Genomic DNA, 53,957 nt, shown 5'->3' on the forward strand with positions numbered 1-53,957 from the left:
GTGTCACCAACACCGCCCCCGCCCCCACCCCTACCTGATGGATTACCTCCGGGCGCCCGGTGGGCGTTTGGCCCCCCCCCCCCGGGGGGCCCGCCCCGGGGCCCCCCCCCCGGGGGCCCCCCCCCGTCCGGTTGTCCCCGGAGTGATCAAGTCGATGATTCATTAGCGGGCTGAACGGTTATACGGGGAGTCGGGGGTACGGCCGAAGCGTTTCCAGAGGGGAGCCAGAACTGACGATGTCACAGCGACCATCGCGTCTCTCGACCACTGCAGAGCAACCGTGACTCCGCATGACGACGTGCCGGTCGACGGTCGAACCAGGCACTACGGCGACTTCTACGGCGTCACCGAGACCCCGCTGGCCGACGACAGGCAGCTACTGCTGGTCTGGGGAAACTGCCAGGCCGAGGCGTTGCGGATCGTCCTGTCCGGTTCGCCCGACCTCTCGTTTCGTACCGTCCGCGTCCCACCGGTCCACGAACTCGAGTCCTCCGACGTCGACCACGTCGAACGCCTCGTCCGTCGAGCCGCGGTGATCGTCTCCCAACCGGTGCGCGCCGGTTACCGGGGACTCCCGATCGGTGGACCGGACCTGGTCGACCTGGCGCCGTCGGCGAGGGTCATCGTGTGGCCGGTCATCCGCTATGGCGGGTTGTATCCGTTCCAGGTCATCGCGCGACATCCCGCGCAGCCGTCCGCGGTACCCGCTGCTGTGCCGTACCACGACCTCCGAACGGTCCTGGCCGCGCGGGACGGCCGTCGATCGTTCGACGAGTGGGATGTCCGCGTCCCGGGCGAACACCTCCGAGAAGCAGCGCGCTGGAGTGTGGAACAGCTCGCGATGCGCGAACGCCGCCAGTGCGACATCGCGATTTCCGACATCCTGCTCGACGCCGGGGCGGACGCCGCCCACACGATCAACCATCCCGGCAACCGGGTGCTGCTGACGCTCGGTCGTCGAATCCTCGATGCACTCGGGGCGTCGGCGCCGATCCCACCGACGCGGGAGCTGCTCGGCAACATTCGCGCGCCGCTGGAACAACGCGTGATCGATGCGCTCGGTATCGACGCATCCGCGCGGATCGCCTGGGATGTCGACGGTGCGGTGATGACCGAGGAGGTCGTCCACCGCAGTCAGATACATTGGTACGCAGACCATCCCGAGTTCATCGATGCCGTGCTGGACCGCTACGTCGAGCTCATCGACATCCTGGGGTTGGCATGACGAGACCCCTGGGACACCTCCTCGTCGGGCCCCGGTCGCACGGTGTGGTGCGGTATGCGCAGTCGGTATACGACGCGGTGACCGCCGAGGGCGGCCATCATCGGTTGGCGCACATGCGCACACTCTGCGCCGGCCTGCCGGCGGGACTGGCCGACTGCGCGCTCGTGCACCTGCATGTGACAGATCGTCTGTTCGGGCGCACGCCCCTGCAAGCGCGCGACAATCTACTCGCGATGATCGCGGGTCTGCGCCGACCGGTCTCGGTGACGCTGCACGACCTGCCCCAGCCATCGGACGGGCGGTCGATGCAGGCACGCATCGAGTTCTTCCGGTCGGTGGCCCGATCGGCGACCGGCGTGATCGTGTCGAGCCGTCACGAGGCGTCGTTGTTCTCCGAATTCGTCGACCCGACGATCGATGTCGAGGTCGTTCCGCTGATGATCGACTCCCGACGCGTCGACAAGCCCTCGGCGACAGCGGAATCGACGGTCGGCGTGCTCGGCTACCTGTATCCCGGGAAGGGACATCTCGAGACCCTCCGGGCGATGTCCGGTCTCGATCCGTCAATCGGCTTCGTCGCACTCGGCACCCCGTCGCCCGGACACGAGGATCTGGCCGACGACCTGGCCAAGCTGGCGGCGGACATGGGTAGGCGGTGTGAGATCACCGGCTACCTGACCGACGACGAACTCCGGCGGGCGTCGGCCGAGGTCACGGTCCCCGTCGCCTATCACCGGCACATGTCGGCATCCGGCTCGATCAACTCCTGGATCTCCGCCGGGCGCAGGCCACTGGTCCCGCGCACCACCTACACCGAGGAACTCGCCGCGCGGTCCCCGGGCGTGCTGACGATGCACGCGAACGACGACGATGCGCTGCAGGCCGCCATCGAGCATGCGTTCGCGCATCCTGCGGACACCTGGATCGATCCATCGGTGGTTCCGTCGCCCACGGCTGTCGATGTCGGGCTGGAGCACGAGCGGCTGCTGCGGCGGTGGAGCGCGTGATGGTCGTCGGGCTCGGTGATGGTCGGACCGTCGTGCCCGACAACCGGTGGGACCTGATCGGTGATGCCGCGCCGACGCCGCTGGTGAGTGTCGTCATCCCGTACTACAACCAACGTCGTCAACTGGCGCTGGTCCTGGAGGCGTTGACGGCCCAGACCTACCCGGCTGATCGCCTGGAGGTGGTCGTGGCCGACGACGGTTCGTCCTGTTCGCCGGACGTCAGCGCGTGGACGTCCCGGTTGACGATCACGGTGGTGTCGCAGGAGGACAAGGGCTTTCGGGCGGCGGCCGCCCGCAATCTGGGCGTCGCGGCGTCGAGCGGCTCGGTCCTGTGTTTCCTCGACGCGGACACGGTTCCGACGCAGGACTACATCCGGCGCGCGACGAGGTTGCCCGCTTCAGCGCCCGACACCCTCGTGGTCGGACGGCGTAAGCATGCGGACCTGAGTGAGGTCGCTCCGGATTCGGTGGTCCGATGGCTCGCCGACCGGCAGCATCTCGAGCGTTCGCACGAGTGTGAACCCGAGTGGCTGGTCGACGCATACGACCGCACGGCCGATCTCCTGGACCCTGGCTGGGACGGCTACAAGTACCTCATCAGCGCCGTGATGAGTTGCAGCCGTGAGCTGTTCGACGACGTGGGGGGATTCGATCCGTCGTTCGTCCAATACGGGGGAGAGGACTGGGAGTTCGCGAACCGGGCCTTCATGATGGGCGCGGTGTTCGCGCACGAACCCGAAGCGGTGGCGTGGCACGACGGTCCCGACTGGGCCGAGCGTCCGGTGTCAGAACGGATCTCGGAGAAGAACGCCGAAGCCCTGGCGCTCGCGCCACTCGTCACCGATCCGGCGGCCCGGACCGCCGGGCTCTTGTATTGCATCCCCGACATCGTCGTGGCGCTGTCGGTCGAGGGACACACCGCGGCATCGCTGATGCGAACGGTCGGCAGCGTGCTGCGTGGGGCGGACGGTCGCAGCGTGGATGCGGCCATCTGGCTCGTCGGCGCACGTGCCGACACTCTGCTCGCCCAACTGGGCGTGCACGATTCGCGAATCCGGACCGGCAGCCCGGACGCGTCGACGCTGTCGCGGTGCAGATTCGTCCTCGAGGTCACCGGGCCCGTGATCTTCTCGGGCGACTCGCTCGCGCGGCTCACCGGCGAGGTCGCGCCGGGGGAGTGTGGCCAGGTGACGGTGGACTTCGACGGGGCGCCGGCGGCGTCGGTGACGGTCGCGTCGTCGCGAGCACGGCATCGGGCTCGACGGTGGTCGTCGCACACCGACCTGAATATGGATGAGCTCCTCGACCGGTTGTTCGGCGTTCGGACGGTGCATGGCGACCGTGTCGGGATCAGCGTCGCCGATGGTGAGCCGTCGTTGTCGTGGTGAGTGATCGCGCCCCCGGCAGTTGGTGATCCCGTGGTCACCGTCAGGCAGGTGGTTTCTGGTGCCCCCGGTCAGACTCGAACTGACACTGGACGGGTTTTGAATCCGTTGCCTCTGCCAATTGGGCTACGGGGGCCAGTACACGGGTCGCCCCGCGCCGGAGACCAACTCTAGATGATCGGCCGAGCGGCCTGCCAACCGGTACTCTGCGTGCACACGGACGCGGCGTGAGCGACGTGGAGGAGGGAATGTTGACGGTGACCGACAGTGCGACGACAGCAGCCGGTGAGACCACGACAACTCATCGGGTTCTGGTGGCCGAGGACGATTCCTTGATCCGGATGGACCTGATCGAGATGCTCCGCGAAGAGGGGTACGACGTCGTCGGGGAGGCGCCGAACGGGCAGGTCGCGGTGGAGCTGACCGAGTCACTGTCGCCCGACCTCGTCATCATGGACATCAAGATGCCCGTTCGTGACGGCATCGATGCGGCAACCGAGATCGCCGAGAAGCGTCTCGCGCCGGTTGTCATGCTGACCGCGTTCAGTCAGCGGGACTTCATCGACAAGGCGCGTGACGCAGGCGCGATGGCCTACCTGGTCAAACCGTTCACGAAGGCCGACCTGGTCCCGGCCATCGAGGTGGCGGTGAGCCGTTACCAGGAGCTCAAACAGCTCGAGCGCGAGGTCGCGACCATGAACGAGCGGCTGGAGACCCGCAAGCTCGTGGAGCGGGCGAAGGGGTTGCTAATGGAGAAGCAGGCCCTCTCCGAGCCCGACGCGTTCAAATGGATCCAGCGCGCGGCGATGGACCGCAGGACCACGATGAAAGCCGTTGCGCAGGTTGTCGTGGAGACCCTCGGGAGCGACTGACCACGAGCGCCTCGCCGACGCAATTCGTCTGTGCGCAAGCCAGTTTCACTGTCTTTACGCAGCCGCAACAAGATCGCGCTAGCTTTTCTCCAGCGAGGCGCGGTCCGCTGCACTCAGACGTGCCGTCCTCGTCACAAATGCCGAACGCACAGGCCGAACGCCGAACGCGCAGGCCAGACGCAAGGAGAGCATCGATGTCCTTACGCTTTTTGAGGAGCGGGGCAGTGGTCGTGACCGCGGCGGCAGCGCTGGTGGTCGCCGGCTGCAGCAGCTCTGATTCGGGTTCTGACGGAGGTTCCGAGGCGTCGTCGAGCGCCGCAGTGGAGTCCACGCCCGCACCCCCGGGTCTTGGCCTCGCGCAGAAGCTGGCGTGCAACCCGCCGAAGGCCACCCCAGGCCCGGCCAGCACCGCCGCGCTGAAGATCGGCACCCTGCTCCCGGCGACCGGATCGCTGGCCTTCCTGGGGCCGCCCATGGAAGCGGGTGTGAACCTCGCGGTCAAGGACATCAACGCCGCCGGCGGAGTCCTCGACCAGCCGGTCGAGCTCGTCACCGGTGACTCGGGGGACACCACCACCGACACCGCCAACGCCACCGTGGACCGCGAACTCAGTGCCGGCACCCAGGTCATCATCGGCGCCGCGTCGTCCTCGGTGTCGCTGAAGGTCATCGACAAGGTCGCCAACGCGGGCGCGGTCATGTTCTCGCCGGCGAACACCTCCGACGAGTTCACCTGTTACCAGGACAAGGGTCAATACTTCCGCACCGCACCCGCGGATGTCCTCCAGGCGCAGGCGCTCTCGCAGACCATGGCCGAGGACGGCGTGCAGCGCGTGTCGATCCTCGCGCTCAACGATCCGTACGGAACGGGACTGGCCGACAACACCGTTCGGGATCTCGAGGCGGCCGGCGTCCCGGCCGACCAGATCCAGAAGATCATCTACGACCCGAACGCGCAGTCGTTCAACGCCGAGGTCGATCAGGTGAAGAACTTCGACCCGGACGGCATAGCGGTCATCGGATTCGAGGAGAGCGCCAAGATCATCACGCGCATGCACGAGGTCGGAATCGGTCCGAGCGACGGCAAGCTCGTCTACGGCGTCGACGGCAACATGGGCAACGCGTTGGGTGAATCGGTGGGACCGGGTCTGCTCAAGGGCATGAAGGGAACCACCCCGCTGACCCAGACCAGCGGGGAGTTCCAGGCGGCCCTGAAGGAGCTCGACAGCGAACTCATCGACTTCAACTACTCGGGCGAGAGCTACGACGCCGCCGTGGTGAGCGCACTCGCGGCTACCGCAGCCAAGTCGACCGACGGTCGGACGATCGCAGCCAACATCATCGGCGTGACGAACGGTGACGAGAACTGCGACTCGTACCAGGCCTGCCTGGAACTGCTGAACGGCGGCAAGACGATCGCCTACGTCGGCAAGACCGGCAACCTGGCCTTCAACGCCGCCGGAGAGCCGAGCGTCGGCTCCTACGGTGTACTCGAGTTCGACGACAACAACGCCCTGCTCACCCCGACGCGCAAATACGTCTCGGTCGCAGCGCAGTAGAACCCCCGCACACGCTGAGACCCCCGGTTCCGGCCGGGGGTCTCGTCGTGTCAGCGGTTCTGATCTCGTATCCCGTTGTCGCCCAACGCGTCGGCGGCAGCGGTCGCGGCACAGGCGGACGGCTCACGGCTTCTTCTCCGAACTGCCCGCGAGCGTGCCGAGGTAGAGCTCGATGATCTTGGGGTCGTTGGCGAGGTTGCGGCCCGTGTCGGTGTAGGCGTTGCGGCCCTGATCGAGCACATAGCCGCGGTCGCAGATCTGCAGGCAGCGGCGGGCGTTCTGCTCGACCATGATGATCGAGACACCGGTGGCGTTGATCGCCTTGCAGCGGATGAACACCTCGTCCTGGAACATCGGGGACAGGCCCGCCGACGGCTCGTCGAGTAGTAGCACCGCGGGGTCCATCATCAGCGCGCGTCCCATGGCGACCATCTGCCGCTCACCACCGGAGAGTGCGCCCGCCTTCACCTTTCGCCTCTCGGAGAGCAGCGGGAAGAGCTGCGAGACGAACTCGAACCTCGTGGCGAAGGTCTTGGGCCGCAGATAGACGCCCATCTCCAGATTTTCTTCGATCGTCAAGGCGGGGAAGACGTTCTGTGTCTGCGGAACGTAGCCGACACCCTTGTCGACGAGGACGTGCGCCTTCGCCGAGGTGATGTCGTCGCCACGGAGCGTGACCGAACCCTCGCGCACGGGAATCAGTCCGAACAGCGTCTTCAGCAGAGTCGACTTGCCGGCGCCGTTGGGGCCGATGATACCGACGATCTCACCGTCACCGAGGTAGAAGTTGCACTCCTCGAGGATGTTGATGCCGGGGAGATAACCGGCGGTGATGTCGTCGGCTCGCATCAGTGCGTTTCCCGCGAGTTTGCGATGCTCCTCGGCAGTGGCCGCGAGCTGCGCCGGCGTCAACTGCCCGGGTTCGGGCTCGGTGCTCATCGTCCGCCCTCCTTCGTCTCCGGCGCCGACGGCGGCAGTTCGGTGACCTCCGAGAGGTCCCCGCCCTCCTCCAGCGTCGCCTCGATGGCTGCCTCGACCTTCTCCGCGAGCACCGCGGTGGCCCCGACCGGACGACCCTGGTCGTCGAACTCCAGTGCCTGATCGTGATGACCCCCGAGGTACGCGTCGACGACGGCCTCGTTGTCGCCCAGTCGGTCGGGGAGGGATTCGGCGATGACCTGGCCCTGGGCCATCACGACAACCCAGTCGCTGATGTCGCGGATGACGTCCATGTCGTGTTCGACGAAGACGACCGTGACCCCTTCGTCCCGCAGCGATTTGATGTGTTCGAGCAGGCTCTGGGTCAGCGCCGGGTTGACGCCGGCCATCGGCTCGTCGAGCATCACGATCTCGGGGTCGGTCATCAACGCGCGTGCCATCTCCAGCAGCTTGCGCTGTCCGCCCGACAGCGAGCCGGCGAAGTCGCCGGCCTTGGCGTCGAGCTTGAAGCGCCGGAGCAGTTCGTGTGCGCGGTCGGTGATCTCGGCTTCCTGCTTGCGCCACACCCAGGGCGCGAGCGCGGCGAGGAAGTGCTCGCCCCGCTGCCCGGCGGCCCCGAGCCGGACGTTGTCGAGCACGGTGAGTTTCGCGAGCGCCTTGGTGAGCTGGAAGGTGCGCACCATGCCGCGACGGGCCACCTGGTGGGGAACCATCCGGCCCAGGGAGTCGCCGTTCAGCGACCATGTGCCCGAGTCGGGCTTGTCGAATCCGGTGATAAGGTTGAAGAAGGTGGTCTTGCCCGCGCCGTTGGGGCCGATGAGACCGGTGATGGCGCCGCGCTGCACCTCCAGATGATCGACCTGCACGGCCTTGATGCCGCCGAAGGTTCGAGAAATGTTGTCCACCACGATGATCGGATCGGGTTTGGGCGATCCCGGCTCGGCGGTGACCCCGGCGAACAACCGTGAGCGCTCGGCGGCCGAGAGCGCGGAGAGGTCCCGGCGGGTCGCCCGGACAGGAGCGGCTTCGTGGTCTCGGCGCGGTGTGGGGTCGTCAGGCATCGAGCTGCACCTCCCTCTTGTTGCCGAGCAGTCCCTGGGGTCTGAACACCATCATCAGGATGATCGCCAGACCGAGCAGCACGTAGCGGAATGCGCCGACCTGCTGCGCCGACAGATTCAGCAGTGGGTCGTCGCCGGATGTGGCCTGACGCAACAGCGCGTCGGGAATCGCGAGCAGGAACCAGAACAGCATGGCGCCGAGAACCGGGCCGAACACCGTCGCGGCCCCACCCAGGATCAGTGCGCCGTAGGCGAAGAACGTCTGTGCCGTCGAGTAGAAGTCGGGATTGATCGATTGGGTGGCGAATGCGTTGAACACTCCCGCCAGCCCACCGATACAGCCGCCGAGCACCAGGGCCTGCATCTTGTAGAAGTAGGCGTTCTTGCCGAGCGACCGCGCGGCGTCCTCGTCCTCCCGGACCGCCTTGAGCACGCGTCCCCACGGACTGCGGACGAGGAGATAGACCATCAGACACAAGAGCGCGACGACGATCCAGCCGACCACCATCGACCACAGGTCGCCACCGAGGAACTTGACGCCGAAAAACGAGTACTGCTTGCCGTTGTCGAACGGGCTGATGGAGAAGAAACTGCCGGCGTAGCCGTAGATGCCGTTGGTGGAGCGGGTGAAGTCGTCGGCGGAGGTCGACCGGAAGACCAGGCGCAGGATCTCCGACGCCGCGATGGTGACGATCGCCAGGTAGTCCGCCCGCAGGCGCAGGGTGGGAAGACCGAGAACGACCGCCAGCATCCCGGCGGCGGCGATGCCGATGATCCCGCCCAGCCAGAGCGGCTGGTCGTAGTTGACGGCCATGATGCCCACGCCGTAACCGCCGAGCAGGGCGAAGGCGATCTGGCCGAAGTTGAGCAGTCCGGCGTAGCCGAAGTGCAGGTTCAGGCCGATGGCCAGCAGGGCGTAGAAGATCGCCGATGGACCGATGAGCTGCGCGATGGCTATCTGAAGCGCTGAGATGATGTCCATGGGTCAGCCGATCCTCGCTCGAGATCCGAGAATGCCCTGGGGCCGGATGGTCAGGATGATGATGAGGATCAGCAGGCCGCCGATGTACTTCAGGTCGGGGCTGAGGATGTAGGTGGACAACTGGACGAGCAGACCGACGATGAGACAGCCCAGCAGTGCGCCGTAGGCCGTGCCGAGTCCGCCGAGTGTGATGCCCGCGAACATGAGCAGCAGGAGCTTGAAGCCCATCTCCCATTGGACCCGGCCGCCGAGTTCGGAGAGCGCGAACATCACGCCGCCGAGTGTGGCCAGGCCGCCGGCCAGTGCCCACACGAACAGGATGACGCGGTCGACGTCGATACCCGACGACTCGGCGAGATCCTTGTTGTCGGCGACCGCGCGCATCGCCTTGCCGATCCTGGTGCGCTGCAACAACACCGCGACGCCGAGCAACACCACGATGCTGATGACGATGCAGGCCAGGTTCACCGGTGTGATCGCGAACGGACCGGAGCCGATCTGGGTCTGCGCCTGATAGTCGTCGAACGGTTCGGCCCGGTCGGAGAAGAAGATCAGGATCAGGTAGCGGAGCACCAGCGACAGGCCGATCGACACGACGAGCATGGCGATCAGCCCGGTTCGTCGTCTTCGCAACGGTCTCCACAGACCGAGTTCGTTCAGGATCCCGATGCCGACGCCGACGATGACCGCCAGGATCGTCGCCGGGATGAGTTGCACACCGAGTTTGACGTTGATCACCCACGCGATCACCGCGCCGAGTGTCACCAGCTCGCCATGGGCGAAGTTCGTCAGTCCGGTGGTGCCGAAGATGAGGCTCAGACCGACCCCGGTGATGGCGATGATCAGACCGAACCGGATCCCGTCGATGGCCAGCCTCGTCAGCTCGGCGACCGCGGACACCTCGGTGCCGGTCCGGACGTCCCCGAAGGAGAAGATGACCGGACGTGCCGTTCCGCCGCTGACGTCGACGGGCAACTCCGACTTCTGGACCTCGACGCCGTCGGGGAGCGATTCGGTGTCGACGACGATCGTGTACTGGCCCGGGGGCACGTTGATCGACCAGGCCCCGGTCGCCGACGACGTCGCCGTGCCGACGACGGTCCCCGACGCGTCCTTCGCCTCGAGCTCGACGCCCTCGACCTTGTCCGCACCGTTGCGCAACACCCCGAAGACGCGTACCGAGTCCTCCGGTGCGGCCACCGCGGGCGAGGCGACGAACAGTCCACACAGGATCGACGCGGCGAGCAGGAGCAGCATCGCGATCGCCGGGCGTCGTACCGATGGCGGGGGAGCAGGGGGATGGCTCTCGAGATCGGAATCCTCGCCGAGAGCACATCGTGGCGGCGTCTGCGGCGAGGTGCCGGCGCGTTGCGATGTCATCCTGCGGGACATTAGCGCCAGCGTCGTCACCACGTGGCGACAACGACGTTTCCCAGAGGTAACTTCTCGCGCCGACCGACCGCACCGAGAAGTCGCGATGTGCTGTCGGAGACCCGATCCGGGTCGTACGCTGGTCCGATGGTCCCGGTCAGCGTGTCCACAACCACAGACGTCGAACTCGCCGCAGCGCTCCTGGCGCAGGCCTTCGCCGACGACCCGGTGACGGTGTGGATGCAACCGGACACCTCGCGTCACCTCGTCATGTTCCGCACACTGTTGAAGTACAGCCACGGCCCGAAGTCGACGCTCGACCTCGCGATGCGCGACGGCCAACCGGTCGGTGCGGCCGCGTGGGATCCCCCGGGACACAAGGTGTCGGCGACGGCACAGGTCGTGTCGATGGTCGGGTTCTTCCGTGCGATGGGGTCGCGGATGAGTCGCGGGATGAAACTCGAGGAAGAATTCGGCAAGCGTCGACCCAAGGAGCCGCATTGGTACCTGGGCCAGATCGGGGCGCCGGTGCACGGAGTCGGGGTGGGCACCTCGCTCCTGGGACATCGGCTCGACCAGATCGACGGCCCCGCGTACCTCGAATGCTCGAACGTCCGCAACGTGCCGCTCTACGAGCGTTTCGGATTCACGGTGACCGAGGAGTTCGCGCTCCCGCTCGACGGTCCCACGGTGTGGGCCATGTACCGGCCCCTCCGATGAGAGGCCGACTGTGAGGAGTCGCCCCAGGCGTGTCGGACAGGGTCACTAGACTCGGCGACTGTGAGTCCAGCGCAGAGTTCCCCGGCAACGACCCCCGCCAAGGCACCCGGATCGACGGGCACAGCGGCACCCCGCGCCAAGGGCAAGACCAAGCAGCCGGTGTTGATGCTGCTCGACGGACACTCCCTGGCCTACCGGGCGTTCTTCGCGCTTCCCGCGGAGAACTTCAAGACGCATTCCGGCCAGACGACCAACGCCGTCTACGGCTTCACCTCGATGCTGATCAACCTGTTGCGCGACGAGGAGCCCACGCACATCGCCGCCGCCTTCGACGTCTCACGGAAGACCTTCCGGTCGGAGATGTACCCCGAGTACAAGGCGCAGCGGTCGAAGTCGCCCGACGAGTTCAACGGCCAGGTCGACCTCACCAAGGAGGTCCTCGATGCGCTGGGCGTCTCGGTGCTGGCCATCGAGGGCTACGAGGCCGACGACATCATCGCGACCCTGGCGACCCGGGCCCGTGAGGACGGATACAAGGTCCTGATCGTCACCGGTGACCGCGACTCACTGCAGCTCGTCGACGCGTCGACAACCGTGCTCTACCCGCGCAAGGGAGTGTCCGACCTCACCCGCTTCACGCCCGAGGAGGTCGAGAAGAAGTACGGTCTCACCCCCACCCAGTACCCGGACTACGCGGCGCTGCGCGGCGACCCCAGCGACAACCTCCCGGGCATACCCGGAGTCGGCGAGAAGACCGCGTCCAAGTGGATCCGCGAGTACGGATCGCTCGCCGCGCTCGTCGATCACGTCGACGAGGTCAAGGGCAAGGTGGGCGACGCGTTGCGGGCGCATCTGGCGTCGGTGCAGACCAATCGGCAGCTCACCGAGCTCGTCCGGGACATGCAGCTGCCGGCGTCCCCCGACGACCTGGCCATGGTCGGGTGGGACCGCGATCGCATCCACCAACTGTTCGACGACCTGGAGTTCCGGGTGTTGCGGGACCGGCTCTTCTCGACGCTGAGTTCCGTTGAGCCCGAAGCGGAAGCGGGCTTCGATCTCGACGGCGCGGTCCTGGGTGCCGGCGAGGTCGGCGAGTGGCTCACCGCGCACGCCCGGACCGGCCGGGTCGGTCTTGCAGTGACCGCGCCGCACGTCGTCGTCGGGTCGGACCCGTCGGGTGTGGCGATCGCAGCGGCCGACGGGTCGTCGGCCTATGTCGACGTGACCGCACTGACCCCCGAAGACGAAGCGGCACTGGGGGAGTGGTTCGCCGACCCGTCGGCACTCAAAGCGGTCCACGAGGCGAAGTGGGCTGTGCACGCACTCCGGTCGCGCGGTTGGACGCTCGACGGTGTCACCAGTGACACCTCGCTCGCGGCCTACCTCGTCCGGCCCGGGCAGCGCACCTTCAATCTCGACGACCTCGCGCTGCGCTACCTGCGTCGCGAACTCCGTGCCGACGGCGGGCCCGGCGATGGCCAGATGTCGCTGCTCGACGACGATTCCGACGGCCGCGTCGCCGAACAACACATGCTCGAGGCACGTGCTGTCCAGGAACTGGCCGACACGCTCGACACGGAGCTGGACCGGATCGACTCCAAGCCGCTGCTGACCGAGATGGAGTTGCCGCTGTCGTTCGTGCTGGCCGACGCCGAGTCGGCGGGCATCGCGGTCGACGTCGATCACTTCGGCGCCCTCGAGCGGATGTTCGCCGACCGCATCCGTGCCGCTGCCGAGGCGGCGTACGAGGTCATCGGGGAGCAGATCAATCTCGGCTCACCCAAGCAGTTGCAGACCGTCCTCTTCGACAAGCTGGACATGCCGAAGACGAAGAAGACCAAGACCGGTTACACCACCGACGCCGACGCGCTGCAGTCGCTCTACGAGAAGACCGAACACCCCTTCCTGGCCCATCTTCTCGAGCACCGCGATGCGACACGACTGAAGGTCACCGTCGACGGACTCCTGAAGTCGGTCGCCGACGACGGGCGCATCCACACGACGTTCAATCAGACGATCGCCGCGACCGGGCGCCTCTCGTCCACCGAGCCGAACCTGCAGAACATCCCGGTACGCACCGAGGCCGGGCGGGAGATCCGGCGCGGCTTCGTCGTCGGCGCCGACACCGCGACCGGTGTTCCCTACGACTGCCTCATGACCGCCGACTACAGCCAGATCGAGATGCGGATCATGGCGCATCTGTCGGAGGATGCGGGTCTGATCGAGGCGTTCAACACCGGCGAGGACCTGCACAACTTCGTCGGGTCGCGCGCCTTCGGGGTGCCGATCGACGAGGTCACCACCGAGATGCGTCACCGGGTGAAGGCGATGTCGTACGGACTTGCTTACGGCCTCAGTGCGTTCGGGCTCGCGGCGCAGCTGAAGATCAGCCGCGACGAGGCCAAGGAGCAGATGGAGGCATACTTCGCGCGCTTCGGCGGAGTGCGCGACTACCTGCACGACGTCGTCGCCGAGGCCCGCCGCAACGAGTACACCGCGACCCTGTTCGGCAGGCGCCGCTACCTGCCGGATCTGAACAGCGACAACTGGCAGCGGCGGCAGTCCGCCGAGCGCATGGCGCTCAACGCGCCCATCCAGGGCACCGCCGCGGACATCATCAAGGTCGCGATGATCAACGTCCACAAGCGCCTTGCGGCCGAAGGTCTCACATCGCGGACCCTTCTCCAGGTCCACGACGAACTCGTGATCGAGGTCGCCGCCGGTGAGCGGGACGCCGTCGAAGCGGTGGTGCGCGAGGAGATGGGCAACGCCATCACCTTGTCGGTGCCCCTGGAGGTGTCGGTCGGTTTCGGGCGGTCCTGGGACGACGCAGCGCACTGATGGGCGTGGGCGAGAGAACTTTCGGCGTCCTCACCGGCGACGGGATCGGGCCGGAGATCGTCCCCGCCGCGGTGTCGGTCGCGGACGCGGCCGCCGCCGCGGAGTCGATCGAGATCGACTGGCAGGAATTGCCTTTCGGGTTGTCTGCCATCGCCTCGCACGGTGATCCGGTGCCCGAGCAGACGCTGACGGCTCTCGACGGCCTCGGATTCTGGATCGTCGGACCCCACGACTCGGCGGCCTACCCGCCCGGTCACGGCGATCGCACTCCGGGAGCAACGCTCCGAACCCGGTACGAACTGTTCGCGAATCTCCGTCCCGCTCGGGCCTTTGCCGGTGTCCCGGCGCTGCGGCCGGACATCGATGTGCTGATCGTGCGGGAGAACTCCGAGGGTTTCTACGCCGACCGCAACATGGCGGTCGGAAGCGGCGAGTTCATGCCGACTCCGGATGTGGCCCTCGCGGTCGGGCTCGTCACCCGTGCGGCGTCGGAGCGCATCGCGCGGGTCGCATGCGCAGCCGCGATCGAGCGTGCGGGTTCCGACCGGCAACCGCGACTGACGATCGTGCACAAAGCCAATGTCTTGCGGATGACCACCGGACTGTTCCGAGATGCGTGCCGCGCCGTCGCCGCCGACTTCCCCGAGGTCGAGGTGTCCGAGCAACACGTCGATGCCATGGCGGCCCTGCTGGTTCGGCGCCCCGCCGATTTCGACGTCCTCGTGACCGAGAACCTCTTCGGTGACGTCTTGTCCGACCTCGCTGGAGAGCTCGCCGGATCGCTGGGCATCGCCGGTTCCGTCAACAGCTCGGAGACCCGCGTGATGGCGCAGGCATCGCACGGTGCGGCGCCCGATATCGCCGGGCGCGGCATCGCGAACCCGGTCGCCATGATCGCCTCGGTGGCAATGGGATTCAGACGCTTCGGCCAGATGACCGAGGACGCGGCGCTGGTCGCGGCCGGGGCCCGGATCGACGCCGCGGTCGCCGACACACTCGCGCACACCGCGACGGGCGACCTCGGTGGCGACGCCACCACCGCGGAGTTCGCGGCCGCGGTGGGTCAGCGCATCGCGGAGGGCTGACGGGAGCGCGAGCGACCGCCTACGGCTCCCTGGACGGCAGTCGCGCGCACTCGCACCCGCGTGAACCAGGAGTCCGGGAACGAACACGCGTGAATCGCGGGTATCGAGCCGGGGTGCAGCAGGCGAACTACAGTGAGTTGATGCGCTCGGCCGGACGGAGGGAAGTGGTGTGACGCGGGTGGCTCGTTGGCTCGGCGTCGTGCTCGCCGTCCTGGTCGTGGTGACCGGATGCGTGGACAACGAAGCGCGGGAGCGTGCGAACCAGGTCACCCCGATCGACATCGACGTGGCGAAGGTGCCGGAGATCTCGGCTCTCGTCCCACCCGAGATCGCCCGCACCGGACGCCTCATCGTCGGGGTCAACATCCCGTACCAGCCGAACGAGTACAAGGACGCGTCGGGAAAGATCGTCGGTTACGACGTCGACCTGATGAACGCCGTCGGCAAGGTTCTCGGACTCGTACCCGACTACAAGGAGTCCCAGTTCGACACGATCATCCCGTCGATCCAGGCCGGCACCTACCAGGTCGGCATGTCCTCGTTCACCGACACACTCGAACGCGAGAAGCAGGTCGACTTCGTGACCTACTACAGCGCGGGTGTGCAGTGGGCGCAGGCCACCGACAACGACGACGACATCGATCCGGACAACGCCTGTGGTCTCCGGGTCGCAGTCCAGACGACCACCTACGAGGACACCGACGAGGTCCCGGCCAAGAGCGCGGCCTGCGTGGCTGCGGGGAAACCGGCAATCGACAAGGTCAGGTTCGACAGCCAGGACGAGGCGGTCAATGCGCTGATCCTCGGGCGCGTGGACGCGATGTCGGCCGACTCGCCGGTCACCGCCTACGCCATCAAGCGGACGGACGGCCGATTGACGCCGGCCGGCGGCATCTTCGACTCCGCGCCTTACGGCTGGGCCATCCGGAAGGGTTCGCCGCTCGCGGTCGCGATGCAGCGCGCCGTGCAGTACCTCATCGACAACGGACAGTACGAACAGATCGCGGCCAACTGGGGCCTCGAGGAGGGGATGATCGATGTCTCCGTCATCAACGGGGCGGTGAACTGAGGTGACGTCACCACACGCCGACCCCGCCACATCGACCGAACCGGAACCGATCAAGGCGGTTCCGCTGCGCCGACCCGGGCAGTGGATCGCCGCGGTGATCATCGTCGTGCTGGCCGCACTGTTCATCTATGGTGCCGCCACCAACGAGGCCTACAGCTGGGGCACGTACGGCAACTACCTCTTCGATTCGCGCATCCTGTCGGGTGTCGGGTACACCCTGGCCCTGACCCTGCTGTCGATGGCGATCGCCATCGTGCTCGGTGTCCTCCTGGCGATCATGCGGCTGAGCCCGAACCCGGTGTTGCGCGGGACGTCGTGGGTCTACCTGTGGATCTTCCGCGGCACACCCGTGTACGTCCAGCTGGTGTTCTGGGGCCTGTTCCCGGCGATCTACAAGCAGATCGACCTCGGCATCCCATTCGTGCACCAGTTCGTGACCCTCGACATCCAGACCCTCAACGCCGCGTTCCTCTTCGCGGTGATCGGTCTGGGTCTCAACGAGGCCGCGTACATGGCCGAGATAGTCCGCGCCGGTGTGTCATCGGTCGGTGAGGGGCAGACGGAGGCCTCGGTGGCGTTGGGCATGTCGTGGTCGCAGACGATGCGACGCACGGTCCTGCCGCAGGCCATGCGGGTCATCATCCCACCCACCGGCAACGAACTGATCAGCATGCTCAAGACCACCAGCCTGGTGGCAGCGGTGCCGCTGACACTCGACCTCTACGGCCGCCAGCGCGACATCTCCGGTGTGATCTTCGAGCCGATCCCGTTGCTGCTGGTCGCATCGACCTGGTACCTCGTCATCACCAGTGTCCTGATGGTGGGTCAGTACTACGTCGAGCGCTACTACGCCAAGGGCGCGACCCGGGCGCTGACCGCGCGACAGCTCAAGACGATGGCCGAGGGGGCGGCCACGGCCCCCGGCGGCGCCGCCGGCCCGGCAGGGGGAGAGAAGGCATGAGCCCGGGAGAGCACACGGCCGGTCCGGCCAACCCCGGCGGGTCACCGACGCCGATGGTGGTGGCCGACCGTGTCTGCAAGAGTTTCGGCTCGGTGCAGGTCCTCAAGGGGATCTCGCTGGAGGTCGCACGCGGCGAGGTGCTGTGCCTCACCGGACCGTCGGGCTCGGGGAAGTCCACGTTCTTGCGGTGTGTGAACCACCTGGAGGTCGTCAACGCCGGCCGGCTCTACGTCGACGGTGATCTGATCGGGTATCGCGAACGCAGCGGCAAGCTCTACGAGATGAGCGCCAAGGACGCGGCCACCCAGCGCCGCGACATCGGCATGGTGTTCCAGCATTTCAATCTGTTCCCGCACCGCACGGCCCTCGAGAACGTGATCGAGGCGCCGATGCAGGTGAAGCGGCAGTCGCGTTCGGAAGCGGTCGACAAGGCCCGCTATCTGCTGGATCGGGTCGGGCTGTCCACACGGGCCGACGCCTACCCGGCGCAGCTGTCGGGCGGCCAGCAGCAACGCGTCGCGATCGCGCGCGCACTTGCCATGGACCCCAAGCTCATGCTCTTCGACGAGCCCACCTCGGCACTCGACCCCGAACTCGTCGGGGACGTGCTGAAGGTGATGCGCGAGCTCGCCGCTTCGGGGATGACGATGATGGTCGTCACCCACGAGATGGGCTTTGCCCGGGAGGTCGCGGATCAACTCGTGTTCATGGACGGCGGCGTCGTCGTGGAACGGGGCGATCCCCGCGAGGTCCTCTCCGACCCGAAAGAACAGCGTACCCGGGAGTTCCTGTCGAAACTGCTGTGACAGCCGTCAGCCGGCCTTGTGGCTGCAGAAGATCGCTGTTCCCGGAAAGTAGCTGCCCCGCAACGGACTCCACTGGCCCCATGTCCGGTCGAAACCGTCCGGCCATTCGGGTTCGATGATGTCGTCGAGGACGAATCCGGCCGTACGGATTTCACGGACACGGTCACCGATGGTGCGGTGGTGCTCGACGTAGGTCAGCCTGCCGTCGGCATCGGTCTCGGTGTACGGCGTGCGGTTGAAATACGGTATCCGGACGGTCAACCCCTCCGGCCCGGGGTCGTCGAGGAACATCCAGCGCATCGGGTGGTTGACGGCGAAAACCCAACGGCCACCGGGTTTCAGCACTCGCGCGACCTCGCTCATCACGCCGGCGGAGTCGGCGACGAACGGTACCGCGCCGAATGCCGAGCATGCGGTGTCGAACGATTCGGCGGCGAAGGGCAGCGTCTCCGCGGTGGCCTGCACGAGCGGTACCCGCACGCCCTCGGCGGCCATCGCGTCGAGTCCGATGCCCAGCATCCGCCGGGACAGATCCACGCCCACCGCGTGGGCGCCATGGGCGGACAGCCATCGGGCGCACGGCGCCGAACCGCAACCGATCTCGAGGATGTGACGCCCGTCGATGTCCCCGAGGAGGCCGACGTCGGACTCACGGAGTCCCTCCGGACACCAGACGAAGTCACCGCCTGCGGCATGCGCGCCGAGAAACTCGCCGTGCTCGACGTGGTAGTTCTCCGCGTCGTGATCCCACCACCAACGGTTGGCACGGTCGCTGGACGTGGAGTCGACGTCGCCGAGAATCCTCGGGGGACGGCCTGCTGCCGGTTCGTTCGACGTCGTGTCCGCGGGTTCGGCCTGGTTGGGGGACATCCTGCGATGATAGGGCCCGGGTCGTGGCGGCCACTTCCGCCGGCCCATGGTGTCGACCCGACCGGCAGCGCTCGCCGGCGCCGGTCAGGTCGTGAGCTCGTAGAAGCGGAAGAAGCTGAAGTCCTCGATGGGGAGGACCTCCACGTCGGTGTATCCCGCGTCGCGGGCGTACTGCCTCACGGTCGACGGCCGGAACACGGTGCCGGTCGCCGCCGACGGCGGCGAACTCATCGAGTCCGGCAGACAGACGAACAGCGAGAACCCGTACATGATCTTGTCGAGTTCGTCTGCCGGACCGCTGAACTCGTCGGACACCGCCTCGTCCATGACGATCAGTGACGCCTCCGGTGTCAGTGCGCGACGGACCGCCGCGAGAACCTGGACGGGGCGGGGCATGTCGTGGAGACACTCGAACGCGAACGCGGCGTCGAACGGGCCGTGCGCCGTCGCCTCGTCACCGTCGGCCACGAGGAATGTCACGCGCTCGGAGACCCCCGCGGTTGCGGCGTGCGCGCGGGCCATCTCGACGGATGCCTCGTCGACATCGAGGCCGACGAAGGTCGCCTCCGGGTAGGCACGAGCGAGTGCGATGGTGGAATGCCCTGCCCCGAAGCCGACGTCGGCGATGCGGGCGCCGGGCCGCGACAGACGCGTGTGGAGGTGTTCGACACCGGCGAGCGCCGGCGCGAGCCGGGCGTCGAACCAGGGCCGGTTGAGATCTGCCTGGCACTCCCGCGCGTCGGCGCCCAGGGTCGCCCAGCTCACGCCACCACCGTGCCGATAGGCGTCGAGCAGTTCGGGCAGGTGGCGAGCCGACGCCGCGAACATGCGCGGGAGGGCACCCAGATACGACAGGCTCGAGGTGTCGGTGAGCACCTCGGCGACGCCGGGCGAGATCGCAAAGGTGGGCGGCCGCGAGGTCAGGTCGGCGTCGAGAATGCCGAAGGCGCACTGCATCTCGAGCCACTCCCGGGCGTACCGCGCGTTGGTCTCGGTGTGCTCGGCCAGTCCGTCGGCGGTGAGTGGTCCCGCCTCGGCCAGGCACCGGTACCACCCGAGGCGCTCACCGAGATACACGCTCAGCGTCTCGGCGGTGGCGAGGGCGGAGCCGAAGAGGCGCTCGGCGAACTCGTCGGCACTCGGTCCCGGCCGGTCAGGGTGGCCACCCGCTGCTTCGGTCATGAACCATGATGTGGCCGAGTCCGGGCGGCGCGCCCTCGTTTCGGCGAACGCGGTCGCGCGAACTTCGCCGGACCGCCGGTTCGGGAGTGCGTAACCTGTGCGTCGTGGGCGACGAGACTTGCCGATGCGGTCACGACCGAGCGGCTCATGAGCACTATCGGGCGGGGACCGACTGCGCGCTGTGCGGCGCGGGTGACTGCCCTCGCTTCCGGCGGAAGTCCCGGGTTCGTCGTCTCCTCGGCGCGTTGCCCGGAGCGCGCGGCTCCGGCCGCCCGTCAGCCTGATCGCCCATTCGGCTCTCGTCGGCTGCTCCGTGCGGTCCGTCGACGCCCTTCGATCAGCAGGCTCGCCCCGCGAGTATGACGTCGGTTCCCTCGTCCGGGTCCCAGCGACGGAGTGCGGTGAACTCACCGGCGATCTCGGCGCGCAGGTCGAGGACGACCAACGCGCGGGCGAGCTGCTCGGCGTCCATCCGCCGCGCCAGGGTGACGTGCGGCGTCCACCGGCCGGGGGTCGTGTGCGCGAACGCAGTCCCGTGGTGTCCGGGCGACGTTGCGGAACCGGCCGGTCGGGACCCGATGAACCCGGCCGCCAGTCGGCAGACCTGAGCGTGGGCCGAGAGGAGTTCGGTCGACGGCACCACGAGCCGCGCGAGTGTGGACCGGCCGGCGGCTCCGAAGAGGATCGGGGCGCCGAGTCGCATGCCGACCGGGAGGCGCATGGCGACCCCGGCCAACGCCGCGTCGGCCTGGGGATCGATGCGCGACGCGGCCGCGAGCGTCACGTGCGGGCGGTTGGTGGCCGACGCGACGCGTCCCTGATGAGGCAGTCCGGCTGCGGCCAGCGCATCCCATTCGGCCCGAACCTGCTGGTCGGACGAGTCGTCGAGGAGGAGTTCGAGGGAGTGTGCCACGTGGGCATCGTCTCATTTTCCGCTGGGCCGCACGTCTCGGCGGCCTCGCGAGACGAGCCATTTGCCCAGCACAACGCCGCTGGAGTAGGCTTCTACACGCGCGTGTGCCCGATGACGCGCGGTTCGCACCTGCCCTGACCGGTGACAGGCCGGTCCAGGTGGTGTCGATCAACAGCGCTTTTCCGAATCGTACCTACTACACACCTGTCCGGAGCAACTCAACATATGTCGTCCCCCACGATCACCTCGCCGCAAGTAGCCGTCAATGACATCGGCACTGCCGAGGACTTTCTCGCCGCCATCGACTCCACGATCAAGTACTTCAACGATGGCGACATCGTGGAAGGCACCATCGTCAAGGTCGATCGGGACGAGGTTCTGCTCGACATCGGTTACAAGACCGAAGGCGTCATCCCTTCTCGCGAACTGTCGATCAAGCACGACGTGGACCCCAACGAGGTCGTCAACGTCGGTGACGAGGTCGAGGCCCTGGTCCTCACCAAGGAGGACAAAGAAGGTCGTCTGATCCTCTCCAAGAAGCGTGCGCAGTACGAGCGTGCCTGGGGCACCATCGAGGAGCTCAAGGAGAAGGACGAGGCCGTCAAGGGCACCGTCATCGAGGTCGTCAAGGGCGGCCTGATCCTGGACATCGGCCTGCGCGGCTTCCTCCCGGCATCGCTCGTGGAGATGCGTCGTGTCCGCGATCTGCAGCCGTACATCGGCAAGGAGATCGAGGCCAAGATCATCGAGCTCGACAAGAACCGCAACAACGTGGTCCTGTCGCGTCGTGCATGGCTCGAGCAGACCCAGTCCGAGGTCCGCAGCGAGTTCCTGCACCAGCTGCAGAAGGGCCAGGTCCGCAAGGGCGTCGTGTCCTCGATCGTCAACTTCGGTGCGTTCGTCGATCTCGGCGGCGTCGACGGTCTGGTCCACGTCTCCGAGCTGTCCTGGAAGCACATCGATCACCCGTCCGAGGTCGTCGCAGTCGGCGACGAGGTCACCGTCGAGGTCCTCGACGTCGATCTGGACCGCGAGCGTGTGTCGCTGTCGCTCAAGGCAACCCAGGAAGATCCGTGGCGTCAGTTCGCCCGCACCCACGCCATCGGCCAGATCGTGCCGGGCAAGGTCACCAAGCTGGTGCCGTTCGGTGCGTTCGTCCGCGTCGACGAGGGCATCGAGGGTCTGGTCCACATCTCCGAGCTCGCCGAGCGTCACGTCGAGGTGCCGGATCAGGTTGTCGCCGTCGGTGACGACGCGATGGTCAAGGTCATCGACATCGACCTGGAGCGTCGCCGGATCTCGCTGAGCCTCAAGCAGGCCAACGAGGACTACACCGAGGAGTTCGACCCGTCGAAGTACGGCATGGCCGACAGCTACGACGAGCAGGGCAACTACATCTTCCCCGAGGGCTTCGATGCCGAGACCAACGAATGGCTCGAAGGCTTCGAGAAGCAGCGCGAGGCATGGGAGGCCCGGTACGCCGAGGCCGAGCGTCGCCACAAGATGCACACCGCCCAGATGGAGAAGTTCGCCGCTGCTGCCGCCGAGGCCGCCAACGCCCCGACCGACTACTCGTCGGCGTCGGAGAGCCGCGGAGGTTCCTCGTCCAGCAGCTCGACCGGTGGATCGTCGGCCGGCGGTTCGCTGGCCAGCGACGAGCAGCTCGCCGCCCTGCGCGAGAAGCTGTCCGGCAACGCCTGACACGCACGCTCACTGAGCACATGAGAGAAGCCCTCCCGGGGAAAACCGGGAGGGCTTCTCTCATATCTCGTCCGTGCCGGGCGGGTCTTGGCGCTCCCCGTGCGGCCCGGTCTGCCAATAGTCGCGGACATCGAAGGCCGTCAGTGCCGACCAGCGTGGGGGCGTCCGGCGCGATACTCCGTCCGGGTCCGATGTGTCGTCGCCGGGCGCGCCGTCGAGCGGACCCTCGAAGTCGCGTAGCCGAAGGGCCAGGGCGGGTTCTCGATCGATCGCCGCGGCGAGTGCGTACAAGGTGGCGAGGATGTGCAGGCACCGATCGCCGCGAGCCCGACATGAACAGTCCGCGACGTCGAGACCCGCAGCGGACCACGACGCCGCCTCGACCAGCTTGCGGTGCATGTCGTCGGTCGGCTCGGTGGACGCGCCGAGCAGCTCGCGCAGAGCCGACGCGGTGGCCGAGCTCATCGGCTCGAATTCCAGGTGTGCCACGGACGCCTGGCCACCTCGCTGGACCAGTCCGCTGACCGAACGTCCCTCGACGGTCAGGGCGACGCCACCGTTGCGGGCGACACTGCGGGCGCGCGGCGCCACCGGGTTCGGTGAGCGGGTCGCGATGGGCTCGGCGAGCCGGACGATCTCGGCGCCCCAGCGGCTGAAACCGAACTCGGCGGGTGAGTTGGTCATCGGACCTCCCGATTGCGGCGAAGGACGTCGATCAACCGTTCGTCGCTGAGGCCGGTCAGTTCCGCGAGGGCCGACGAGTCGTCGGCGTGCGTGCCGAGTGCGGACTTGCGCCGGTGCAGGTCGTCGATGTGTTCCTCGAGCGAGGTGGCCGTCGTGAGGGTGGTGATCGTGACCGGACGCTCCTGGCCGATGCGGTGCACGCGATCCGAGGCCTGGGCTTCGACCGCCGGATTCCACCAGCGGTCGAAATGGATGACGTCGCAGGCGCGTGTGAGTGTGAGCCCGACGCCACCGGCCTTGAGACTCATCACCATGATCCCGGGGCCGCGGCCCGACTGGAAGTCGGCGACGAGTTCGTCGCGCCGACTCGCCGGGAGGCCGCCGTGGAAGAACGGGGCGTCGACTGCGAACTGTTCGGCGAAGTGACGGACGAGCAGTTCACCGGTGTCGCGATACTGGGTGAAGACGAGGGTGGGGGAATCGGTGCGTAGATTCTCGCCGAGGATCTCCGCGCACACGTCGAGTTTGCCCGAACGGCCCGGGAGCACCCGGGTGTCGCCGGTGACGAGACCGGGGTGGTTGCAGATCTGCTTGAGGCGGGTGAGGGTGGCGAGAATCCTTCCGTGTCTTTCGAATCCATCGCCGAAGCCGTCGTCTTCCACACGCGCCAGGTGAGCATCGTAGAGTTGCGCCTGTTCGGCCGTCAGGTCGACCAGAACCGGATTCGGGATCTTCGGTGGGAGCGCCGACGCCACCCGGGATTTGGTGCGCGCCAGCATGACCGGTGACACCGCGACCCGGAGTCGTTGCAGCGCTCCGGTATCGCCGTCGTCCACCGCCTTGGTGAACCGGCGCCGGAACACCGCCCGGTGGGGGAACAGCCCCGGCGCAGTGACGCGGAGGATCGCCCAGAGGTCGTCGAGACTGTTCTCGATCGGGGTGCCCGTCAACGCGACACGAGCACCGGCATCGACGGAGCGGGCCGCGCGGGAGACCTGGGTCCGCGGGTTCTTCAGGTTCTGAGCCTCATCGAACACGATTGTCGCCCAACGAGTCCGGCGCACGACGTCGACGCTCGACCGCAGTCGTGCGTAGGAGATCACGGTGACCGAACCGGCCGCGACCGGGGCGTCCTCGAGGGGTCCGGTGTGGACGTCGAGTGCGGGCGCGAAGCGGGCCACCTCGTGCGTCCAGTTGGTGACGAGACTCGTCGGGCAGACGACCAGCTGGGGTCCCTCGTGGGCGCGTAGTGTCAACAGCCCGATCGCCTGGACGGTCTTGCCGAGTCCCATCTCGTCGGCCAGTACGGCGCCGCCGGTCACCTCTGCGGTTCGGGCGAGCCACGCCACGCCGCGGATCTGGTAGGGCCGCAGGCTTGCCCGGAGCCTGTCGCGCAGAGCTTCCTCCACCACCAGGCAGTCCCGCAGAGCCGCGCGGGCGAACTCGGCCGTCGTCATCGCGGTTCCCGTGGGGTCGACCTCGGCGTGAGCGGCGAGAGGTAGCTGCGTCGAGGTGTCGCCGGCAAGCGTGAGTCGCCACGCGTGAACCGACTCGGCGACCCTGCTCGGATCGTCCGATGCGTGACCCGAGAGGAGCGTCGGGACGTCGACGATGTCGCAAGCGACGTCACGGACGACGAGATCGCCGCCCTCCGGAATCGCGAGGCGACATGAGTCCGCGCGGCTTCCGGCGTCGGGATCATGCGACGACCAGAGTGCGAACTGATGGAGATCCGGCAGATAGGTGGCCTGTCTGGTCAGCGTGACGCTCCTCTTGGTACGGTGTACGGAGTTAAATACTCGGTACACCGTACGGGAAAGGCGTTGCCGTGTCGACCGCTGATGATGCACGTATGTTGGTCCGCCTCCTGTGGCGGGCCGAGTGCGGCGCCGGGGGGCCGCGGCGTGGTCCGCGGCAGCGGGTGTCGGTCGACGACATCGTGACCACCGCGATCCGCCGCGCGGATGCGGGGGGACTCGGCGCCGTGTCGATGCGCTCGCTGGCTTCCGATCTCGGTGTCGGGCCGATGAGTCTGTACACCTACGTACCGACACGTGACGTGTTGGTGGCGCTCATGGTCGACGAGGTGGCGGCGGACGCCCCGATGCCGCCGTGTTCGCCGACAGTCGTGGAATCCCTGGCGGGTGTCGCTCGCGCTCTGCGTGCCGAGTGTCTGACGCACCCCTGGTTGCTGGAGGCCTCGCCCTGGCGTCAGGTGCTGGGGCCGCACCGACTCGCCCGCTACGAGCGGCAGCTCGAGCTGCTCGAGCCGCTCGACATCTCGGATGTACAGCGCGACAACATCATCGCGCTGATCGGAGCCTTCGTGGTCGGTAACGCCCGCGAGGCGGTCGGGGAGAGGGTGGCCGCGGCCGAGACCGGGATGAGCGATGCGCACTGGTGGGAGATCGTCGGGCCCGAACTCGCGGCGGTCGTGCCCGACGGCGCGTTCCCGCTGTCGGATCGGGTCGGCACTGCGGTCGGCGAGCTCCGGCAGGCGCCCGGTGCGCCCGAGGAGGCCTTCGAGTTCGGGCTGTCGCGCGTCCTGGATGGATTGCAGCCACTGCTGTCCTGATGTCCGGCGTCGATGTGCGGATCGATGGTGGTGGAGGTGCGACGCCGCAACCATGCGTTGTTGACAATGATTTTCATTCCACTGTTGACTGTCCGGGTGTTTGCACAACGGACAAATCTGACCCGATCTCTGGCGCTTCTCGCCGCCGCATCGTTCGCGCTCGTCGCCTGTGGAAGTGAAGATTCCGGTGATTCGACACCGGCCGCCTCCAGTTCGGCCAAGGCCGTCGAGCAGCAGAGCGCCACACCACGTCTCGCACTCAGCTACGACGGCGGCATCCTGGTCCTCGACGCCGAGTCGCTCGAGCAGGTCGCCGACCTGCCGGTCGACGGCTTCATCCGGCTCAACAGCGCCGACAACGGCCGGAACGTCTTCGTCTCCGAATCGGACGGGTTCCGGGTCCTCGACATGGGTACCTGGACGCGTCAGCACGGCGATCACGGTCACTACTACACGACCACTCCGGCCCTCACCGACATGACCTTCGGCGGGGAGGAGCCGGGACACGTTGTGCCCCACGATTCCCGGATCGCCCTGTTCACCGATGGGACAGGCGAAGTCGACATCGTCGAACCCGCCGAACTCCTGCGCGGAAACGCGGCGTCGACCTCCTTCACCCTTCCCGAGCCCCACCACGGGGTCGCGGTGTTCCGTGAGGACGGCACCATGGTGGTGACCGTCGGCAACGAGGATTCGCGCAGTGGTGTCGCGATCCTCGACGGCGAGCGCAAGGAGATCGTGCGCAACGACCAGTGCCCGGGCGTGCACGGCGAAGCCGCCGGCGCCGGCGGGGTCCTTGCCTTCGGCTGTGAGGACGGCCTGCTCATCGTCAACGGCAACGACATCCGTAAGGTCGACAGCCCGGACCCGTACGGCCGCATCGGCAACCAGGCCGGCAGTGACGAGTCGCCGATCATCCTCGGCGATTACAAGTCCGACCCGGATGCCGAGCTCGAACGGCCGACCCGGTTCTCGCTCACCGACACCCGCACCGGTCAGCTGCGGCTGGTCGATCTCGGCACCTCGTACAGCTTCCGGTCCATCGAGCGCGGGCCCGGCGGGTCCGGCGTGATCCTGGGAACCGATGGTGCGCTGCACGTCTACGACGTCAACACGGCGACCAAGACCGCCACCATCCCGACGATCGGCGCGTGGAGCGAACCGGACGAGTGGCAGTCCCCGATGCCGAATGTCGTGGTCCAGGAGGGCATCGCCTACGTCAGTGATCCGGCGGCCAAGAAGATCGTCGCCGTCGATCTGAACAAGAACGAGAAGGTCGGTGAGGCGGAGTTGCCGCACGAGACCATCGAACTCGCCGCCGTCACGGGCTGACACCGGCGATCCGACGAGACCTCGTCTCGACGGCGTGTTCCTGATCTCAGGCCGCGCTGCGCGAGACGAGGTCTCTGCGTGTCTGACCCGGGCAACCGCCCCGACGACACTCCGGCGCCATGGTGTTTGTCACACTGGTGGGCGTGATCAGGCTTGGACTGACCGGTGGCATCGGAGCCGGCAAATCGACCGTGGCAAAGACGTTCGTCGAGCGGGGCGCGTACATCATCGACGCGGACAAGATCGCCCGGGAGGTGGTCGAGCCCGGGTCGGAGGGTCTGGCCGCGCTCGTCGAGGCGTTCGGCCCGGAGATCCTGGCCGCCGACGGGAGTCTCGACCGTCCGGCGCTCGCCGGGAAGGCTTTCGTCGACGACGAATCCCGCACGACGCTCAACGGCATCACCCACCCGCTCATCGGGGCGCGAACACAGGCGATCCTCGACGATGCGCCGGCGGATGCAATTGTGGTGCAAGACATCCCATTGCTGGTGGAGAATCACACGGCCCCGTTCTTCCACCTCGTCGTGATCGTGTTCGCCGAGGCCGACGTACGGCTGCATCGGTTGACGACGATGCGGGGGGTCGCCGAGGCCGATGCCCGCGCCCGCATCGCTGCGCAGGCGACCGACGAACAGCGTCGAGCCGTCGCCGACGTGTGGCTGGACAACTCCGGCGCCCCCGAAGACCTGGCGGCGTCCGCGGCGCGTATCTGGGACGAGCGTCTCGTGCCTCTCGAGATGAACGTCCGCGCTCGCCGAGTCGCCGAGCCGGTCCCCGGACTCGTTGCCGCCGAGCCCAACCCGGACGGCCCGTCGGCGCGTCTGGTGAACCGGCTGTGGGCCGTGGCAGGTGAACTGGCCACCGCGGTCGACGTCACCGACGCCACGGCCGTCGAGTTGCGGGTGACCGCCCGAGATGCCGACGCCGCCGAGGGGCTGGCGAACCGGCTCGCCGACGGCGGATTCGCGCCGGCCGGGCCGGATCTGTACGGCTCGTGCGACCCCGGCCGACCCGCCACGGTGCGCGTCGTCGTCGGCTGACGAGTCCCGCGACACGAACTGACTACAAACGTTGCCAAAATGCGTACACGGCGCGGTGTGCGCTGCTAGCTTGTGAAACGCACGCCACCGCGACGGTGGTGTGGTCGAGGACGAGCGTAGGAGTGGAGTACAGCATGGTCGGTCGGGGACAGCGGGGTCGCGCGCGGATTATCGGTGGCGCAACAGCTTTCGGGGCAGTGGCATGCGCTGGCGTCGCACTGGCCGCGCCGGCCGAGGCGGCACTGCAGGGCATCGCGGTGGACACCCTCCCGGGTTACGGGTCGTCGGCCAATGGCTCGTTCAACTACGGCGTGTACGGCGCGGGCTGTGCCTACGAGCTGTCGGTGCTCGTGGGTGATCCGGGGTCGGCGAAGTCGAACCTGAAGGTCACGCTGGTCGGTGCCGGCCGCACGGTCACCATCTACGACAAAAAGCCCACGAGTTCCGAGGTGCGGCCGACCTGGCGCCCGTCGACGCCCGGGCGCTATGAGCTGAAGGCCACGCTCGACGGGGTGGAGAAGACGCGCGCCGTCACCGTCGGCACCGGCGTGCAGCTCCCGGATTTCATCCGCAACGGGTCGTGTTTCGTCCTACCCACCTACTGAGGTCCGCCGCTCTGAGGTGGTGAGCTACCGGGCGTCGCCGCGGCGGCGATGGTCATGGTCGCGAAAGGCGACCACGCCCCCCGCCGCGGCGTCCAGCCAGGCCTGGACGTCGTTCCCGTGCTCGGCCGTGCCGACGAGAGCTCGCGTGGCGATCTCGACGGCTTCGACACACTGTGCGGTGTCGAGAAGTCCGTCCCGATGCGCCTCGAGCAACTCGTCGGTGTCGAGCAGCACCGGCGGGGTGCCCGGTACGTCGACGAGATCGAGATACCAGTCCTCGGCGTGCCACCGCCCGTCGCCGTCGGGGCCGGCGAAGTGGCCGACATCCAGATAGAGACGCTGCCCCTCGCGGTAACCGCCCTGATAGTGGAAGATGTTGGCGCGCAGGCCCAATGCAGGTAGCAGCCAGGATTCCAGATGGTCGAATCGGGGATGTCCGGGTGCGTGCCGCGACATGTACAGCCCGTAATCGGTGACGCGGTACTCCTCGACCTGACGGACGAAGCCCTTGTTGTCCGTGTTCGTCATCGCGGGCACGTCGAAGACCTCCCGCTTGGGCGGGTGCGCCGGGCGTGGTTCGGGTGCCGTCTCGGCCGCGCCTCCGCGAGGGTTCGTCATGCCTCGAATCTAGACAGGCCACCGCGTCTGCACCGGGCGACCGATGATCTCGGGGCCGGAACTCGGAGTCGCCGCGTTCGTCGAGCTTCGGGGTCGTGCACCGCGCGGGAACATCGATGTCATAGGCCGCGTTTACCCTGGCACTATGGCTTTTGCAGCAGAGCGCCCCGTCATCGCGCACTCGGAGTTCCGGCCGGTCGGTGAGATCGAGCGGTCCGACGCGCGCCTGGAGGTCGTCAGCGAGTACGAACCGGCGGGCGACCAGCCCGCCGCCATCAAGGATCTGACGCGACGGATCAACGCAGGCGAGAAGGACATCGTCCTCCTCGGCGCCACCGGCACCGGTAAGTCGGCGACCACCGCCTGGCTGATCGAGCAGGTGCAGCGCCCCACCCTGGTGATGGCGCCCAACAAGACACTCGCGGCGCAGCTGGCGAACGAATTGCGCGAGATGCTGCCCAACAACGCCGTCGAGTACTTCGTGTCGTACTACGACTACTACCAACCCGAGGCGTACATCGCGCAGACCGACACCTACATCGAGAAGGACTCGTCGATCAACGACGACGTCGAGCGTCTGCGGCACTCGGCGACCTCGAGCCTGCTGTCGCGGCGCGACGTCGTGGTGGTGGCCTCGGTGTCCTGCATCTACGGCCTCGGCACGCCGCAGTCGTATCTCGACCGATCCGTCGAGGTCGAGGTCGGCCAGGAGATCGACCGCGACGCGTTGCTGCGGCTGCTCGTCGACGTCCAGTACACGCGCAACGACGTGTCCTTCACCCGCGGTGGGTTCCGCGTCCGCGGCGACACCGTCGAGATCATCCCGTCGTACGAGGAACTGGCGGTTCGGATCGAGTTCTTCGGTGACGAGGTCGAGTCGCTGTACTACCTGCACCCGCTGACCGGTGACGTCGTGCGCCAGGTCGACTCGCTGCGCATCTTCCCGGCCACGCACTACGTCGCCGGGCCCGAGCGCATGGAGAAGGCGATGGCGAGCATCGAGCGAGAGCTCGAGGAACGACTCGCCGACCTCGAGGGCAAGGGCAAACTGCTCGAGGCCCAGCGGCTGCGGATGCGGACCACCTACGACCTCGAGATGATGCGGCAGGTCGGGTTCTGCTCGGGGATCGAGAACTATTCGCGGCACATCGACGGCCGCGCCGCCGGGAGCGCACCGGCAACGCTGATCGATTACTTCCCCGACGACTTCCTCCTCGTCATCGACGAGTCGCATGTGACGGTGCCCCAGATCGGTGGCATGTACGAAGGCGACATGTCGCGCAAGCGCAACCTCGTCGAGTACGGCTTCCGTCTCCCCTCCGCGGTGGACAACCGGCCGCTGACCTGGGACGAGTTCGTGGATCGGATCGGCCAGACCGTGTACCTGTCTGCGACGCCGGGGCCGTACGAACTGGGCCAGTCCAACGGCGAGTTCGTCGAGCAGGTGATCCGACCGACGGGTCTCGTGGATCCCCAGGTCGTGGTCAAACCGACCAAGGGCCAGATCGACGACCTGGTCCACGAGATCCGGGAGCGGACCGACCGCGACGAGCGCGTCCTGGTGACCACCCTGACCAAGAAGATGGCCGAGGACCTCACCGACTATCTGCTCGAACTGGGTATCCGGGTCCGGTACCTCCACTCGGAGGTGGACACCCTGCGCCGCGTCGAACTCCTGCGCCAGCTGCGCTCGGGTGACTACGACGTCCTCGTCGGCATCAACCTGCTGCGTGAGGGTCTCGACCTTCCCGAGGTGTCCCTCGTCGCGATCCTCGACGCGGACAAGGAGGGCTTCCTCCGGAGCACCACCTCACTCATCCAGACGATCGGTCGCGCCGCCCGCAACGTGTCCGGCGAGGTCCACATGTACGCGGACAAGATAACCGACTCGATGCGCAATGCGATCGACGAGACCGAGCGACGCCGCGAGAAGCAGATCGCCTACAACAAGGCGAACGGCATCGATCCGAAGCCGCTGCGCAAGAAGATCGCCGACATCCTGGACCAGGTGTACCGAGAGGCCGAGGACGAGGCCGTGGCGGTCGGCGGTTCCGGGCGCAATGCCAGCCGCGGACGCCGCGCACAGGGCGAGGTCTCGAAGGCCGGCAGTTCAGGCGTGATCGAGAAGCGCGACGTCTCGATGATGCCGCGGGCCGAGCTCGCCGATCTCGTGTCCCAACTCACCGATCAGATGATGAGCGCCGCTCGGGATCTGCAGTTCGAGCTCGCCGGCCGACTCCGCGACGAGATCGCCGATCTGAAGAAGGAGATGCGCGGGATGGACGCGGCCGGCATCAAGTGAGGTCTCGTCTTCCACCCTGCGCTGTGTGACCGGCCGGTGTGCCGATCACCACGAACGGGGGACAGACACGTACGTGGCAAACTAGTGTCCCGATGCAGGACCCCTGCAGTTCGGGTATACGCGGTGACGCCTCGCTGATGGGCAGCGAGGCGATTTCATGTCGGGAGGTTGGGATGAGCTCTTACGAAACCGTCGTCGTCGGTACCGATGGCTCCGAGTCGTCGATGAAGGCTGTGGAACGTGCGGGTGCACTCGCGGGCGACGCCCAGTTGGTGATCGCCTGCGCGTACTTCCCGAACGAGCGCGGCGCGGGGGATGCTGCCGACGTCCTCAAGGACGAGGCGTATCAGGTCACCGGGTCGACCCCGACCGAGGAGATCCTCCGGACCGCGAAAGAACGCGCGGCCAAGGCCGGTGCGACCAACGTGGTGCAGCGCCCGGTCAAGGGAGCCCCGGTCGACGCGCTCCTGCAGCTCGTGAGCGACGTCAAGGCCGACCTCCTGGTGGTGGGCAACCGCGGCCTGAACTCGATCGCCGGTCGGCTTCTCGGTTCGGTCCCCGCGGATGTCGCCCGCAAGTCGGCCTGCGACGTCCTGATCGTGCACACCACCGGCTGAACCGGTGTCGCGGGGTCGTCACTGCGCAATCGTGGTGAGGCCCCGGACGAGATGTCCCCGTGTCAGCGGGCGGCCGGAAATGGTCCGGCCCGTCCGAGGAGTGCGGGGACATCCTTGTCGAGGGCCTCGCCCAGCCACTGTGCGGCGTCGACCAATCGCTGCATCTCGACACCGGTCGTGACCTCCGACCGGTCGAGTGCGTAGACGAGATCCTCGGACGCGATGTTGCCGGTGGCCGCGGGCGCGAACGGGCATCCGCCGAAGCCGCCGATACTCGCGTCGAGGGCACGCGCGCCGGTATCGAGTGCGGTGAGGGCGTTCGCGTAGCCGGTGTTCCTCGTGTTGTGGAAGTGCCACCGCTGCGGAATCCCTGGTGCATGTTCTGCTGTCCGCCGGGCGAGGTCGCGCACCTGTGCCGGCACTCCCACTCCGATCGTGTCGGCGAGCGCGATCTCGTCCGGGGCGGCCTCATCGGCCAGCCGGGCCACGATGTCGGAGATCCGGCCTGAACTGACCTCTCCGGTGAAGGGGCAACCGAAGGCGACCGCGATGGTCACCGTCGTCGCGAGGCCGGCCGCCCGCGCATCGCGGACGACATCGACGGCTGCCGCGATGGTGTCCGCGACGCTGCACCCCTGATTCCGGTGACTGAACTCCTCGGTGGCCACGACCACGGCATTCACCTCGTCGACCGAGGATGCGAGAGCGCGGTCGAGGCCACGGCGATTGAGGACGAGCCCGATATAGGAGACGTCGTCTCCTCGCGGCACCCGTTCCATGACTTCTTCCGCGCCGGCCATCTGCGGTACCCGCCGCGGGTTGACGAAGCTGACCGCCTCGATGCGACGCACGCCGGCGTCCACGGCCCGGGTGATGAACTCGACCTTCTCGTCGATCGAGAGCAGGGTCTGTTCGTTCTGCAGCCCGTCCCGCGGGCCGACCTCGATCAACTGCACGTCTGACATGAGATCGATCTTGCCCGTTCTGCTCCCGCGACTCCATCGGGCCTCCTCGGCCCGCTCATTCCGCTTCAGTCCATCCCGCTGTCGGTCGAACGACCGAATCCCGCGGGGCCCATGCCGGCACACACGGTGCGAGAGTGACCAGAGTGACCCTGCTTGACTGGGGTGATCCCATCTGTCACACCAGTTTTCACAATGGACCACAGGCACAGAGGGTCCTTTGATGCGGGATGTATCACTTTCGGAAGCGAAAGCGATGTACCGCGTATGATTCGTTGCTGTTCGACGATCGCTGCGGGGGGACGCGGGGGCGTCTTCGTCGAGCGACCCTATCGCCGAAACCGACGTCGGACGAGGCATGGATGACACTGCGTCCCACCGAGATGGGACTGGGGGAGATAGGCGCCCGGGGACACCCCGAGCGCCTGAAGGGGTTGATCTGCTGGATCTGACCGCGGCGCAACGCGCCATGTGGTTTGCCGAGAACCTCGTCGACGACCACTCGGTGACGGTCGCGCACTACCTCGACATCATCGACGACGGGCGCCCGTTCGATCGCGAACTGTTCCGCCGCGGCGTCCTCGAGGCGGCGCGCGACCTCCAGACGGCATACACCCGCGTCACCGAGGTCGACGGCACCCCTCAGCAGTACATCGATTACTCCGTCCCCTTCGACGTCATCGACGTCGACCTGCGGGCCGAACCGGATCCCGAAGCGGCCGCCGAGGAGTGGATGCGCACCGACCATCAGCGGTCCGTCGACCTGCTCGCCGACCCGGTCGCCGTCGCCGCGTTCATCCGGGTCACCGACGATCGCACCTACTGGTACATGCGCGGGCACCACATCGCCTTCGACGGATACGGCGCGCTGATGTGCCTGCACGAGGCCGTCGAGCAGTACAACCAGCACCGGGAGCCCGGCGGCGGGGCCGACCCCACCGCCTCCGCACCCGCGCGGATCGGTCACCGTCCGGTGCGTCGCGCCGGCATCGCCGAGGTGGTCGCCGACGACGCCGCGTACCGGCAGAGCACGCGGTTCGAGAAGGATCGAAAATTCTGGTCCGAGCGCGCCGCCGGACTCCCCGAGCGGGTGAGCCTGGCCGCGCATCCCGCGACCACCGGGGTCCGCAACGAGACGGTCGTCTCCGCCGGCCTGCTCGGTCCCGAACTCGACGATGCGCTGCGGAGATGTGCCCGGGACCTCGACGCCTCGGTCGCCGCCATCCTCACCGCCGCGTTCGCCGCGTTCCTCGCCCGCATGTCCGGAAACGACGACATCGTCCTCAGCCTCCCGGTGACCGCGCGGACGACGGCGCGCATCCGGCACTCGGCCGGGATGGTCTCCAACATGCTGCCCCTGCGCGTGAACGGGATCGCCACGGCGACATGTGCCGACGTCGTCTCGGCCGTGACCGCGGAGATCACCGCGGGTCTCCGCCACCAGCGCTATCGCTCCGAGGACATCAGGGCGGCAGCCGGATTCGGTGACACCCTCGGCACGAGTTTCGGTCCGCTGGTCAACCTGCTGCTGTTCGACAAGCCGATCGTGATCGACGGCGCTCGCGTGCGCTACCACATGTTGTCCGCCGGCATGGTGGAAGACCTCGTGATGAACGTCTTCGCGGCCGGCCCGGACGCGCCGCTCGAAGTGGGTCTGCACGCGAACCCCAACCTGTACGAGCCGGCCGAACTCGACATGCACCGCAGGCGACTGTTGCACCTGCTCACGCAGTTCGTGACCGAGCCGCGCCGACCCGTCGCAGACCTCGAGCTCCTGATGGCCGGGGAGTCGGCGACGGTGGACCGCCTCGGTTCCGGCGGACCGGCGATCGTCGTCGGCGACGAGCACGTACTGGCCGCCTTCGATCGCCAGGTCGACTCGACACCCGACGCACCCGCGGTGACGTTCGGTGACACCACCCTGACCTATCGCGAGTTCGAGCGTGCCTGTGCGGAATTCGCAGATCGGTTCGCGGAGCGGGGCGTGCGGCGCGGTGACCGGGTCGTCGTTGCGCTGGACCGGTCGATCGAGCAGGTGTGCGCCGTCTACGCCGCCATCTCGCTGGGTGCGGCCTACGTGCCGCTCGACCCGGCCGAGCCGGAGGAACGTCGCCGGGCGATCACCGCAGCGGTCGGACCGTCGCTCATCGTCGACGCGCAGTTCGTCGCCGACGTCGGCCCGGGGCACGATTCGCCTCGCTCCCGGCGTCGTGACTCTCCTCGTCCGGATGGGCCGACACCGGCGCACCGTGGCCGGCGGGCTCCGGCCGGCCTGCCCGCCTATGTCATCTTCACCTCGGGATCGACTGGCGTCCCCAAGGGCGTCGAGATCGATCATCGGGCGATCGGGCAACGCCTCGCCTGGATGCAGCACGACCACCCGATCGCTGCCGGTGATGCCGTGCTGTACAAGACCCCGGCGACGTTCGACGTATCGGTCTGGGAGTTGCTGTGGCCGTTGCGCGTCGGAGCGCGGATGGTGATCGCGGCACCGGGTGGGCATCGCGACCCCGCCTATCTTCGCGACCTCATCGCACGGTCGGGGGTCACCGTCGTGCACTTCGTGCCGTCCATGCTCGACGCCTACCTCGACGTGGCGCTCGGACCGGAGCGCGAGGATCGGCAGACGGCCGGTGCCCCGGGCCCACGCGAGGCCGCACCGTATCAACGCGTCTCGCTGCCCGATCAGGTGCGCTGGCTGTTCACCTCCGGGGAGGCGTTGCCCGCGCGGCTCGCCCATCGGGCACGGTCGTCGAGTCGCGCCGGACTGGTGAATCTGTACGGACCGACCGAGGCCGCGATCGACGTGACCGCCCAGAGGATCACGACGGATCGTGCGGTCGTGCCGATCGGTCGTCCGGTGCCGGGCACCGTGGTCCGGGTGCTCGACGCCCGGTTGCGTCCGGTCCCGGTCGGCGTCGCCGGCGAGTTGCACCTGGTGGGTGCGCAATTGGCGAACTGTTATGTCGGCGCCCCGGGTCAGACGTCTGCCAGGTTCGTGGCCGATCCGCAGGGCACCGCGGGTGCGCGGATGTATCGCACCGGTGATCTGGTCCGATGGACCGGCGACGGCGAGCTGGAGTACCTCGGACGGACCGATCAACAAATCAAGATCCGGGGCCGGCGGGTGGAACCCGGCGAGGTCGAGGCGGTGATCGCCACGCTTCCGGGCGTCGATGCGGTCGCGGTCGTCGCACGGCACGATCTCGGGCCCGCGCCGGTTCTGGTCGCCTACGTGCGCGCTCGGCGGGAGGTGTTGTCGGGCACTGTCGGCGGCGTGCTGGACGCCGAGGCTGTCCGCGCACACTGCCGGCGGCGGCTCCCCGGCCACATGGTTCCGCTCGGGGTGGTCCTGCTCGACTCGTTTCCGACGACCAGATCGGGGAAGCTCGACCAGCGCGCCCTGCCGGTCCCGGTACTCGGTTCCGGCGCAACCGGTTTCCGGCCGCCGCACACGCCTGCGGAGCGGGCGCTCGTGGGGCTTGTCGAGGAGGCGCTCGGCCGCGACGGGGTCAGCGTCTCGGACAACCTGTTCGCGCTGGGCTCCGACTCGCTGCTCGCCGCCCGGATGGTGTCGCGCGCACGCGTCGACCACGGGCTCGGGATCGCCCTCACCGATGTCTTCGAGGCAGTCGACCTCGCCGATCTCGCCTCGCGTGCGGTGGTCATCCCGGAGTCCGACCAGGCCGCCCCGAGACAGACGCGGTCGATGCCGCGGCCGGCACGAATCCCGCTGTCGCAGGCGCAGACCCGGCTGTGGTTCATCAACCGGATGTCGCCGGCCGAGTCGACCTACAACATGTCGGGGGCGCTGCGCCTGACGGATCCGGTCGATACCGCCGCCCTGCACCGCGCCGTCCTGGATGTCGTGGATCGGCACGAGATCCTGCGTACCGTGTTCCCCGTCGTCGACGGGGAGCCCGAGCAACGAATCCTGGATCTGCAGGTGGCCGCCGATCGCCTTGGTGTGACCGTCGCCGGGAGCGGAGCGAGCGGGACTGGTGTGACCGTCGCCGGGAGCGGAGCGAGCGGGACTGATCTGGCCGCTGCGTTCTCGGCGGTCACGGAGGTGGGATTCGACCTGGCCGAGGAGATCCCGTTCCGGTACCGGGTGGTGACGGGTCATCCGGACGGCGATGTCATCGTGCTGGTGGTGCATCACATCGCGGCCGACGGGCATTCGCTCCGGCCGTTGCTGCGAGATCTGATGACCGCGTACGACAGTCGGCGTACGGGTGAGGTGCCGGATTTCGCGCCCTTGCCGTTGCAGTACGCCGATGTCGCCGTCGAGCGTGCCGAGACGCTCGGCACGCCGGAGTCGCCGTCGCCGGCACTGATCGAGGGTCTGGAGTTCTGGCGTACGGAGTTGCGTGGGGCGCCGGACCTGTTGCAGCTGCCCACCGATCGGCCGCGTCCCCGGGTGATGTCGAGCAGCGGAGCGCACGTCGACACCGTGCTCGGCCCGGAGCTGACCGCCGGTATCCGGCAGCTCGCGAGATCGTTGTCGGCCACCCCGTTCGCGGTGTTCCAGTCCGCCCTGGCGATCACGCTGGGCCGGCTCGCCGCGACCGACGACGTGAGCATCGGGACCGCGGTCGCCGGCCGAGACGATCCGGCGGTCGCCGACCTGGTCGGGATGTTCGTCAACACCGTCGTGTTGCGAACGACCGTGAATCCGGCGGACACCGTCGCCGAGTTCGTCACCGCTGCCCATCGCCGCTGCGCCCGCGCGATGAGTTGCGCCGATGTCCCGTTCGAGCGGGTCGTGGACGCCGTCGCGCCCCATCGATCACCCGCGCACTCGCCGCTGTTCCAGGTCGCGCTGACGGTACAGCCCGACCAGTTGGCCGAGCTGGCGCACTGGACCGGGTCCGCGGCGATCCTCGATGCGCGGGTACCGTCCGCGAAGTACGACGTGACCGTCTCGGTGACCGATCACGCCGATCGTTACGACATCGAAATCGCCTATGCCACCGATCTCTTCGACGCCGCCACGGTGCGGGAGATGGCAGCGCGGCTCGAGTTCGTCCTGGCACAGATGGTGGGGCAGTCGTCCCGGACCATCGGGTCGATCGACCTGCTGCGGCCGAACGAGACGCGCCCCCTGGCGTCGCCGGCCCGCGGCGCGCGTCCGGAACAGACGCTCGCCGGTCTGCTGGCGCGCGGTCTCGCCCGCGCCGACCCCGGCGCGCCGGCCCTGATCGGGGACAGTGTCCTGCGCTGGTCGGAGATCGCGACCACCGCCCATCAGCTCGCCCGGGTCCTGATCGCGCGCGGCATCGGTCCGGGTGACGTCGTCGCCCTGAGTATTCCGCGGTCAACCCGGTCGGTCTTGGCCGTGCTGGGGGTGGCGATGAGCGGTGCCGCCTTCGTGATGATCGATTCCCGTCTGCCCGTCGCGCGCCGCGCCACGATGCTCGCCGACAGTGGGGCGGTACTTCTGATCACGGCGCAGGCGCCGGACGGGGACGACGGCGGCTCGCCCGGCGCCGGGGCGTCGACGATCCCGTCCACGGTCGCCCGCCTCGTCCTGGACGATCTCGAGGTGGATCTGGGCATCGCGGGACGGCCGACGTATCCGGTGGCCGATGCCGAGCGGGTCCGGCCCATCTCCCTCGACGACGTCGCCTATCTGCAGTTCACCTCGGGCTCCACCGGCCGTCCGAAGGCGGCCACGTTGACCCACGCCGGATTCGCCGAGCTGGTCGCCGAGCAGCAGGACCGGCTGGGCGCGACCCCGGACGCGCGCATACTCCACGTCGCCGCATCGGGATTCGATGTCGCGGTCTGGGAGATCGTCTTCGCGGTGTGTTCGGGGGCGCAGCTGGTGATCAGCCCACCCGATGTCTTCGCGGGCCCCGAACTCGAGAACGTCATCGCCCGGCATCGGGTCACCCACACGATCATGACCCCCACCGCGCTCGCCACCCTCGATCCCGCAGCGGTGCCCGAACTCGCGGTCGTGATGGTGGCGGGCGAGGCCTGCCCGCCGGAGCTGGTCTCGAGATGGCACGCGGCGGGTCGCCCGCTGCTGAATCTGTACGGCCCCAGCGAGACCACCATCTGGGCCACCGTCTCCGAACCGCTGCGGCCCGCGGAACCGGTGACCATCGGTGGACCGATCTCCGGAGTGGGCGTCAAGGTCCTCGATGCGTGTCTGCGTCCGGTGCCGAACGGCGTTCTCGGCGAGCTGTATCTGTCGGGACGGGCGCTCGGGCGCGGCTACCACGCTCGTCCCGGACTGACGGCGGCACGCTTCGTGGCCGATCCGTTCGACGAGGGGGGCCGGATGTACCGCACCGGCGACCTCGTCACCCGGACACCGTCCGGTGACATCGTCTACCACGGCCGCAACGACTTCCAGATCAAGATCCGCGGTATGCGGGTCGAACCCGGCGAGGTCGACGGCGTCCTCGCGAGCCACCTCGATGTGGAGACCGCGGTGACCGTCGGGACTTCGACGCCGGCGGGGGAGACGGTCCTGGTGTCGTATGTGACCGCCCCACCTGACCGGCTGCCGGCACCCGAGCACATCCTCGACCACGCGGCTGCTCGTCTCCCGGCACACCTCGTGCCCCACACCGTGGTCGTGCTCGACGAGTTGCCGATGACCCGGACCGGGAAGGTCGACCGGCGTGCTCTGCCCGCGGTGGAGATCTCACCCGCCCGTGAGTACGTCGCGCCACGCAGCCGGCTCGAGGGCGTGGTGGCGCAGATCTTCGCCGATGTGCTAGGCGTGCGGGAGGTGAGCGTCCACGACGGGTTCTTCGAACTCGGTGGCAGCTCGCTGTCGGCGACCAAGGTCGCCTATCGCGTCGAACAGCACATCGGACGTCGCGTGCCGATGTCGGCGCTCTTCGAGAATCCCACCGTGGCGGATTTCGTGGCGGCGGTCGCCACAGCCGATCGGGCGGCCGGCCGGATGCTGACGCCGCGTGACCGCACCCATGTCGTCGACCTCACCGGAGTGCAACGCGGGCTGTGGTCGATCAACCAGATCGATCCGGCGTCGCCCGCGTACAACGTCGGGCTGACCCTGGAACTCGACGGCCGGTTGGACGTCCCCGCCCTCACCGGTGCGGTGGGCGATCTCGTTGCCCGTCACGAGTCGCTCCGGACTCGCTACCCGTTGCACGACGGCGCCCCGGTGCAGCTCATCATCCCGGCCGCAGATGCGGTGCACGCGTTGCGGATTCCGCTGGTCGATCTCGCCGGGGACCGGCTCGACTCGACCGACGGAGACCGGGTGGGCACCGAGGTAGCCGCGGTCGTCGACGCCGGATTCGATCTGACCGGCCCCCCGGCCGTCCGCGCGACGATCCTGCGACTGAGCGCCGACCGACACGTGCTGGTGTTCGTCGTGCACCACATCAACGCCGACGGGGGATCGCTCGCCCCGCTCGCTCGCGACCTCGCCGAGTTCTATGCCACCCGGATCTCGGGCAGGTCGGGATCGGGGAGCGTCGTCGGGCAACGCGTGCAGTTCGCGGACTATGCGATCTGGCATGCCGAGCGCCTGCAGACCGTGCGGCCCGATGGGATGACCGAACGGCAGCGGCAACTCGAATACTGGGGGCGGCGTCTCGACCGGGTGGGGGAGCCGGCGACGATCCCGACCGACCGGCCGCGCCCCGTGGAGCCCCGCCACGTCGGCGGCGTCGTCGATCTCGACATCCCGTCGTCGACGGCGACGATGCTCCGCCAGATGGCCCGGGTGGGCAACACGACCCAGTTCGCCGTCCTGCATGCGGCGCTCGCGGTCCTGATCGGGCGGCTGTCGGGCAGCGACGACATCGTCATCGGCACCCCGTTCGCCGGCCGCGATGATCCCGCCCTGACCGACATGGTGGGAATGCTCGCGACCACGGTGCCACTGCGGACGCGGCTGCGCCTGGACGAGCCGTTCGCGGACCTGTTGCGGCGAGTGCACACCGACGACTTCGCCGACCTGGGGCACACCGACGTGTCTTTCGACGAGATCGTCGATCACCTTGCCCGCGCCGACCGCGGGGCGGTGCGTCGCGGACGCCGTAATCCGTTGTTCTCGGTGATGATCGCGTATCAGAACCTCGAGTTCCCGGACGTCGAACTCGACGGTCTGCACGTCCGCCCGCGGTTGCCCGCCTCGTTCCCGGCCAAGGTGGATCTCGAGGTCATGCTCTATCCCGGTGATCCGGACGGCGTCGACCGAAACGGTGCCCTCGGCGGGCAGATCGCCTTCGACACCGATCTGTTCGACCCGGGCACGGTGGCGCTGTTCGCCGAGCGCTACCGGAATCTGTTGACCGACATCGTGTCGCGGCCCGACATCGCGGTCGGGGACCTCGCGCTCTGGGAGGAGGCGACGCCGGGCCCCGGCGAGGCCGAGGACGCGCGTCCGCTGTACGAGATCGTGTCGGAGGTGGCGGCCGTCGCTCCCGACACCGTCATCGGTGTCGCGGGGGCGCCGCAGGTGACCTTTGCCGATCTCGAGGCAACCGCTGTGGCGATGTCGATCTCGGTTCCCGACGATGATCCGGCGGAGGCGCTGACGATCGCCGTGGCAACGCTTCTGGCCGACGCCGACCGGTCGATCGACGACGTCTTCGAAAGCGTGCGAACCGCTGCCGACGCCGTGCTGCGACGGGACGCGGATGCCGGATCGGGTGCGGTCCCGCGAAATCGTGTGGGACCCGCGTGACGTCGGACACCTCGATTCCCCGCGCCTCGACGGGGTCCGCCCCGTCGTCGCCGCGTCCGTCGGCGCTGCGCTCGCTCGCGCTCGCCGCGACCCATGCGGGCGACGACGTCGCGATGACCGGTGTGGCCGGCCCGGTGTCGTTCCGTGCCCTTCACCGCAGGGTGTCGGCGTCGGCGATCACCCTGGCCCGACGGGGTGTCGCGCCCGACGCCGCCCTGCGTGCGACGGTGACCGCGCTCATGCCACGCGCCGGGCTGAGTGGTTCGCAGCTCGCCGCCGCGGCCGCGGAGATCGTCGTCGAACTCGACCGCCGTTTCGACGGGATCCTGGGTGTCGGTGACCGCGAATCGCTACCGGGACTCTTCCGGATCGCCGCGCGGCGGCGGGCCGACGCCGTCGCCCTCACCGACCTCGACGGGGCGTCGCTCACCTACCGGGAACTCGACGAGCGGTCGGAGCAGATGGCCTCGGCCCTCGTCGCCCGCGGTGCGGGACCCGAGACCCTCGTGGGCGTCGCGCTGCCGCGATCGGCGGACCTCGTCGTGGCGCTGCTGGCGGTACTGCGGACCGGCGCGGCCTATCTGCCCCTCGATCGCACCCACCCGGTCGCGCGGCTGACCGGGATCGTCGAGGACGCGTCGCCGGTGGTCGTGCTGGCCGACGCCGAGACGGTCGAGGCCTGGGCGGGGATGTCCGCGCCGCTGTGCACACCGCAGGACCTGTTGGCGCAGCACGAGATCCGCGCGGGCGGTGCATCGCCGTCCCCGCTGCCGGATCATGTGAGTCCGCAGGCGTGCGCGTACGTGATGTACACCTCCGGATCCACCGGACGGCCGAAGGGCGTCGTCGTCACCCACGACAACGTGGTGTCGCTGCTGGCAGCCCTCGACACCGTCGTGGAGAGCACTCCCGAGGACGTGTGGTCGTTGTTCCACTCCTACGCGTTCGACGTGTCGGTGGGTGAGATCTGGGCCGCCCTGCGCGCCGGTGGACATCTCCTCGTACTCGATCACGCGACGACACGCGCCCCCGACGACGTGGTCGAGGCCTTCGACCGGCACGGGGTCACGATCGTCAACTTCACCCCGTCGTCGTTCTATCAGTTCGCCGCGGTCGTTCGCCCGCCCCATGGTCGACGGTTGCCCGACTCCGTTCGGCGACTGCACTTCTCGGGAGAGCTGCTCGACTACGAGCAGGTGCGGAAGTGGCAGTCGGACCGGGCCGACGACGGGTCGGCGACCCGTCCCGGCGCCGACGCCGCGGGTCCGCAGCTGAACAACATGTACGGTCCCACCGAGACGACCGTCTACATGACCCGCCGCGAACTGACGCGTGCGTTCGTCGACGGGGCGACCGCCTCGGACATCGGGACGCCGCTGCTCGGTTCGCGGGTGCACGTGCTCGACGGTCGGCTCGCCCCGGTGCCCGACGGGGTGCCCGGCGAACTGTACGTCTCGGGCACGCAGGTCACCCGTGGATTTCTGCACCGGCACGGTCAGACGTCCACGCGGTACGTCGCTGATCCGTTCGGTCCGCCGGGTGGCCGGATGTATCGCACGGGCGACGTCGGTGTGTCCCGCAACGGGTCCATCGAATTCGTGGGACGACGCGACGGCCAGGTGAAACTCCGCGGCTTCCGCATCGAACTCGGCGAGGTGGAATCGGCGATGTCGGCGCTCGACGGTGTCGATGCGGCGGGGGCGGACATCCGCACGCTCGGGGACACCGAACACCTCGTCGGCTACCTGGTGGCCACCGACGGAAGCGGCGAACCGGCCACCGCCGGTGTCCACGGCTCGTCTTCCGTCGGGGCGATGACGCTGCCGGAGAACGAGATCCGAGCGCGACTCGCGACGGCGGTGCCCGACTACATGGTGCCCACCCGGTTCGTCCGGCTTCCGCGACTCCCGCTCACCGTGAACGGCAAGCTCGATCGAGGCGCCCTGCCCGACCCGGCGTCCGGGGACGACGGCCCGATCGTCGCCGAGCCGCCCGCCACCGCCACCGAGGCCGCTCTGGCCGAGCTCGTCGCCGAGATCCTGGGCGTGCGCGACGTCGGAGTCACCACCTCGCTGTTCGATCTCGGCGGAAACTCACTGACCGCAACCCGGGTGGCGGCCCGGGCAACCGAGCGGTTCGACACCACGGTCTCCGCGCGAGCGGTGTTCGCCGATCCCACGGTTCGCGGTCTGGCGGCGGTCATCGACGATCAGGACGACGGAGAGTCCGGGGGGTCCGGTGCGCCCGCGCATCCGGTGACCCGGCGCCGGATTCCGCTGACTCGGGTCGACCGCGACGGGGTGCTCCCGCTGTCGCCCGCGCAGCGACGTATCTGGTTCCTGGAGACCCTGGACCCGGGCGGGGCCGGTTATCTCATCCCCGCGGTCCTCCGACTGAGTGCCGCGCCGGACCCGGGTCCCGGCGCCGGCCGCCGTTCCCCGGACCCGGTGGTGGTCGCCGCCGCGCTCGCGGATCTACTTGCCCGACACGAGGTTCTCCGCACGCGGTTCGTGTCGGTGGACGGTGTCCCCGAGCAGGTGATCGCACCGGCCGGGGACGCCCGACACGACGTCCGGGTGGTGCCCCCGATCGACATGCGCGGCGCAAACGAGACCGACATCTCCGCCACTATCGCCGAGATCACCAGCCGGGGTTTCGATCTCGAGGACATCGCGCCGGTCCGGGCCCGGCTGCTCCGCGTCGCCGACGACGACATGATCCTCGTCCTGGTGGTGCATCACATCATCAGCGACGGTGGTTCGGTCGCGCCGATGGTCACCGACTTCGTCACCGCCTACGAGGCACGCCTGGCCGGGCGGGAGCCCGGCTGGGCGCCGCTGCCGGTCCATTACGCCGACTACGCGGTGTGGCAGCACCAGCGGCTCGGGGACACCGCCGATCCCACGTCGCTCGCGGCGCATCAACTCGAGTACTGGCGCGCCGGTCTGGCGGGGGCACCGGAGCTCATCGAGTTGCCGGTGGATCGGCCGCGGGCGCCGGTCCGCAACGACTCGGGTGCGGAAGTGTCCTCGACGTTCGACGCGGTCACCTGGAACAGTCTGCGAGATCTGGCCGGCCGACACGGCGCGACGATGTTCATGGTCGTCCACGCGCTGCTCGCGGTCACACTCGTCCGGTCCGGTGCCGGCGAGGACATCGTCATCGGGACCCCGGTGGCCGGGCGCGGCGAGCGCGATCTGGATCCGCTGATCGGGATGTTCGTCAACACGCTCGCGCTGCGAAGCCGGGTGCCTCGTGACGTCGCGTTCGACGACCTGCTCGACGTCATCCGCGACATCGATGTCGTCGCACTCGATCACGCCGACCTCCCGTTCGAGACCGTCGTCGACGAGGTCGTCGCGGTGCGCAACACCGCACATCCGCCCCTCGTCCAGGTCGCCCTCGCGTTCCAGAACGCGACTCGGCCCGCGGTCGAGTTGCCGGACCTCGTCGTCGCCGAGATCGAGGCTCCGGTCACCACGGCCAAGGTCGACCTGCAGGTCACCGTCCTCGACGAACCGGGCCGCCCCGCCGACGACGACACCCGCGTGATCATCACCTATGCGACCGCCCTGTTCGACGCCGACACCGTGGACGCATTCCTCCGGCGGATGGTCGCCCTCGCGCGAGCCGCCGCGGTCGACCCGCACCTGCCAGTGGGTGACCTGCCCACCGGGGACGACGAATCCGGCGCGGTGGTCGCCGCGCCGGGCGTGGCGTCGTCGCGGTCGACCCTGGCAGACCTGTTGGACGCGGCGATCTCGATGAACCCCGGCGGCGTCGCGGTCACCGAGAACGGACGGCACCTGACCTATGGCCGCCTCGACGCCGAGACGCGACGGCTGGCCGCCGTACTCCGAGCGCGCGGCGCCGGACCGGGCACCGTGATCGCCTTGGCCACACCGAGATCGCTCGCGGGCATGGTCGGGTTCTGGGCGATCGCGCGCACGGGTGCGGCCGTGGCGCCCATCGATCCCGCCCTGCCGGTCGAGCGCCTGCGCCACATGCTGGACACCGTCGACGCGCGCCTCGGGATCACCTCGGCCGCAGTCGTCGCCGAGCTGTCACCATCCGGCCCGGTGTCATTCGGCCCGCTCGCTCCGCTCCCGGCGCCGGTGGAATGGATCGTCGTCGAAGACCACCTCGGGATCGACGGGGCCGGGGGCGGCGTGCCCGGGAACGTCTCGACCGGAGTCGAGGCGACCACTCGTCCAAGACCCGACGAGACCGCCTACGTCATCTTCACCTCCGGGTCGACGGGCCGGCCGAAAGGCGTCGCGGTCACGCACCGAGGGTTGGCCGACCTGGTCGCCGATGCCCGCCTCAGATTCGAACTCACGCCGTCCGCGCGCGTACTCCGCTTCGCGGCACCGGGTTTCGACGCCGCGGTCTTCGAGACACTGGTCGCGGTGGCGGCCGCATCGACGATGGTCGTGGTACCGGACGGAGTGACGGGCGGCGGCGAACTCGCGGCGATCCTGCGCCGGGAGCACGTCACCCACGCGACCATCACCCCGACCGCGCTGGCGACGGTGTCCGACGTGCTCGCCGACACGGAGTCGGAGGTGTCGTCTGCCGGCGGCTTCCCTGATCTCGAGGTCATCTGCGTGGCCGGCGACGTCTGCTCGCCGGAACTGGTCCGGGCCTGGTCGCCCGGTCGCGTGATGCGAAACCTCTACGGCCCCACCGAGACCACCATCTGGGCGACGTCGTCCGAACCGATGCGCCCGGACTCACCGGTCACCATCGGCGGTCCGATCGCCGGGATCACCGTCGCGGTGCTCGATCCGCGCCTGCATCCCGTTCCGGCCGGGGTGACCGGTGAGCTGTACCTGGCCGGTTCCGCGCTCGCCGCCGGCTACCTCGGCCAGACTGTGCTCACCGCCGAACGGTTCGTCGCGGCCCCGTTCACAACCACCGGGCTCGGTGCGCCAGGAGAGCGGATGTACCGCACCGGGGACCTCGTCCGGTGGCGCATGCGAAACGGTCGATGGGCGCTGGACTTCCTCGGCCGCAGCGACTTTCAGGTCAAGATCCGCGGCTTCCGGATCGAACTCGGTGAGATCGACGCCGTCCTCGGCGAGCACGAGTCGGTGGATTTCTCGACGACCGCCGGAGTCGAGCACCCGACGTCGGGAGAGACGGTCCTCGTCTCCTGGGTCCACGGTGTCGCCGGCGTCGCGCCCGACCCCGGGGAAGTGGCGGCCCACGCGGCGCGTCGGCTGCCCGCCCACATGGTGCCCACCGCCATCCTGCCGCTCGACGAGATCCCGCTGACGGCCACCGGAAAGCTCGACAGCAGAGCACTGCCGACGCCGCGGTTCGGCGGGGAGGTCCGCGTCCCGCCGGAAACGGCGACCGAGCAGACGGTCGCGACGGTCTATGCCCAGGTGCTGGGACTCGACGCCCAGGAGGTGTCGGCGGAGGCGTCGTTCTTCGATCTCGGCGGGACATCGCTGTCGGCGACCCGGGTCATGGCACGCCTGGGAGTCGCACTCGGGGTCGAGATATCGGTGCGGGCGCTGTTCGAGACGCCCACCGTCCGCGCGCTGGCCGCTGCCGTCGACGCCGGGGAACACGCCGGCAGCGACCTGCCGGCACTCGAGGCCATCCGCCGGCCGCACCCGGTGCCCCTCTCGTACGCGCAGCGCCGGATGTGGTTCCTCAACCAGTTCGACCCGGAGTCGACCGCCTACGTGATCCCGATCGTGGTCCGCCTGCGCGGCGACCTCGACGTGCCCGCGATGCGCGCGGCGATCCTCGATGTCGTCGACCGGCACGAGGTGCTGCGCACGGTCTACCCGACGGGGACTCCCGACGCCGACGCCGCCGATCCCTCGGACGCCGTGGCGAACGGGGCCGGACGGCCCGATGGCGCCGTGCCGGTCGGTGTCGAACCCGTGGCGCTCGTGCTGGACGACTGGGCGGGACGGCTCTCGATCGGCCACACGGTGATCACGCCGCGGGCCGTCCCATCGTCCGACGAGGTCGTGGACCAGGAGATCCACGAGCTCGTCGCAGCCGCGTTCGACGTGACGGTCGACCTGCCGGTGCGTGCTCGCATCGTCTCCGTGTCGCCGACCGAACACGTACTCGTGATCGCGCTGCACCACATCGCCGCCGACGGTGAGTCGGCGCCGGTGCTGGCGGCGGAGATCGCCCGCGCCTACCGGGCGCGACGATCGGGTCGGGCGCCCGACTGGCCGGCCCTGCGGTTCCAGTACGCGGATTACGCGGTGTGGCAACGACACCGGCTCGGTGACGCCTCCGACCCCGAATCCCTGATGGCACGACAGCTGCGGTTCTGGGCCGAACGGCTCACCGGCCTGCCCGACGTGCTCCCGTTGCCGACGGACCGGCCCCGTCCCGCCGTGCCCGACGGGCGGGCGGCCACGGTGCGGTGGTCGCTGCCGGCGTCGACCGTCACGCAACTGCGGCGGCGAGCAGCGGCCCGACGCGCCACCCTGTTCATGGTGGCCCACACGGCCACCGCCGCGGTGCTCGCGCGCATGACGTCGACGACCCGGATCGCGGTGGCCACACCGGTCGCCGGCCGCGGCCGTGCGGAGATCGACCAGCTGATCGGCATGTTCGTCAACACCGTCGTCCTGTCGGTCGACGTCGAGCCGCACCTCACCGTCGCCGCCTTGCTCGAGCAGGTGAAGAGCGCCGACCTCGCGGCATTCGACAACGCCGACGTCCCGTTCGAGCGCGTGATCGACGCCGCCGACCCGCGGCGGATCGAGAACGTGGAACCGCTCGCGCAGGTCCTGCTCGTCCACACCGTCAACGGCGACCCCACCCTCGGTGCACTCGACGATCTCGACGCCGAGTTCGTCGAACTCGAGGACAGCGTCGCGAAGTTCGACCTCGCCATCGGCTTCCGCGAGACCTCGGACGGCGGGCTGGCCGGCTCGATCACCTATACCACCGCGCTGTTCGACGCGGCGACCGCGGAGACCATCTCCTCGGCGCTGTCCTCCGTCCTCGCCGCCCTCGCCGCCGACGCGGACCTCCCGGTCGCCGACATCCCGATCCTCACGACGGCCGAAGCCGCGGCCCAGCAACAGCTCTCGATCGGACGCGCCGTCGTCCTGCCGGACCTCACGGTGCCGGCGGCGATCGCGGCCGCCGACCAGCTGCGACCTCCGGACGCCATCGCGCTGCGCTGCGGCGAGCGCTCTCTCACCCATCGCGAGTTCGCCGCGCGGGTGGCCGCTCTCGCACGGGAACTCATCGGTCTCGGGATCGGCCCGGAGGACTGCGTCGTGGTGTGCATGCCCCGGTCGGTCGAACTGGTCGTCGCGGTCCATGCGGTCCTCACCGCCGGCGGACAGTACATGCCGGTGGCACCCGATGCTCCGGCCGACCGCGTCCGCTACATGGTCGACACCTCGCGCGCGACGATCGCGCTGGTATGCGACGAACGGGTACCCGCCGCACGCGTTGTCCCGCGCACCCTCCTGGTGGACGCCGGAAGCCCCGTCGCCCTCGACACGGTGCCGGTCGCCGACGACGAACGCCGGTCGGTGCTGCGCCCCGAGCACGCGGCCTACACCATCTTCACCTCGGGCTCGACCGGCCGGCCGAAGGGCGTCACGGTCGGTCACCGCGCCGTGCTGAACCGCTTGCGGTGGGGGGTGGACGAATTCGGGATCGGACCGGACGACTCGATCCTGCTGAAGACGCCCGTCACCTTCGACGTGTCGGTGCCCGAACTGCTGACCCCCGCGCTGACCGGCGCCCGGCTGGTCATCGCGCCCGAGGACGCGCACCTGGACCCGCACTCGATGGCGCGCCTCATCGATGCCGAACAGATCACCACGGTGCACTTCGTGCCCTCGCTGCTCGCGGTTTTCATCGGTGAACTCCAGCCCGCTCGCTCCGCTCCCGGCGCGGGTGCGATTCGGCCCGCTCGCTTCGCTCCCGGCGCGGGTGCGATTCGGCCCGCTCGCTTCGCTCCCGGCGCCGCCGGGCGCCCACTTCTGCCGACCCTGCGCCACCTCTACTGCTCCGGTGAGGCGTTGCCGCCGGCCGTGCTGCAGTCGACGCGCGCCGCGCTTCCACATGTTCGCGTCTCCAACCTGTTCGGTCCGACCGAAGCCGCCGTCGAGGTCACCGCGGCGACGCCGCACCCCGACGCGGTGGTGGTGCCGATCGGACGACCGGTGTGGAACACCCGGACGTTCGTCCTCGACGCGCGGCTGCGTCCCGTGCCCGCCGGCATCACCGGTGAGTTGTACCTCGGTGGTGTCCAGCTCGCGCGCGGCTACGCAGGCCGGCCCGACCTCACCGCCGAGCGTTTCGTCGCCGATCCCGCCGGCGGCGGAGCGCGGCTGTACCGAACCGGCGATCTGGTCCGACGCAACCGCTCCGGCGACCTGGAGTACCTGGGACGCAGCGACTTCCAGGTCAAACTCCGCGGTCAGCGGATCGAGCTCGGTGAGATCGAGGCGGTCCTGGCGACGGTCGACGGTGTCCGCCAGGCCGTGGTCACCGTCGCGAGCACCCCGGGCGGTTCGGAACACCTGGTGGGCTACCTCATCGCGCCGGACGGCGGCGGAACGAACGGGGATGAGGTCGTCGGACGCGCACGAGAGGCGGTGACCGCGTCGCTGCCGGCGTACATGCGTCCGGCCCACTGGGTCTCGTTGACCGAGGCCCCGCTCGGCAGCACCGGCAAACTGGACCGCAAGTCGCTGCCCCTTCCGCGTTTCGATCTGTTGTCGGGGACCGAGGACAGCGACTCTGCTCCCGTCGGTGAGTCGGAACAGATGGTCGCCGCCATCGTCGCGTCGGTGCTCGGGCTCGAGGACGTGCCGCTGACCCGTTCGTTCTTCGAACTCGGCGGGGACTCGATCGCGTCCATCCGGCTCACGTCGATGTTGCGCGCAGCGGGGCTGCACCTCACCCCGCGCGATGTGTTCACGGCGTCGACGATCCGTGAGCTCGCCGGCGCCGCACGAACGGAGCCGGTCGCTGTCCTCGACGAATTGCCCGGCGGCGCAGTCGGTCCGGTCGAGCTGACACCGGGGGCGGCGTGGATGCTCGAACTCGCCGACGGACCGGACGACATCGCGGACTTCTCGCAGAGCACCGTGCTCACACTTCCTGTCGAGGCCGACGAGCCGGCGATGCGGGCGGTGGTGACCGCGGTCGCCGCAGCCCACCCGATGCTCACCGCGTCGTTGCGCCTCGACGCCGATGGCTCGCCGACGATCCTGGCCGGCGACGGCGACCCCGGTGACGTCACGGTCGAGATCCTCGACCGTGCCGACGTCCCCGGCGCCGGGACGACTTCGTCGCCCGTGGTGGACGACGCCATCCGCGCCGCGCATTCGCGAGCTCTCGCGACCTTGTCGCCGGCCGACGGGCGATTGCTCGCCGCGGTCGGTGTCCGGTTCGCCGACGGTACCGGCCGGGTGCTCGTCGCGGCCCACCACCTCGGTGTCGACGCCGTGTCGTGGCCGACCATCGTGTCGGGTCTGGGTCGCGCGTGGTGGCAGTACCGGAACGGGGAGTCGCCGGCCCTCACCGCGCCGGGCACCTCGTTCCGGCGCTGGTCGGGCGTCCTGTCCGAACTCGCCGACCGGACAGCGGAGATCGACTGGTGGACGCGACAACTGCCGCCTGTGCCGCCGGAATTGGCCATCGACCGAGCCCGGGACCGACTCGCCACCACGGTCTCGGTGATCCGCAGCGTCGAGCCCGGTCTCGCCGAGCGGGTGCTGGGCACGGTCACCGAGTCGTTCGGCGCGCGCCCGGACACCGTGCTGGCCGCAGCGCTCGCGCTCGCGGTCCGGGAGTCGGTGCCGGCCTCGGGTCCGGTGTCGATGATGATCGAGAACCATGGCCGCGACGAGAGCATCGCGTCCGGCGCCGACCTGGCCGAGACGGTCGGTTGGTTCACCTCGTTCGTCCCGGTGAGTGTCGATGTCCCGGGAGTCGCGTGGGCCGGGAGTTCGACCGGCCCGGTCGAGACCGACGCCACCCCGGGTCGTCGGCTGGCGGCGATGGTCAAAGCGCTCAAGGACACCCAGGCCCGCATGCCGGACAACGGGATCGCCTTCGGCCCACTGCGCTGGTCGCGTCCCGACTCACCGTTGCGGGGTTGGCCCCTCCCGCCGATCACGGTGAACTATCTGGGTCTGCTGGGTGCCGGCGCCGGGAGCGGGCCGAGTGGGACGAATGTTCCTGGAGATGTCGTTATCGACGTGGCTGCAACGGAATTCGCACCGGTGGCGGACGCGCCCTCGCTTCCACCGTCGGTCCGCGGAGACATGGTTGCGCTGGCCGCACTCACCGTGACGGCGGGCTCGTTGGCGACTGCACGCGGTCGTGAACTGCGGGTGGACCTCACCGCGCCGGCGGGAGTGCTCGACGAGTCCGCTCTGGCCGGTATCGCCGATCGCTGGGAGGCGGCGCTGTCGTCGCTCGCCGCGTATGTCGACGACGTGAGTGATCCGGGCCTCAGCGAAACCGACGTGATCGGCGGGCTGGATCAGTCCGACATCGACCATGTGCTCGCCACCCGGTCGAGCACCCCACGCTCGCGCGTCGGGTACGCGATCTGGCCGCCGACGCCATTGCAACACGGCCTGTTCTACGAGGCGGAGCGCCTCGTCGGCGCCGATCCCTATGTCACCCAGTCGATCATCGAGTTCGACGGCAACCATCCCGTCGACACCATCCTGCCGGCGATCCGGGAACTGCTGGCCAGGCAACGCGTCCTGCGTTCCGGTTTCACCCGCACTCCGTCCGGCCGTCTGGTCGTGGTCGTTCCGCCGGGCGACGATCCCATGGTCACGGAGCCGGACTTCCGTGGGGTGGACCTGCAGGATCTGAGCATGGCCGAGGCGGCAGCGCGGATCGTCCGGATCGCCGACGAGGATCTGCGCCGCCCGTTCGTACTGGACGACCCGCCGCTCATCCGGTTCTCCGCGGTGTCGCATGACACGGTGACGGGTCCGGCGCACACGCTGGTCATCACCGCGCACCACATCATCCTGGACGGCTGGTCGGGCCCGATCCTCGTCGCCGACCTCCTCGCGGCACATCTGGGCCGGCCGGCGATCACACCGGCCGCCGACTTCGAGTCCTACCTCGCGTGGCTCGACGGACGCGACCGCGAGGCCGCCGTGGCCGCCTGGCGTGAACATCTCGTCGACTTCGGACCGACCCTGCTCGCTCCGCAGGAACACCCCGGCGCCGACGATGGACCCCGCCGCGACGGGGTGACCGTCCGGGTTCCCGCGGACCGCCGGGCGGCGGTGGAACGAACCGTGCGCCGATTGGGCACGACGACGAGCACGGTGCTGTATGCGGCGTGGTCGATCGTGCTGTCCCGTTTCACCGGGGAGCAGCGGGTCGTCTTCGGCGAGACGGTGTCGGGGAGGCCCGCCGATCTCGACGGTGCCGACGGCATGATCGGGCTGTTCATCAACACCGTGCCGGTGGCAGCCGACGTCGATCCGCGTCAGACGCTGGCCGGACTCATCGGTGAGTTGCACCGCGCGCGGGCGCGGATGCTGGACCACCAGTTCGTCGGACTCGGCGACATCACCGCCGCGACGGGGCATCCGAGGCTCTTCGACACCCTCGTGGTCTTCGAGTCGTACCCCGTCGACGTGGACACGGTGGTGGAGGGGTCACGGACCTCGGGCCTGGAGATCCGCGACGTGAGCACCGCCGATGCCACGCACTATCCGCTGGCACTCATCGCCGCGCCGGAGGGTGACGACCTCTGTCTGACGGTCAAGGCGGACCTGGCCCTCGTCGGCGACGGGGTCGCCGAGGTGGTCGCGGCCACGCTCACCGATGTTCTGGATGCGGTGCTCGACGATCCGACGCTGCCGGTGGCGGCGCTCGATCCGATGCCGGCGGCCATGCGCTCGACGGTCGAGGGTTGGTCGCGTGGTGTGGGTGTGGGGTTGGGGTGGTCGGGTCGTTCGGTGGGGTCGGTGGTTGCTGAGCGGGTGGGGTTGTCGGTGGGT

Annotated in this window: 31 protein-coding genes and 1 tRNA gene; 20 read left to right on the forward strand and 12 right to left on the reverse strand. The window is 68.7% G+C overall.

Annotated elements, in window-relative coordinates:
• The first annotated feature begins 280 nt into the window (after positions 1-280).
• The 3 genes from ABIC25_RS24000 to ABIC25_RS24010 are packed head-to-tail and all read left to right on the forward strand — an operon-like array spanning position 281 to position 3,620.
• Positions 281-1,225 (forward strand): WcbI family polysaccharide biosynthesis putative acetyltransferase, encoded by a 945-nt coding sequence (locus ABIC25_RS24000; RefSeq protein WP_354563477.1) that lies wholly within the window; start codon positions 281-283, stop codon positions 1,223-1,225.
• Positions 1,222-2,232: a glycosyltransferase family protein gene (locus tag ABIC25_RS24005; protein ID WP_354563479.1), complete on the forward strand. Its 1,011-nt coding sequence runs from the start codon at positions 1,222-1,224 to the stop codon at positions 2,230-2,232. Before ABIC25_RS24000 ends, ABIC25_RS24005 begins: the two co-directional genes overlap by 4 nt.
• Positions 2,232-3,620, forward strand: coding sequence for a glycosyltransferase (locus ABIC25_RS24010; protein ID WP_435529121.1), 1,389 nt, complete (start codon positions 2,232-2,234; stop codon positions 3,618-3,620). Before ABIC25_RS24005 ends, ABIC25_RS24010 begins: the two co-directional genes overlap by 1 nt.
• Before the next feature lie 56 nt (positions 3,621-3,676).
• Here ABIC25_RS24010 and ABIC25_RS24015 read toward each other — a convergent pair.
• Positions 3,677-3,753 (reverse strand) — tRNA-Leu (locus ABIC25_RS24015).
• Positions 3,754-3,865: 112 nt separating this feature from the next.
• Here ABIC25_RS24015 and ABIC25_RS24020 point away from each other — a divergent pair.
• Entirely contained in the window at positions 3,866-4,489 is a 624-nt protein-coding gene (locus tag ABIC25_RS24020) for an ANTAR domain-containing response regulator (protein ID WP_354563502.1), read from the forward strand.
• Positions 4,490-4,683: 194 nt separating this feature from the next.
• On the forward strand, positions 4,684-6,048 hold the full coding sequence (locus ABIC25_RS24025) for an ABC transporter substrate-binding protein (RefSeq protein ID WP_354563482.1): 1,365 nt from the start codon (positions 4,684-4,686) through the stop codon (positions 6,046-6,048).
• 123 nt (positions 6,049-6,171) lie between these two features.
• On the opposite strand, the gene ABIC25_RS24030 is transcribed toward ABIC25_RS24025, so the two are convergent.
• Genes ABIC25_RS24030 through ABIC25_RS24045 form a run of 4 tightly spaced genes read right to left on the reverse strand, consistent with a single transcriptional unit; the run spans position 6,172 to position 10,287 of the window.
• On the reverse strand, positions 6,172-6,987 hold the full coding sequence (locus ABIC25_RS24030) for an ABC transporter ATP-binding protein (protein WP_354563483.1): 816 nt from the start codon (positions 6,985-6,987) through the stop codon (positions 6,172-6,174).
• Complete coding sequence (locus ABIC25_RS24035) at positions 6,984-8,048, reverse strand: ABC transporter ATP-binding protein (protein WP_354563485.1); 1,065 nt, start codon at positions 8,046-8,048, stop codon at positions 6,984-6,986. Before ABIC25_RS24035 ends, ABIC25_RS24030 begins: the two co-directional genes overlap by 4 nt.
• The gene (locus tag ABIC25_RS24040; protein ID WP_101821548.1) at positions 8,041-9,030 is read right to left on the reverse strand and encodes a branched-chain amino acid ABC transporter permease; all 990 of its coding nucleotides are present in this window, start codon (positions 9,028-9,030) and stop codon (positions 8,041-8,043) included. The genes ABIC25_RS24035 and ABIC25_RS24040 overlap by 8 nt, the downstream gene beginning before the upstream one ends.
• A gap of 3 nt (positions 9,031-9,033) precedes the next feature.
• Positions 9,034-10,287 carry an ABC transporter permease subunit gene (locus ABIC25_RS24045; RefSeq protein ID WP_248645613.1) on the reverse strand — a complete coding sequence of 418 codons (1,254 nt, stop codon included), beginning with the start codon at positions 10,285-10,287 and terminating at the stop codon, positions 9,034-9,036.
• 261 nt (positions 10,288-10,548) lie between these two features.
• Between ABIC25_RS24045 and ABIC25_RS24050 the strand changes: the two genes are divergently transcribed.
• The 6 genes from ABIC25_RS24050 to ABIC25_RS24075 all read left to right on the forward strand — a co-directional run bounded on the left by ABIC25_RS24050 (position 10,549) and on the right by ABIC25_RS24075 (position 17,883).
• Positions 10,549-11,121, forward strand: coding sequence for an N-acetyltransferase (locus tag ABIC25_RS24050; protein ID WP_354563487.1), 573 nt, complete (start codon positions 10,549-10,551; stop codon positions 11,119-11,121).
• A gap of 60 nt (positions 11,122-11,181) precedes the next feature.
• Positions 11,182-13,962, forward strand: a complete 2,781-nt coding sequence (gene polA, locus ABIC25_RS24055) for a DNA polymerase I (RefSeq protein ID WP_354563489.1) — start codon at positions 11,182-11,184, stop codon at positions 13,960-13,962.
• Complete coding sequence (locus tag ABIC25_RS24060) at positions 13,962-15,047, forward strand: isocitrate/isopropylmalate dehydrogenase family protein (RefSeq protein ID WP_248642866.1); 1,086 nt, start codon at positions 13,962-13,964, stop codon at positions 15,045-15,047. Before polA ends, ABIC25_RS24060 begins: the two co-directional genes overlap by 1 nt.
• A gap of 169 nt (positions 15,048-15,216) precedes the next feature.
• Positions 15,217-16,116: an ABC transporter substrate-binding protein gene (locus ABIC25_RS24065; protein WP_064569801.1), complete on the forward strand. Its 900-nt coding sequence runs from the start codon at positions 15,217-15,219 to the stop codon at positions 16,114-16,116.
• A gap of 1 nt (position 16,117) precedes the next feature.
• Complete coding sequence (locus tag ABIC25_RS24070; RefSeq protein WP_354563491.1) at positions 16,118-17,077, forward strand: amino acid ABC transporter permease; 960 nt, start codon at positions 16,118-16,120, stop codon at positions 17,075-17,077.
• Entirely contained in the window at positions 17,074-17,883 is an 810-nt protein-coding gene (locus ABIC25_RS24075; RefSeq protein WP_354563492.1) for an amino acid ABC transporter ATP-binding protein, read from the forward strand. Before ABIC25_RS24070 ends, ABIC25_RS24075 begins: the two co-directional genes overlap by 4 nt.
• Positions 17,884-17,889: 6 nt before the next feature.
• Here the strand turns inward: ABIC25_RS24075 and ABIC25_RS24080 are convergent, their stop codons facing one another.
• The 3 genes from ABIC25_RS24080 to ABIC25_RS24090 all read right to left on the reverse strand — a co-directional run bounded on the left by ABIC25_RS24080 (position 17,890) and on the right by ABIC25_RS24090 (position 20,848).
• Positions 17,890-18,753, reverse strand: coding sequence for a class I SAM-dependent methyltransferase (locus tag ABIC25_RS24080; protein ID WP_354563494.1), 864 nt, complete (start codon positions 18,751-18,753; stop codon positions 17,890-17,892).
• An 84-nt stretch (positions 18,754-18,837) separates the two neighbouring features.
• Positions 18,838-19,935 (reverse strand): class I SAM-dependent methyltransferase, encoded by a 1,098-nt coding sequence (locus tag ABIC25_RS24085; protein ID WP_354563495.1) that lies wholly within the window; start codon positions 19,933-19,935, stop codon positions 18,838-18,840.
• 337 nt (positions 19,936-20,272) lie between these two features.
• Positions 20,273-20,848, reverse strand: a complete 576-nt coding sequence (locus ABIC25_RS24090; protein ID WP_248642863.1) for a 2'-5' RNA ligase family protein — start codon at positions 20,846-20,848, stop codon at positions 20,273-20,275.
• Positions 20,849-21,073: 225 nt separating this feature from the next.
• Between ABIC25_RS24090 and rpsA the strand changes: the two genes are divergently transcribed.
• Positions 21,074-22,549, forward strand: coding sequence for a 30S ribosomal protein S1 (rpsA, locus tag ABIC25_RS24095; protein WP_004018874.1), 1,476 nt, complete (start codon positions 21,074-21,076; stop codon positions 22,547-22,549).
• Between the two features lie 60 nt (positions 22,550-22,609).
• Here the strand turns inward: rpsA and ABIC25_RS24100 are convergent, their stop codons facing one another.
• Together ABIC25_RS24100 and ABIC25_RS24105 are read right to left on the reverse strand one after the other, a co-directional pair.
• Positions 22,610-23,233 carry an SWIM zinc finger family protein gene (locus tag ABIC25_RS24100; protein ID WP_101821531.1) on the reverse strand — a complete coding sequence of 208 codons (624 nt, stop codon included), beginning with the start codon at positions 23,231-23,233 and terminating at the stop codon, positions 22,610-22,612.
• Positions 23,230-25,041, reverse strand: coding sequence for a DEAD/DEAH box helicase (locus tag ABIC25_RS24105; RefSeq protein ID WP_354563497.1), 1,812 nt, complete (start codon positions 25,039-25,041; stop codon positions 23,230-23,232). The genes ABIC25_RS24100 and ABIC25_RS24105 overlap by 4 nt, the downstream gene beginning before the upstream one ends.
• 44 nt (positions 25,042-25,085) lie before the next feature.
• Here ABIC25_RS24105 and ABIC25_RS24110 point away from each other — a divergent pair, with 44 nt between their 5' ends.
• From ABIC25_RS24110 to ABIC25_RS24125, 4 genes are all read left to right on the forward strand, one after another.
• Entirely contained in the window at positions 25,086-25,808 is a 723-nt protein-coding gene (locus ABIC25_RS24110; protein ID WP_248642861.1) for a TetR/AcrR family transcriptional regulator, read from the forward strand.
• A gap of 66 nt (positions 25,809-25,874) precedes the next feature.
• The gene (aztD, locus tag ABIC25_RS24115) at positions 25,875-27,140 is read left to right on the forward strand and encodes a zinc metallochaperone AztD (RefSeq protein WP_275447532.1); all 1,266 of its coding nucleotides are present in this window, start codon (positions 25,875-25,877) and stop codon (positions 27,138-27,140) included.
• Between the two features lie 143 nt (positions 27,141-27,283).
• Positions 27,284-28,180, forward strand: coding sequence for a dephospho-CoA kinase (gene coaE / locus ABIC25_RS24120; RefSeq protein ID WP_248645611.1), 897 nt, complete (start codon positions 27,284-27,286; stop codon positions 28,178-28,180).
• Between the two features lie 197 nt (positions 28,181-28,377).
• Entirely contained in the window at positions 28,378-28,785 is a 408-nt protein-coding gene (locus ABIC25_RS24125) for a hypothetical protein (protein ID WP_354563498.1), read from the forward strand.
• Between the two features lie 24 nt (positions 28,786-28,809).
• Here ABIC25_RS24125 and ABIC25_RS24130 read toward each other — a convergent pair whose 3' ends face one another.
• Positions 28,810-29,403: a ribonuclease FAU-1 family protein gene (locus tag ABIC25_RS24130; RefSeq protein WP_248642858.1), complete on the reverse strand. Its 594-nt coding sequence runs from the start codon at positions 29,401-29,403 to the stop codon at positions 28,810-28,812.
• 145 nt (positions 29,404-29,548) lie between these two features.
• Here ABIC25_RS24130 and uvrB point away from each other — a divergent pair, with 145 nt between their 5' ends.
• Complete coding sequence (gene uvrB, locus ABIC25_RS24135) at positions 29,549-31,705, forward strand: excinuclease ABC subunit UvrB (RefSeq protein WP_033205868.1); 2,157 nt, start codon at positions 29,549-29,551, stop codon at positions 31,703-31,705.
• 173 nt (positions 31,706-31,878) lie between these two features.
• Positions 31,879-32,322, forward strand: a complete 444-nt coding sequence (locus tag ABIC25_RS24140; protein ID WP_004018865.1) for a universal stress protein — start codon at positions 31,879-31,881, stop codon at positions 32,320-32,322.
• A 62-nt stretch (positions 32,323-32,384) separates the two neighbouring features.
• Here ABIC25_RS24140 and ABIC25_RS24145 read toward each other — a convergent pair whose 3' ends face one another.
• Positions 32,385-33,287: a hydroxymethylglutaryl-CoA lyase gene (locus ABIC25_RS24145; RefSeq protein WP_239400835.1), complete on the reverse strand. Its 903-nt coding sequence runs from the start codon at positions 33,285-33,287 to the stop codon at positions 32,385-32,387.
• A gap of 439 nt (positions 33,288-33,726) precedes the next feature.
• Between ABIC25_RS24145 and ABIC25_RS24150 the strand changes: the two genes are divergently transcribed.
• Both ABIC25_RS24150 and ABIC25_RS24155 read left to right on the forward strand, forming a co-directional pair.
• A complete protein-coding gene (locus ABIC25_RS24150) occupies positions 33,727-41,964 on the forward strand; it encodes an amino acid adenylation domain-containing protein (protein WP_502916478.1) in 8,238 nt (2,745 codons plus the stop codon).
• The coding region (locus tag ABIC25_RS24155; RefSeq protein ID WP_354563501.1) for a non-ribosomal peptide synthetase at positions 41,961-53,957 on the forward strand (11,997 nt) is incomplete at its 3' end. The genes ABIC25_RS24150 and ABIC25_RS24155, both read left to right, overlap by 4 nt.

The organism is Gordonia sp. PvP123 (assembly GCF_040547295.1).
Classification (GTDB): Bacteria; Actinomycetota; Actinomycetes; order Mycobacteriales; family Mycobacteriaceae; genus Gordonia; species Gordonia terrae.

What these genes read in the sequence shown, in the direction of transcription:
- ABIC25_RS24005 (WP_354563479.1), top strand. Translation starts at nt 1,222, where the DNA reads ATGACGAGACCCCTGGGACACCTCCTCGTCGGGCCCCGGTCGCACGGT.
- ABIC25_RS24010 (WP_435529121.1), top strand. Translation starts at nt 2,232, where the DNA reads ATGGTCGTCGGGCTCGGTGATGGTCGGACCGTCGTGCCCGACAACCGG.
- ABIC25_RS24020 (WP_354563502.1), top strand. Translation starts at nt 3,866, where the DNA reads ATGTTGACGGTGACCGACAGTGCGACGACAGCAGCCGGTGAGACCACG.
- ABIC25_RS24025 (WP_354563482.1), top strand. Translation starts at nt 4,684, where the DNA reads ATGTCCTTACGCTTTTTGAGGAGCGGGGCAGTGGTCGTGACCGCGGCG.
- ABIC25_RS24030 (WP_354563483.1), bottom strand. Translation starts at nt 6,987, where the DNA reads ATGAGCACCGAGCCCGAACCCGGGCAGTTGACGCCGGCGCAGCTCGCG.
- ABIC25_RS24035 (WP_354563485.1), bottom strand. Translation starts at nt 8,048, where the DNA reads ATGCCTGACGACCCCACACCGCGCCGAGACCACGAAGCCGCTCCTGTC.
- ABIC25_RS24040 (WP_101821548.1), bottom strand. Translation starts at nt 9,030, where the DNA reads ATGGACATCATCTCAGCGCTTCAGATAGCCATCGCGCAGCTCATCGGT.
- ABIC25_RS24045 (WP_248645613.1), bottom strand. Translation starts at nt 10,287, where the DNA reads ATGCTGCTCCTGCTCGCCGCGTCGATCCTGTGTGGACTGTTCGTCGCC.
- ABIC25_RS24050 (WP_354563487.1), top strand. Translation starts at nt 10,549, where the DNA reads ATGGTCCCGGTCAGCGTGTCCACAACCACAGACGTCGAACTCGCCGCA.
- ABIC25_RS24060 (WP_248642866.1), top strand. Translation starts at nt 13,962, where the DNA reads ATGGGCGTGGGCGAGAGAACTTTCGGCGTCCTCACCGGCGACGGGATC.
- ABIC25_RS24075 (WP_354563492.1), top strand. Translation starts at nt 17,074, where the DNA reads ATGAGCCCGGGAGAGCACACGGCCGGTCCGGCCAACCCCGGCGGGTCA.
- ABIC25_RS24080 (WP_354563494.1), bottom strand. Translation starts at nt 18,753, where the DNA reads ATGTCCCCCAACCAGGCCGAACCCGCGGACACGACGTCGAACGAACCG.
- ABIC25_RS24085 (WP_354563495.1), bottom strand. Translation starts at nt 19,935, where the DNA reads ATGACCGAAGCAGCGGGTGGCCACCCTGACCGGCCGGGACCGAGTGCC.
- rpsA (WP_004018874.1), top strand. Translation starts at nt 21,074, where the DNA reads ATGTCGTCCCCCACGATCACCTCGCCGCAAGTAGCCGTCAATGACATC.
- ABIC25_RS24100 (WP_101821531.1), bottom strand. Translation starts at nt 23,233, where the DNA reads ATGACCAACTCACCCGCCGAGTTCGGTTTCAGCCGCTGGGGCGCCGAG.
- ABIC25_RS24110 (WP_248642861.1), top strand. Translation starts at nt 25,086, where the DNA reads ATGTTGGTCCGCCTCCTGTGGCGGGCCGAGTGCGGCGCCGGGGGGCCG.
- aztD (WP_275447532.1), top strand. Translation starts at nt 25,875, where the DNA reads ATGATTTTCATTCCACTGTTGACTGTCCGGGTGTTTGCACAACGGACA.
- ABIC25_RS24130 (WP_248642858.1), bottom strand. Translation starts at nt 29,403, where the DNA reads ATGACGAACCCTCGCGGAGGCGCGGCCGAGACGGCACCCGAACCACGC.
- uvrB (WP_033205868.1), top strand. Translation starts at nt 29,549, where the DNA reads ATGGCTTTTGCAGCAGAGCGCCCCGTCATCGCGCACTCGGAGTTCCGG.
- ABIC25_RS24140 (WP_004018865.1), top strand. Translation starts at nt 31,879, where the DNA reads ATGAGCTCTTACGAAACCGTCGTCGTCGGTACCGATGGCTCCGAGTCG.
- ABIC25_RS24145 (WP_239400835.1), bottom strand. Translation starts at nt 33,287, where the DNA reads ATGTCAGACGTGCAGTTGATCGAGGTCGGCCCGCGGGACGGGCTGCAG.